Source organism: Methylobacterium platani, from assembly GCF_001653715.1.
In the GTDB taxonomy this organism is placed as follows: domain Bacteria; phylum Pseudomonadota; class Alphaproteobacteria; order Rhizobiales; family Beijerinckiaceae; genus Methylobacterium; species Methylobacterium platani.
Map to the genome: position 1 here is coordinate 1 of NZ_LWHQ01000023.1, position 44,951 is coordinate 44,951.

At 72.7% G+C, this 44,951-nt stretch carries 37 protein-coding genes; 24 read left to right on the forward strand and 13 right to left on the reverse strand.

The features are described from left to right. Positions 1–165 precede the first annotated feature (165 nt). The 3 genes from A5481_RS13570 to A5481_RS13580 all read right to left on the reverse strand — a co-directional run bounded on the left by A5481_RS13570 (position 166) and on the right by A5481_RS13580 (position 3,840). Positions 166–954 carry a substrate-binding domain-containing protein gene (locus A5481_RS13570; protein WP_048434504.1) on the reverse strand — a complete coding sequence of 263 codons (789 nt, stop codon included), beginning with the start codon at positions 952–954 and terminating at the stop codon, positions 166–168. 92 nt (positions 955–1,046) lie between these two features. Beyond that, entirely contained in the window at positions 1,047–2,360 is a 1,314-nt protein-coding gene (gene tcuC / locus A5481_RS13575) for an MFS transporter (protein ID WP_048434505.1), read from the reverse strand. Positions 2,361–2,724: 364 nt separating this feature from the next. Then, a complete protein-coding gene (locus A5481_RS13580) occupies positions 2,725–3,840 on the reverse strand; it encodes an ABC transporter substrate-binding protein (RefSeq protein WP_048434506.1) in 1,116 nt (371 codons plus the stop codon). A 182-nt stretch (positions 3,841–4,022) separates the two neighbouring features. Here A5481_RS13580 and A5481_RS13585 point away from each other — a divergent pair, with 182 nt between their 5' ends. Together A5481_RS13585 and A5481_RS13590 are read left to right on the forward strand one after the other, a co-directional pair. Further along, positions 4,023–4,688, forward strand: coding sequence for a response regulator (locus A5481_RS13585; RefSeq protein WP_048434507.1), 666 nt, complete (start codon positions 4,023–4,025; stop codon positions 4,686–4,688). After that, entirely contained in the window at positions 4,685–6,103 is a 1,419-nt protein-coding gene (locus A5481_RS13590; RefSeq protein ID WP_048434508.1) for a sensor histidine kinase, read from the forward strand. Before A5481_RS13585 ends, A5481_RS13590 begins: the two co-directional genes overlap by 4 nt. Positions 6,104–6,125: 22 nt before the next feature. Here the strand turns inward: A5481_RS13590 and A5481_RS13595 are convergent, their stop codons facing one another. Next, positions 6,126–7,244: an alpha/beta hydrolase gene (locus A5481_RS13595; RefSeq protein WP_048434512.1), complete on the reverse strand. Its 1,119-nt coding sequence runs from the start codon at positions 7,242–7,244 to the stop codon at positions 6,126–6,128. Between the two features lie 226 nt (positions 7,245–7,470). On the opposite strand from A5481_RS13595, the gene A5481_RS13600 reads away from it, so the two are divergent. From A5481_RS13600 to A5481_RS13630, 7 genes are all read left to right on the forward strand, one after another. Continuing rightward, the gene (locus A5481_RS13600; RefSeq protein ID WP_048434509.1) at positions 7,471–8,373 is read left to right on the forward strand and encodes a LysR family transcriptional regulator; all 903 of its coding nucleotides are present in this window, start codon (positions 7,471–7,473) and stop codon (positions 8,371–8,373) included. A gap of 308 nt (positions 8,374–8,681) precedes the next feature. Continuing rightward, positions 8,682–10,256, forward strand: a complete 1,575-nt coding sequence (locus tag A5481_RS13605; protein ID WP_048434510.1) for an ABC transporter substrate-binding protein — start codon at positions 8,682–8,684, stop codon at positions 10,254–10,256. A gap of 3 nt (positions 10,257–10,259) precedes the next feature. Then, positions 10,260–11,201, forward strand: coding sequence for an ABC transporter permease (locus A5481_RS13610; protein WP_064503989.1), 942 nt, complete (start codon positions 10,260–10,262; stop codon positions 11,199–11,201). Positions 11,202–11,212: 11 nt separating this feature from the next. Then, positions 11,213–12,133, forward strand: a complete 921-nt coding sequence (locus A5481_RS13615; protein ID WP_064503990.1) for an ABC transporter permease — start codon at positions 11,213–11,215, stop codon at positions 12,131–12,133. Positions 12,134–12,141: 8 nt separating this feature from the next. Next, complete coding sequence (locus A5481_RS13620) at positions 12,142–13,785, forward strand: ABC transporter ATP-binding protein (RefSeq protein ID WP_048436711.1); 1,644 nt, start codon at positions 12,142–12,144, stop codon at positions 13,783–13,785. A 265-nt stretch (positions 13,786–14,050) separates the two neighbouring features. Further along, positions 14,051–15,529: an amidase gene (locus A5481_RS13625; RefSeq protein WP_048437117.1), complete on the forward strand. Its 1,479-nt coding sequence runs from the start codon at positions 14,051–14,053 to the stop codon at positions 15,527–15,529. 158 nt (positions 15,530–15,687) lie between these two features. Continuing rightward, complete coding sequence (locus A5481_RS13630; RefSeq protein WP_048437378.1) at positions 15,688–17,139, forward strand: M81 family metallopeptidase; 1,452 nt, start codon at positions 15,688–15,690, stop codon at positions 17,137–17,139. A gap of 181 nt (positions 17,140–17,320) precedes the next feature. On the opposite strand, the gene A5481_RS33500 is transcribed toward A5481_RS13630, so the two are convergent. Next, positions 17,321–17,488 carry a hypothetical protein gene (locus A5481_RS33500; protein WP_156311737.1) on the reverse strand — a complete coding sequence of 56 codons (168 nt, stop codon included), beginning with the start codon at positions 17,486–17,488 and terminating at the stop codon, positions 17,321–17,323. Positions 17,489–17,950: 462 nt separating this feature from the next. Between A5481_RS33500 and A5481_RS13635 the strand changes: the two genes are divergently transcribed. Both A5481_RS13635 and A5481_RS13640 read left to right on the forward strand, forming a co-directional pair. Further along, positions 17,951–18,796: a class I SAM-dependent methyltransferase gene (locus A5481_RS13635; protein WP_048432568.1), complete on the forward strand. Its 846-nt coding sequence runs from the start codon at positions 17,951–17,953 to the stop codon at positions 18,794–18,796. Further along, positions 18,793–19,734: a GNAT family N-acetyltransferase gene (locus A5481_RS13640; RefSeq protein ID WP_053082262.1), complete on the forward strand. Its 942-nt coding sequence runs from the start codon at positions 18,793–18,795 to the stop codon at positions 19,732–19,734. The genes A5481_RS13635 and A5481_RS13640 overlap by 4 nt, the downstream gene beginning before the upstream one ends. A 9-nt stretch (positions 19,735–19,743) precedes the next feature. Here A5481_RS13640 and A5481_RS13645 read toward each other — a convergent pair whose 3' ends face one another. The 3 genes from A5481_RS13645 to A5481_RS13655 form a co-directional block, all read right to left on the reverse strand. Further along, positions 19,744–20,319 (reverse strand): histidine phosphatase family protein, encoded by a 576-nt coding sequence (locus A5481_RS13645; protein WP_048434836.1) that lies wholly within the window; start codon positions 20,317–20,319, stop codon positions 19,744–19,746. A 23-nt stretch (positions 20,320–20,342) separates the two neighbouring features. Next, the gene (locus A5481_RS13650) at positions 20,343–22,100 is read right to left on the reverse strand and encodes a hypothetical protein (protein WP_048434835.1); all 1,758 of its coding nucleotides are present in this window, start codon (positions 22,098–22,100) and stop codon (positions 20,343–20,345) included. Between the two features lie 137 nt (positions 22,101–22,237). Beyond that, the gene (locus A5481_RS13655) at positions 22,238–25,270 is read right to left on the reverse strand and encodes a response regulator (RefSeq protein WP_064503991.1); all 3,033 of its coding nucleotides are present in this window, start codon (positions 25,268–25,270) and stop codon (positions 22,238–22,240) included. Positions 25,271–25,458: 188 nt separating this feature from the next. Between A5481_RS13655 and A5481_RS13660 the strand changes: the two genes are divergently transcribed. Further along, positions 25,459–26,382 (forward strand): diacylglycerol/lipid kinase family protein, encoded by a 924-nt coding sequence (locus tag A5481_RS13660; protein WP_048435839.1) that lies wholly within the window; start codon positions 25,459–25,461, stop codon positions 26,380–26,382. Then, positions 26,379–27,224 (forward strand): metallophosphoesterase family protein, encoded by an 846-nt coding sequence (locus A5481_RS13665; protein ID WP_048435838.1) that lies wholly within the window; start codon positions 26,379–26,381, stop codon positions 27,222–27,224. The genes A5481_RS13660 and A5481_RS13665 overlap by 4 nt, the downstream gene beginning before the upstream one ends. Before the next feature lie 4 nt (positions 27,225–27,228). On the opposite strand, the gene A5481_RS13670 is transcribed toward A5481_RS13665, so the two are convergent. From A5481_RS13670 to A5481_RS13685, 4 genes are all read right to left on the reverse strand, one after another. Beyond that, on the reverse strand, positions 27,229–27,627 hold the full coding sequence (locus A5481_RS13670) for a RidA family protein (RefSeq protein ID WP_048435837.1): 399 nt from the start codon (positions 27,625–27,627) through the stop codon (positions 27,229–27,231). Between the two features lie 42 nt (positions 27,628–27,669). Further along, entirely contained in the window at positions 27,670–28,137 is a 468-nt protein-coding gene (locus A5481_RS13675; RefSeq protein ID WP_048435836.1) for a cupin domain-containing protein, read from the reverse strand. A gap of 42 nt (positions 28,138–28,179) precedes the next feature. Beyond that, positions 28,180–28,647 carry a coiled-coil domain-containing protein gene (locus A5481_RS13680; protein ID WP_048435835.1) on the reverse strand — a complete coding sequence of 156 codons (468 nt, stop codon included), beginning with the start codon at positions 28,645–28,647 and terminating at the stop codon, positions 28,180–28,182. Between the two features lie 143 nt (positions 28,648–28,790). Further along, entirely contained in the window at positions 28,791–30,380 is a 1,590-nt protein-coding gene (locus A5481_RS13685) for a catalase (RefSeq protein ID WP_048435834.1), read from the reverse strand. Positions 30,381–30,569: 189 nt separating this feature from the next. Between A5481_RS13685 and A5481_RS13690 the strand changes: the two genes are divergently transcribed. The 7 genes from A5481_RS13690 to A5481_RS13720 all read left to right on the forward strand — a co-directional run bounded on the left by A5481_RS13690 (position 30,570) and on the right by A5481_RS13720 (position 38,572). Further along, entirely contained in the window at positions 30,570–31,538 is a 969-nt protein-coding gene (locus A5481_RS13690) for a LysR substrate-binding domain-containing protein (RefSeq protein ID WP_048435833.1), read from the forward strand. A 36-nt stretch (positions 31,539–31,574) separates the two neighbouring features. Next, a complete protein-coding gene (locus tag A5481_RS13695) occupies positions 31,575–32,651 on the forward strand; it encodes an AbrB family transcriptional regulator (protein ID WP_048435832.1) in 1,077 nt (358 codons plus the stop codon). A 117-nt stretch (positions 32,652–32,768) separates the two neighbouring features. Then, positions 32,769–34,334 carry a threonine ammonia-lyase, biosynthetic gene (gene ilvA, locus A5481_RS13700; RefSeq protein WP_048435841.1) on the forward strand — a complete coding sequence of 522 codons (1,566 nt, stop codon included), beginning with the start codon at positions 32,769–32,771 and terminating at the stop codon, positions 34,332–34,334. A gap of 166 nt (positions 34,335–34,500) precedes the next feature. Next, positions 34,501–35,403 carry a prolipoprotein diacylglyceryl transferase gene (lgt, locus tag A5481_RS13705; RefSeq protein WP_048435831.1) on the forward strand — a complete coding sequence of 301 codons (903 nt, stop codon included), beginning with the start codon at positions 34,501–34,503 and terminating at the stop codon, positions 35,401–35,403. Beyond that, a complete protein-coding gene (locus tag A5481_RS13710) occupies positions 35,400–36,488 on the forward strand; it encodes a class I SAM-dependent methyltransferase (protein ID WP_048435830.1) in 1,089 nt (362 codons plus the stop codon). Before lgt ends, A5481_RS13710 begins: the two co-directional genes overlap by 4 nt. Before the next feature lie 66 nt (positions 36,489–36,554). Further along, positions 36,555–37,331, forward strand: coding sequence for a peptidoglycan editing factor PgeF (pgeF, locus tag A5481_RS13715; RefSeq protein ID WP_048435829.1), 777 nt, complete (start codon positions 36,555–36,557; stop codon positions 37,329–37,331). Positions 37,332–37,654: 323 nt separating this feature from the next. Beyond that, a complete protein-coding gene (locus A5481_RS13720; protein ID WP_048435828.1) occupies positions 37,655–38,572 on the forward strand; it encodes an outer membrane protein in 918 nt (305 codons plus the stop codon). A gap of 64 nt (positions 38,573–38,636) precedes the next feature. Here A5481_RS13720 and A5481_RS13725 read toward each other — a convergent pair whose 3' ends face one another. Beyond that, on the reverse strand, positions 38,637–39,116 hold the full coding sequence (locus tag A5481_RS13725) for an Lrp/AsnC family transcriptional regulator (RefSeq protein WP_053082508.1): 480 nt from the start codon (positions 39,114–39,116) through the stop codon (positions 38,637–38,639). Positions 39,117–39,238: 122 nt separating this feature from the next. On the opposite strand from A5481_RS13725, the gene A5481_RS13730 reads away from it, so the two are divergent. From A5481_RS13730 to A5481_RS13745, 4 genes are all read left to right on the forward strand, one after another. After that, positions 39,239–42,706, forward strand: coding sequence for an indolepyruvate ferredoxin oxidoreductase family protein (locus A5481_RS13730; RefSeq protein WP_048435826.1), 3,468 nt, complete (start codon positions 39,239–39,241; stop codon positions 42,704–42,706). 96 nt (positions 42,707–42,802) lie between these two features. After that, positions 42,803–43,018, forward strand: a complete 216-nt coding sequence (locus A5481_RS13735; RefSeq protein WP_048435825.1) for a DUF2842 domain-containing protein — start codon at positions 42,803–42,805, stop codon at positions 43,016–43,018. 144 nt (positions 43,019–43,162) lie between these two features. Beyond that, positions 43,163–43,525, forward strand: a complete 363-nt coding sequence (locus A5481_RS13740; RefSeq protein ID WP_048435824.1) for a hypothetical protein — start codon at positions 43,163–43,165, stop codon at positions 43,523–43,525. A 114-nt stretch (positions 43,526–43,639) separates the two neighbouring features. Next, positions 43,640–44,743 (forward strand): IS5 family transposase, encoded by a 1,104-nt coding sequence (locus A5481_RS13745; protein ID WP_048435823.1) that lies wholly within the window; start codon positions 43,640–43,642, stop codon positions 44,741–44,743. Positions 44,744–44,951: the final 208 nt, after the last annotated feature.

The following is a 44,951-nucleotide window of genomic DNA, read 5'->3' on the forward strand; positions in this document are numbered from 1 at the left end:
AGTCGTCCGGGAAAGGGGGTCGGCCAACGATGGGCCGCGAGGCCGACCGCAGGGCGACGGAGCTCGTGTCGTGTACCGTGGGCAGGCCAACGCTTCGCCCGCTTAGGTTCTTGTTGTGTCGCAGATTTTTGGCGCCGAACCGGTAACCGCTTCGGCGAAGTCTGCTTAGCGCCCGGCGCCGGCCGTGAGCGGCTCCATGCCGCTCGCGCGCACCGCGGCGGCCGCCTCGGGCGAGGCGAGGAAGCGGACCAGGGCCCGGGCGGCCTCCGGCTGGCGGCTGCCCGCGACGACGCCGGCCGAGAACACCGTGTAGAGCTGCACGTCCTGCGGCAGCAGGCCGACGATCTCGATTCCCGGAACGGGCTTCAGCTCGCTGAGCTGCTGGAAGCCGATCTCGGCATCGCCGCGGGCGACCACGGCGCCGACCGGCTCGGCCGGGATCATCCGCGCCTTGCCCTTGACCTGGTCCTCGATGCCGAGGCGCTTGAACAGCTCCCGCTCGATGTAGACGCCGCTCGCGCTGTCGGAGTAGGCGATCGACTTTGCCGCGAGCAGGGTCCGGCGCAGGGCCTCGTCGGTGGCGATGTCGGGCTTGGGCGCGCCGGCCCGCACCGCGATGGCGATGCCGGAGCGCGCCAGCGGCGTGCGGGTATCGGCCTCGACCTTGCCCTGCTTGGCGAGGTCGTCGAGGGCGTAGCCGACCATGACGACGACGTCGATCGGCTCGCCCCGCTCGAGGCGGGCCGGTACCGCCTGGGGCGTGTGCCCCATGGACGGACCCCACTCGGTCACGAGCGTGTCGCCGGTGCGGCGCTCGAACTCGGGCGCGAGCGCCCGGTAGGCGGCGGCGAAGCCGCCGGAGCTGACGACGCGCAGCTCGGCCGCCGAGGCGGCGCCCGCGAGGAGCGGCAGGGCGAGTCCGAGGACGCGGGACAGGACGCGGATGCGGATCACGGGTCTTCTCCGGGACGAGGGAATTCGGGGCGCCGCCGGACTTGCGCATCCGGCAGCGCCCCGCAAGGGATCGTGCGTCAGGCGACCGGGCGTCAGGCCGCCGCGGCGCCCTGCGCGGCTCCCGCCGGCGCGGCGCTCCGCTCGCGGTAGATCAGCAGCGTCGCCACGAGGCCGCAGGCCCCGGCGAAGACCAGCCAGAAGGCCGGCGCGGCTCGGTTGCCCGTCGCCTCGATCAGCCAGGTCGAGATCAGCGGGGTGAAGCCGCCGAACAGCGCGGTGGCGAGCGAGTAGGCGAGCGAGAAGCCGGTGGTGCGGACATGCGCCGGGACGATCTCGGTCAGCGCCACCACCATCGCGCCGTTGTAGCTGCCGTAAAGGAAGGACAGCCACAGCAGCACGATCAGCATGTTGGTGAACGAGACGTTGGCGACGAGCCAGGCTAGCGCCGGATAGGCGGTCAGCAGCGTCAGCGCCGAGAAGACCAACAGGATCGGCTTGCGGCCGATCTTGTCGGACAGGGCGCCCATCACCGGCAGCCAGATGAAGTTCGACACCGCGACGCAGAAGGTGACGATCAGGCTGTCCTCGGCCGAGAGCTTCAGCACGCTCTTGCCGAAGGTCGGGGTGTAGACCGTGATGGTGTAGAACGACACTGTGGTCATCACCACCAGCAGCATGCCGAGCAGCACGATCTTCCAGTTCTGGCCGAGCGACGCGAAGACCTCGGGCAGCGACGGGCGCTGCTTGCGGTGCAGGAATTCCTGGGTCTCCTCCAGCGAGCGCCGGATGTAGAACAGGAACGGCACGATCAGGCAGCCGATGATGAACGGGATGCGCCAGCCCCAGGACGCGACGTCGGCCGGGGCCAGGGTGCGGCTGAGCGCGTAGCCGATCAGCGCGGAGGCCATGATGGCGACCTGCTGGCTGCCGGACTGCCAGGAGACGTAGAAGCCCTTGCGGCCGGGCGTCGCCATCTCGGCGAGGTAGACCGACACGCCGCCGAGCTCGACGCCGGCCGAGAAGCCCTGCAGCAGCCGGCCGATCAGCACCAGGAACGGCGCGAACAGGCCGATGCTCTGGTAGGACGGCACGCAGGCGATCAGGATGGTGCCGGCCGCCATGATGCCGAGGGTCACGATCAGGCCGCGGCGCCGGCCGACCCGGTCGACATAGGCGCCGAGGAAGATCGCCCCGAGGGGCCGCATCAGGAAGCCCGCCCCGAAGGTCACGAAGGTGAGCATCAGCGAGGCATAGTCGTTCTCGGCCGGGAAGAACGCCTTCGAGATGTAGGTGGCGTAGAACCCGAACAGGAAGAAGTCGAACATCTCCAGGAAGTTGCCGCTCGTGACGCGCAGCACCGTGGCGACCTTCGATCGTGACGGGGTGATGGTGGCGGGATCCGCCATGGGGTGTCCTCCCTGGTCTGATGAGCCGCGGCGGGACGGTCTCGACCCGGCGTCGGCGGATGGATCGGCGTGGGGGCTCGAGGCCCGGCGCGCGCCGCCGCAGGGCGGGCGTCGCGGGATGCGGACGACGAGCGTGGTCTCGAGAAGGAAGGGGGGTTCGCGGCGTCGGGCCCGCGGCGTGGGCGCTCGCGACGCCCGTCGCGATCGGCTCCGGGACGACGCCCCGGTTTCAGGCCCCGATCTCAGGCCCTTGGGGCCCGGATCCCGTCCTGGCGCGCGTCGTGCCGCCTGTCGGCGTCCTGCATCGGTTCCCTCCCATCTTTCGTTGCGGGAGTCTTAACGGATGCAACCTGTCACGAAGCTGTCACCGCGCCGGGCCCGGGGCCTCCGGGGGGACGGCCGCCCGGCCCTCGATCGCGCGGCGCCACTGCTTGAGCGTCCGGCTGCGCTTGATCTGGTCGAGGGAGGTGAGGAGTTCCGGCCCGACCGCGATCGGGCGCGGGTTCGGCGCCGCCGCCACGGGATCGTCGGGCCGGCGGGCATCCGCGCGCGCGGGCGTCACGGAGCGTTCCGCGAGCCGCGCCTGCCCGTCCCGCGACAGCATGTAGTCGAGGAAGAGCCGCGCCGCCGCCTTGTGCCGGGCGGCCTTGGGGATGAAGGCGATGCGCGAGGTGATGAGCAGGTAGTCGGAGGGCAGCACGACGCCGACCCGCGGATCCTGCTTCGCCCGCTCCAGCGCGTAGGCGCCGAAGACGTCGTAGGCGATGAGCGCCTCGCCGGCGGCGACGCGGTCGAGCATCGGCGTCGTCGCGGTGTAGAGCTTCGCCCCGACCTGGCCGAGCGCCCGCACGAAGTCCCAGGTCCGCGGCGTCACCGCGAGGTTCTGGGTCAGGAACAGGAAGCCGACGCCGCTGCGCTCCGGATCGTAGGCGGCGACCTTGCCGTGCCAGGCCTCCGGCTCCTGGGTCAGGCTGCGCAGGAGATCGGCGTGGCTGCGCGGCACCCGGGCCTCGGGCAGGAGGGCGCGGTTGTAGGCGATGGCGACCGGCTCGGCGGTGATGCCGTAGGCCTCGTAGCGCCACACCGCCCAGGGCGGCAGCCCCGCCGCCTCCCGCGAGACGTGGCGTTCGGCGAGGCCGTCGTTGACGAGCTTGACCTGCAGGTCCATCGCCGAGCTCCAGACGATGTCGGCGGTGCCCTGCCCCGCCTCCGCCTCGGCTAGGAACTCCTCGTAGAGCTTCTGGGAGTTCAGCTTGGCGTAGGAGACGGCGACGCCCGGATGGAGCCGCCGGAATCCCTCGATCAGCCCGGCGGCCTCGGCCTCGTCGGTGGTGGCGCGGATCACCACCGCGCCCTCGCGCACGGCCTGCGCGACGTCCTGGCGCCCGGCGACGATCGGCGCGTCGACCTGCGCCCGGGCGGAGGCGAGGAGGCATCCGAAGGCGAGAAGCCCGGCCCCGGCGAGGAGGCGCCGCCTCACGGGATCACCCGCGCTCTGTTCACCGCCGCTCCCTCCCGCATCCGTTCCGGGCCTGCGCCTTTTCGGTTGCCTGCATCGTCCGCAACGTCAAGGATCGACGCTACAGGTTCGCGCCGCGATGCCAAGATGGCATGTCGGGCCTTGGGGTGCGCACGGGCGCGCAGGAGGGGGGAGACCGGAGGATGCGGGTGCTCGTCGTGGAGGACGACGCGGCGCTGGCCCGCGGCCTCGTGGCCTCGCTCCGGCTCGCCGGGCTCGCGGCCGACCACGAGACCGACGGCGAGAGCGCGGCCCGCCTCGCCCTGTCGGAGCCCTACAGCCTCGTCGTCCTCGATATCGGCCTGCCGGGCCTGTCCGGCTTCGAGGTGCTGCGACGGATCCGGGCGGCGGGCAGCGCCGTGCCGGTGCTGATCCTCACCGCCCGCGACGCGGTGGCCGACCGGGTCCGGGGGCTCGATCTCGGGGCCGACGACTACCTGCTCAAGCCCTTCGCCCCGGCCGAGTTCGAGGCGCGGGTGCGGGCCCAGATCCGCCGCGGCCAGGGACAGCCCCACCCCGTCCTGACCTGCGGCGCCCTCGCCCTCGACCGCGCGACCGGGGCGGTGACGCTGGCCGGCGAGCCCCTGGCCCTGCGGCGCCGGGAGCGGGCGGTGCTCGCCGTGCTGATGGCGAAGGCGGGCCAGGTGGTGCCGAAGGACCGGCTCTCCGGCGAGGTGTTCGGCTTCGACGACGAGGTGGCGCCCAACGCCCTCGAGCTCTACGTCGCGCGCCTGCGCAAGAAGCTGCAGCCGGCGGGACCGGAGATCCGCACGATCCGCGGCCTCGGCTACCTGATCGACGCCGGATGAGCCGGCGCCCGCCCTCCCTGCGGCGCGGGCTGGCGCTCGGCGTGCTGCTGCCCGCCGCGGCGGTGGCCCTGGCGCTCGGCCTCGGCGGCGCCCTCGTGATCCGGGACGTCGTCGAGACCACCCACGACCGCCTCCTCGACGGCTCGGTCCTCGCCATCGCCGAGCGCCTCGCGGTGGACGAGGACAACGAGGTCACAGTGGACCTTCCGCGGGTGGCGCTCGGCATGCTGGAGAGCCAGGCCCAGGACCGGATCTACTACAGCGTCAGCTATCGCGGCCAGCTCGTCACCGGCTACCGCGACCTGCCGCGCCCGGCCTCCGAGCTGGCGCCCGGCCCGACCCGGCACTGGGACGCGGAGATGCGCGGCGCTCCCGTGCGGGTCGCCGCGCAGGCGCGGCCCGTCTACGGCAAGCCCGGGGCGGTGCTGGTGCAGGTGGCCGAGACCCGGGACGCGCGCCGCAGCCTCGAATGGCGGCTCCTCGCCGGCTTGTTCCTCCTCGAGGGCGTGCTCCTCGCCCTCGTCGGGATTCTGACCTGGTACGGCATCCGCCGCGGCCTCGCGCCCCTCGACCGGCTGAGCGCCGAGATCGAGCGGCGCGCCGCCCCCGGGGCGGTCAGCCTGCAGCCGCTCGACGCCTCGCCGGTGCCGGTCGAGGCCCGCGCCCCGGTGCTCGCGTTCAACACCCTGCTCGGGCGGCTCGACGAGGTGATGGCGACGGTGCGGCGCTTCACCGGCGATGCCTCGCACCAGATGCGCACGCCGCTCGCCGTCCTGCGCATGCATGTCGACCTCGCGCGCCGCCACGGCGTCGGCGCGAGCCCGGAAGGCCGCGCCGCCCTCGACGACATCGAGGGGGCGGCGCTCCGCCTGGAGCACCTGCTCGCCCAGCTCCTGGCGCTCGCCCGCGCCGACGAGGATCCCGGGGCGATCGCCATGACGGACCTCGACCTCGCGGGCCTCGCCGCCGCCGTCCTCGCCGAGCAGGTGCCGTGGGCCCTCGCCGCCGGCATCGAGGTCGAGTTCGAGCGGCCGGACGGGCCGGTCACGGTCTCGGCCCATCCGACCCTGCTCGGCGAGATCCTGACCAACGTCGTCGACAACGCGATCCGCTACGCCGGACCCGGCGCCCGGGTGGTGGTGCGGGTGGCGGACGGCCCGGGCGGCGCCCGCGCCGAGGTCGAGGATGACGGGCCGGGCATCGCGCCGGCGCTGCGCGAGAAGGTCTTCTCCCGCTTCTACCGGGTCGCCCGCAGCGGCGGGCCGGAGGGCAGCGGGCTCGGCCTTGCCGTCGTGCGGGCGCTCGCCGACCGGATCGGGGCGGCGGTCAGCCTGCACGAGGCCGGAACCGGCGGGCCGGGGCTCCTCGTCCGGATCGCCTTCCCGCCGGGCGGCGCCGAGGCCCGGCTTCCCTGAGGAGGGGCCGGGCGCGGCGGGCTCACGGGGCGATCGATCCGAGCCACCGGTCGATGGACCGGGTGATGTCCAGGTTGTTGAGCTCCATCATCATCATGTGGCCGTTGCCGCGGATGCCCTCGTCCTCGAGGCGCTTGAACGTCACGTCGACGCCGGCCTGCTTCAGGTAGGCGACGGTGCAGTGGTCGTAGCCCGCGTGATAGGACGATTCGCTCGTCACCACGGCGACCGGGATGCCGGCGAGCCGCGGCAGCCGCCGCGCCGGCGCGGCCTGGAGCCGGCACGGGACGAGGTCCGGCCCCTCGGCGCGCTCCTCGCGGGCGGTGCGCAAGTCGGCGGCCTGCGCGGCGGGCGGGTCGTAGGTCAGGGGAATGTCGGCCAGCCCCCAGGCCCGTGCCGGGCCGGTGCTGCGGATCGCCTCCTCGAAGGGCGGGCCGGAGGGTTCGAGGGCGACGATCGCCCGCACGAGCGCCGGCCTGGCATCGGCGAGGAGCCAGCCGAACGGGCCGGCCTGCGAATGGGTGACCAGGATCGCCGGCCCGATCCGGTCGAGGAGCGCGGCGCCGGCCGCCTGGACGAGCCGCTGGGTGTCCGCGTTGCTCGCCAGGTACTCGACCTGGCTCGCGTAGAAGGCGTCGAAGACCGGGTCGCCCCGGCGGCCGCGCCGCTCGCCGGTGCCGGGCCACTGCGTGTGGGCCTTGGCCCGGGGCCAGGTGCCCAGGCTCTCCGTGGCGGTGAAGGTGCTCTCGAGGGCCGGCGCCGTGAAGGCGCGCAGCGGCCCGTCGAGGCCCGGATGGTAGGCCGAGCGCCCGCGGGCCGGCTGGTCGACGAGGTAGACGACGTAGCCCAGGCGGGCGAACTCGTCGGCCCATCCCCGCCGCCCGTCCGGCGTGGTCAGCCAGTTCGTCGCGGTCTGGCCGGCCCCGTGGAAGAAGACGAGCGGGAGCGGGTGCGTCGGGCGGGCGGGCGCGATCCGCTCGACATACATCGCCCCGTCCATCACCTGCGCGTCCTGCGCGCCGACATAGTGCCCGCCGACGAAGAACACGCTGCGCGTGGTCGCCACCTCCTCCGACCGGGCGCCGCCGAGCCCGGCTCCCAGCAGGACGGCCAGCGCGCAAGCCCGCGATCCCATCCTCATGCCCATCCTCATGCGAACCTCCCCTCGGTCTCGCTCGTCGCGATCCGCACGGTACACGATCACAGGCGGCGTTCGCCCGGACACGCCGTCCCGGCCGGTCCGGGGGGATCCCGCGGGGCCGATGCCGGGGAGCGGGCCCGGGTCCCCCGTCCCCCCGGCGGCGCGGAGGCTGTAGGATGCCCGGCGAAGGCGGGCCGGTCCGGGTCCGCCGAAGACACGCTCCGGCATGGCGAAGATCGTCGCTCTCCACTACTTCGCGGTCGTCACCCGCTGCACGTCGCTGCGCGACGCCGCCACCCAGCTCGACATCCACCCCAACGTGCTGGCGCGGCACATCTCGCAGCTCGAATACTACATGGACGCGCCGCTCCTCGAGCGCGGGCCGCTCGGCATCCGGCTGACCGCGGCGGGAGAGCTGCTCGCGGCCAAGCTCGACCGCACGATCAACGAGCTCGACCACGTCGTCCGCCTGATCGACGACCTCAAGGGCCTGCGCGGCGGCCTCGTCGGGGTGCACGCCGCCGAGGGCGTCGCCGCGGCCCTGCTGGTGCCGGTGCTCGCCGCCTTCTCGGCCCGCCACCCCAACGTCCGCGCCCGGCTGCGGACCGGGACCGCGAAGGACGCGGTGCGGGCGCTCGAGGACGCCTCCTGCGACCTCGCCCTCACCTTCTTCGCCCCGGCCTCGGACGCGATCGCGGTGGTCCGGCGGGTGCGGCTGCCGCAATTCATCATCGCGCCCCCGGACCACCCGGTGACGCGGGCCGGCGGCGCGGCCTGCACGGCGCTGAGCGCCTATCGCTGGGTCCTGCCGGGCCCGGAATTCGGGGTCCGCACCTTCATCGAGCGGGCGGCGGCGGAGGCCGGATGCCGGATCGTGCCGACCTTCGAGGCGGCCTCCCTCGCCCTGCAGCGGGCGCTGATCCTGGAGGCCGGCGCCCTCGCGGTGCTGCCGCGCGCCGCCTTCGCCGACGAGATCGCCGCCGGCCGGATGGCGGCGGTGCCGTTCCCCGAGGCGATGCCGGTCGAGACCTCCCTCGACCTGTGCCTCCCGGCCGACCGCCAGCCGAGCTTCGCCGCCGCAGGGCTGCGGCGCGAGCTGGAAGCCGCCCTGGACCGGGTGCGGCCGTGACCGGCGCTCCCCCCCGACGGAGTGCCACGCAAAGCGGTGCACCCCTCGCACGTTTTCGTCGTAGTCAGTGCGCGCGGGCTCCCGCATCCTGACCGGGTCAGCAGCGGCAGGGTCTGGTGAAGACCCGCGAGGTCCCGCCTCTGCTTTCCCGACAATCCCCGGCGCCCTGGTCTTCGGCGCGACCGGCCTGCACCGCGCCGCGCGGGCAGGATGGTCTGGCGATTGCATGGCTGCCGCCGCGGGCGGGTCGGGACGACGCCCGGTTTTCACGGCCGCATCCGGCGGCGCGACTGCGAGGAGACAACTTGATGGCGTGTCGTCGGTCCGTTCTCGGCCTCCTCGCGGCGACCGCCGCCCTGCTCGCCCCCGGAGCCGCGCCGGCGCAGACGCTCAAGGCGGTGATGCATTCGGACGTCAAGATCGTCGACCCGATCTGGACCACCGCCTACATCGTCCGCAACCACGGCTACATGATCTACGACACGCTGTTCGCGCTCGACGTCGACGGCGCGGTCAAGCCGCAGATGGTCGACACCTACACGGTGTCGCCCGACAACCTGACCTACACGTTTACCCTGCGCGACGGGCTCGCGTGGCACGACGGCAAGCCGGTGACGGCGGAGGATTGCGTCGCCTCGATCAAGCGGTGGAGCGCCCGCGACTCGCTCGGCCAGAAGCTGATGACCTTCGTCGACGGCATGACGGCCGACGATCCGAAACGCTTCACCGTCAGGCTGAAGGCGCCGACCGGGCTCCTCCTGTTCGGTCTCGCCAAGCCGTCCTCGAACGTGCCGTTCATGATGCCCAAGCGGGTCGCCGAGACCGACCCGAACCAGCAGATCTCGGACTTCACCGGCTCCGGCCCCTTCGTGATGAAGACCGACGAGTGGAAGCCCAGCGACAGAATCGTCTACACCAGGTTCAAGGACTACAAGCCGCGGCCGGAGCCGGCTTCGGGGCTCGCCGGCGGCAAGGTGGTCAAGCTCGACCGGGTCGAGTGGCTGGCGGTCTCGGACCAGCAGCAGGCGGTGAACGCCCTGCTCGCCGGCGAGATCGACCTGATCGAGCAGCCCGCCTACGACCTGATCCCGCTCCTCAAGGACGATCCCAACGTCAGGCTCGTCGACTACAATCCGCTCGGCCTGCAATACGCGATGCGGCCGAACCACCTGATCAAGCCGTTCGACAACCCGAAGGCGCGCCAGGCGCTCACCTACGCCCTCAACCAGACCGACTTCCTCCAGGCGGTGGTGGGCGACCCCGATTACTACAAGACCTGCAAGGCGCTGTTCGTCTGCGGCTCGCCGATGGCGACCGACAAGGGCATGGACGGCCTGCTCGACTCGAACTTCGCCAAGTCGAAGCAGCTCCTGAAGGAGGCGGGCTACGACGGCACCCCGATCGTTCTCCTGCACTCGACCGACCTCCAGACCCTGACCAATCTCGGGCCCGTGGCCAAGCAGCTGCTCGAGAAGGGCGGCTTCAAGGTCGACATGCAATCCTCCGACTGGCAGACCGTGGTGTCGCGCCGGGTGCGCAAGGATCCGGCCGACAAGGGCGGCTGGAACCTGATGAACACCTCCTGGGTCTCGGCCGACATCCTGAATCCCGTCATGTCGAGCTTCGTCAACATGAGCTGCGACAAGGCGCCGTTCGGCTGGCCCTGCGACGCCGAGATGGAGAAACTGCGCGACGACTTCGCCCGCGAGGTCGATCCGGGCAAGCAGAAGGCGATCGCCGAGGCCGTGCAGACCCGCTGGCGCGAGGTGGTGCCCTACGTCCCGCTCGGCCAGTTCTACATCCCGATCGCGGCGCGGAAAAACATCACCGGCATCCTGACCGCCGCCGCGCCGGTGTTCTGGAACGTCGAGAAGAAGAAGTAGCGGATGCTCGGCTACGTCCTGCGGCGGCTGCTCTCGGCGATCCCGGTCCTGGCGATCGTCGCGGTGCTGGTCTTCCTGATGCTGCGGCTCACCCCCGGCGACCCGGCGGCGGTGATCGCCGGGGACAACGCCTCGAGCGAGCAGATCGCCCAGGTGCGCCACCAGCTCGGCCTCGACCGGCCGCTGCCGGCGCAGTTCGCGATCTGGATCGGCAACCTGGCCCGCGGCGATCTCGGCGAATCGTTCTTCTTCAAGAAGACCATCGGCGAGCTGATCCTCGGCCGGGTCGAGCCGACCCTGTCGCTCGCCGCCGCCACGATGCTGATCGCCGTCTGCGTGGCGATCCCGCTCGGCGTCGTGGCGGCCTACCGGCACGGCTCCTGGCTCGACCGGATCGTGATGGGCGTGTCGGTGCTGGGCTTCTCGGTGCCGGTCTTCGTCATCGGCTACGGGATGATCTACGTGTTCTCGATCACGCTCGGCTGGTTCCCGGTGCAGGGCTACCAGCCGCTCGCGGGGGGCTTTGGCGGCTACCTGCACCGGCTGGTCCTGCCCTCGCTCACCCTGTCGGTCGTCTACATCGCGCTCATCGCCCGGATGACCCGGGCGAGCGTGCTCGACGTCCTGAACGAGGACTACATCCGCACCGCCCGGGCCAAGGGCCAGGTCGAGCGCAAGATCCTGTTCCGCCACGCGCTCAAGAACGCCGCGGTGCCGATCGTCACGGTCGTGGGCATCGGCATCGCGCTCCTCATCGGCGGGGTGGTGGTGACCGAGAGCGTGTTCGCGATTCCGGGTCTCGGCCGCCTCACCGTCGACGCGGTGCTGGCCCGCGACTACCCGACGATCCAGGCGCTGATCCTGCTGTTCTCCGGCGTCTACGTCCTCATCAACCTCCTGATCGACCTGACCTACGGCCTGTTCGACCCGAGGATCCGGCAGTGAGGGCCTGACTCATGAGCACCGAACCGACCTTTCCGGCCCCCGCCCTCCCCGCGGCCCCCGCCGCCTCCCTGGCCTGGCGCCTCCTGCGCAACCCCGTCGCGGTGGCGAGCGCCGGCCTCCTCGTGGTGATGGCGCTGGTCGGCCTCCTCGCCCCCCTCCTCGGCACGATCGACCCGACGGCGATCAACCCGGCGACCCGCAACCGCCCGCCGGGCTACGAACGCACGATCCGGGCGGAGGACGGCGCGACCGCGACCTTCCGCCACCGGATGGGCACCGACAGCCTCGGGCGCGACGTCTACAGCCGGGTCCTCTACGGCGCCCGGGTCTCGCTCGTCATCGCCGTGTCCGTCGCCGCCATCGCCCTGGCGATCGGCCTGCTGCTCGGGCTCCTCGCCGGCTACATCCGCCCCCTCGACGGGCCGATCATGCGGCTGATGGACGGCCTGATGGCGATCCCCGGCATCCTGCTCGCCATCGCGGTGGTGTCGCTGTTCCGGGCCGGGCTCCCGGCGGTCGTCGCGGCGATCGTGGTGCCGGAGATCCCCCGGGTGGTGCGGCTGGTGCGCTCGATCGTGCTCTCGGTGCGGGAGGAGCCCTACGTCGAGGCCGCGATCATGGCCGGCACCCGCCTGCCGCTGCTGATGGCGCGCCACATCCTGCCCAACACCGTCGCGCCGCTCATCGTGCAGGGCACCTTCATCGCCGCCTCGGCGATCCTGGTCGAGGCGGTGCTCTCCTTCCTCGGCATCGGCATCCCGCCGGAGATCCCGAGCTGGGGCAACATCATGGCGGAGGGGCGCAACCTGTTCCGGGTCTATCCCCACACCATCCTGTATCCGGGGATCTTCCTCGGCCTGACGGTGCTCGCCGTGAACATGCTCGGCGACGGCCTGCGCGACACCCTCGATCCGAAGATGACGGGACGATGATCTCGCCGATGAGCGACGCCCCCTCCCCCGTCCTCGCGGTCGAGAACCTCGCCGTCGCGCTCCCGGGCGGCGGCGACCGGCTGCGCGCCGTCGACGGCGTGTCCTTCACGGTGTCTCCCGGCGAGATCGTCTGCGTCGTCGGAGAATCGGGCTCCGGCAAGTCGGTCACCGCCTTCTCGGTGATGGGACTGCTCGCCCGGGTGCTGAAGCCGGTCGCCGGGGCGATCCGGCTTCTCGGCGAGGACGTGCTGAGCGCGAGCCCGCAGCGCCTGCGGGCCCTGCGCGGCGACCGCATGGCGATGATCTTCCAGGAGCCGATGACGGCGCTGAACCCGGTGCTGACCGTCGGCGACCAGATCGAGGAGGTCCTGCGCATCCACACCGACCTCGGGCCCAAGGAGCGCCGCGCCAAGGTCCTGGCGATGCTGGAGGCCATGCACCTGCCCGAGCCCGAGCGGATGCACGCCTCCTATCCCCACCAGCTCTCCGGCGGGCAGCGCCAGCGGGTGATGATCGCCGCCGCCCTCATCCTCGACCCCGCGCTCCTCATCGCCGACGAGCCGACGACGGCCCTCGACGTCACCACCCAGGCCCAGATCCTGACGCTGATCCGCGAGATGCAGGCACGGCGCGGCACCGGCGTGCTGTTCATCACCCACGATTTCGGCGTGGTGGCCGAGATCGCCGACCGGGTGGTGGTGATGCAAAGCGGCCGCATCGTCGAGCAGGGGCCGGCGGCGGAGGTGCTCGGCAACCCGCAGCATCCCTACACCCGGATGCTGATCGCCGCGGTGCCGACGATGACGCCCGCCCGGCGCCCGCCGGTGACGGGGGCTCCGGCGCTGGAAACCGCGGGCCTCGCCAAGACCTACCGCAGCGGCGGCCTGTTCACGAAGGCCCGCGAGGTCCACGCCGCCGCCGACGTCGCCCTGCGGATCCGGCACGGCGAGACCGTCGGCATCGTCGGCGAATCGGGCTCCGGCAAGTCGACGGTCGCCCGCTGCATCGCCCGGCTGATCGCCCCGAGCGAAGGCCGGATCCTGGTGGCCGACCGGGACATCGCCCGCCTGCCCGAGCGCCGCTTGCGGCCGCTGCGCCGCAAGATCCAGGTGGTGTTCCAGGATCCGTTCCGCTCCCTCAACCCGCGCCGCACGGTCGGCGCCTCGATCGTCGAGGGACCGGTGAATTTCGGCACGAGCCCGGAGGCCGCGACGGCGCGGGCGCGCGAGCTGATGAGCCTCGTCGGCCTCGATCCCGCGGCGCTCGCCCGCTACCCGCACCAGTTCTCCGGCGGCCAGCGCCAGCGCATCGCGCTCGCCCGGGCGCTCGCGATGGAGCCCGAGATCCTGATCGCCGACGAGGCGGTCTCGGCCCTCGACGTCTCGGTACAGCGCCAGGTGCTGGCGCTCCTCGACGACGTCCAGCGCCGCTTCGACTTGGCGATCCTGTTCATCACGCACGACCTGCGGGTGGCGGCGCAGATCTGCGACCGGCTGATCGTGATGCAGCGCGGGCGCATCGTCGAGGAGGGGCCGACGGCGGAGGTCTTCGCCCGGCCGCAGGCGGCGTACACGCGGGCCCTGATCGCGGCGGCGCCGGGGCGGGAGTTCGGGCGGGGGGCGGAGCCCGTCGCCGAGGCGGTGCCGGCGTGATGCCGAGAAATCAAGGGACGGCGCGGGATCCCCTCTCCAGGCGATGCCGGGCTTGCCCGGTATCGCTGCAAGGTGTGGGAGAGGGGTAGGGGTGAGGGTGAGACGCTTCCGGGTGGAGCTGTGACCGTCGTGCTGACAGCGGGACTGTCAGCGTCTTCTGCGGAACCGTAGCACCCTCACCCCTGACCCCTCTCCCAAACGGGAGAGGGGACGCGCCTCTTCTTGAAACGACAGTTCAATGCGTAACCAGAACAGGACAAGACCGATGACCCTCGCCATGAGCTGGGAGGAATGGGCGCAACACGATGCCTGCGCGCTCGCCGCGCGGGTGCGCGCCGGGGAGGTGACGGCGACCGAGCTCGCCGCGCAGGCGGCGGCCGGCGTGGGGCGCGTCAATCCGCAGACGAGTGCCGTGGTCGAGCTGTTCGACGACGCGGTGGCCGACCCGTCCCGCGACGGCACCGATCTGGAGGGCGCCTTCGCGGGCGTGCCGTTCCTGATGAAGGATCTCGGGCCGACCCTGAAGGGACGGCTGCAGGAGATGGGCTCGCTGCTGATGCGCGGCAACCGCGCCGACTCGGACAGCCACCTCACGGGCAAGATGCGCCGGGCCGGGCTCAACCTGATCGGCCGCACCACCACGCCGGAATTCGGGGTGTGCAGCTCGGCCGAGAACCCGGCGGTCTACGTCACCCGCAATCCCTGGAACCTCGACTACACCACCTGCGGCTCCTCGGCCGGCTCGGCCGCCGCGGTGGCGGCGGGCGTGGTGCCGATGGCGCACGCCACCGACGGGGGAGGATCGATCCGCATCCCGGCGGGCGTCAACGGCAATCTCGGGCTGAAACCCTCCCGCGGCGTGTTCTCGATCGCGCCCTACGGGTCGGACCTCACCAGCATCGTGTCGATCCAGGGCTGCCAGTCGCGGACCGTGCGCGACACCGCGACCTTCGTCGACCGGTGCCGGGGCGGCGCACCGGGCGAGTTCATGCCGTACTGGACTGCGCCGGAGCCCTACGCGACGCTGATCGGGCGCGATCCGGGCCGCTTGCGCATCGCGGTCTCCCACGAATGGGGCGAGTACCGCGCCGTGCCCCACCACGTCGCCGAGCTGGAGCGGATCGGCCGCTTCCTCGAATCCTTGGGCCACCACGTCGACTGGGCGCTGCCGGCGGTCGACCTGCCCGCCGCCTTCCGGGCCCAGACCACCTGCTACATCACCAACTTCGCCCAGACCATCAACGCGCTGATCGCCGCCAAGGGCCTCGACCGGCCGCCGGAGGACCTCGTCGAGCCGATGAACATCCGGATCTGGGAGGCGGGGCGCCACGCGACCTACGCCGAGCGGACGGCGATGCAGGCCGCGTTCAATGTCACGGCGCGGGGCTTCGGCGCCTTCTTCGAGGAATGGGACATCATCCTGACGCCGATCACCGCCCGGCCGACGCCGCTCGTCGGCACGACCGAGTACCTGACGCTCAGCGACGAGCCGTCGGTCCACGCCTGGTTCGAGAACCTGTGGCGCAACTTCGCCTATACGCCGCTCGCCAACCTGTGCGGCCTGCCGGCCCTGTCGATGCCGCTCGCCTGGAACGAGCACGGCCTGCCACTCGGCATCCAGGCCCAGGCGCGCCAGGGCCAGGACGGGCTGCTGCTGCAGCTCGCCGCCCAGGTCGAGCGGGCGATCGGGGGACGCTGGAACGAGGGGAAGCGGCCGGGGGTGCATGTGACGGCGGGGACGTGAGCGACCGCGAACCCGCCTGATCGTCGAACGGCCGTGACACCCTCGACGTCATCCCGGGGCTCGCCTCCCGCGAGCCCCGGGATGACGTCGAGGGTACGAGTTACCTTGGATCGACGGACGATTCCTCATCGGAACGCCCCCCGGAGGAGACCCCACCCGTGAAGCTCTTCATCGCCGCGCTCGGCACCGAGACCAACACCTTCTCGCCGATCCCGACCGGGCGCACCGCCTTCCTGGACGACCTCTACGTCGAGGCCGAGGCCTCGCGCCGCTCGGCGCACTGGTTCGTCGGGCCGCTCCGGGTCTGGCGCGAGATGGCCGAGGCGGCGGGCTACGCGGTGGTGGAGAGCCTCGCGGCCTTCGCCCCGCCGGGCGGTCCGACGCGCCGGGACGTGTGGGAGGCGTTGCGCGACCGCGTGCTGGCCGATCTCCGGGCCGCCGGCCCGGTCGACATGGTCCTGCTCAACCTCCACGGCGCGATGGTCGCGGAGACCGAGGACGATTGCGAGGGCGCGCTCGTCGCCGCCGCCCGGGAGATCCTCGGGCCGTCGGTCACGATCGGGGTCGAGCTCGACCTGCATTGCCACCTGACCGACCGGATCGCCGCGGCGTCCGACGTGCTGCTGACCTACAAGGAATACCCGCATATCGACGTCGACGACCGGGCGCGCGACCTGTTCCGCCTCTGCGACGACGCCCGGGCCGGCCGCATCCGCCCGACCATCGCGGTCGCCGATTGCCGGATGCTGGCGGTGTGGCGCACGCCCAACCCGCCGACCCGCGGCTTCGTCGACCGCATGAGCGCGGCGGAGGGACGGGACGGGATCCTGTCGCTGTCGCTCGCCCACGGCTTTCCCTGGGCCGACATCCCGGATGTCGGCGCCAAGGTGGTGGCGGTCACGGACGGCGACCCGGGTCTCGCCCGGCGCACGGCCGACGCCCTCGCCCGCGAGCTGTGGGACATGCGCGAGGCGACGACCGACCGGCTGCTGACCCTCGACGAGGCGGTGGCGATCGCCCTCGCGCCGCCGGAGGGCGTGAGCGTGCTGGCCGACGTGTCGGACAATGCCGGGGCGGGCGCGGCGAGCGATTCGACCGTCCTGCTGCGCGCCCTGGTCGAGGCCGGGGCGGCCCGGTGCGCCATCGGCAGCTTCTGGGATCCGGTCGCGGTGCGGCTCTGCCGCGAGGCCGGGCCCGGCGCCCGCCTGCCCTTGCGCATCGGCGGCAAGACCGGCCCGATGTCGGGCGATCCCGTGGACCTGCCCGTGCGGGTGCTCGGGATCGTGCGCGACGCGGTCCAGACCTACGGCAACGGCAAGCAGCAGATGGGCGATTGCGCGCTCGTCGAGGCGGGGGGCCTGCACATCCTGCTCAACGCCTCGCGCACCCAGGTCTTTCACCCGGAGGCGTTCGAGCAGTTCGGCGTGTCGCTGAACGACTACGCCACCGTGTTCGTCAAGTCGGCGCAGCACTTCAACGCCGCCTTCGCGCCGCGGGCCGACCGGATCCACTACGTCGCCGTGCCGGGCAGCGCCAATCCCGACTTCGCCGCCCTGCGGCTGCCGCGGGCCGCCCGCCCGCTCTGGCCGATCGTCGCCGATCCGTTCTGATCCCGCGGACGGGCGCCGCCGACCGCGGTCTGCCCGGCCCCGTCCGGGGAGGCCGCCTCATGCGACATCCGATTGATTGCTTCGCAATGCGGATTTCGGCTTCGCTCAGGCGTGCGGAGCCTGCGGCTCCGCCGCGCGGGCTGGCGATACCGTTTCCGGAAGTCTTCTTCCGGATCTCGGATCACTCCGCGTGGAGCCGGATCACCGCCCCGTCGGCCCTCAGCGTGGACACGAGGCGCTCCAGCCGGGCCCGGACGTGAGCCCGGATCTCCTCGCTGGACGCGGCCGCCATGACCTCCGGGAGCATGACCTCCGGGAAGTCGATCCTGCGCCGTGCCTGCACCGTCATCGCGTTGACCCTTCTCGATACGAGGAAGCCGCTACGCCTACGCCAACGATACAACACACCGACGATCGATCTATTCACAATGATACGTTGCGAATACGCCCGATAAGCGAAAAACTGGCGACCGTTTCGTCAACACTCATATTGGCGGAGGTTTGTTGCGTCAGTATTACGTGTCGGGCCCCCGAAGGAGTCCTCCACGACCGGCGGCTCCGCCAACCGGGTGAGGGGCCGGTCAGGCGAGCCCGGCATAGGCGGGTCGAGGAGGGCGTGGAGGCCGCCGTCATGCTGGCGCCGGCTTCGAGCGGGTCGGCGGCGCTCGGCGCGGTGGTCCGGGTCGCAGCGTCCCGGACCTGCCGCAGCCGGGCGGCGCGCCGCCGGCAACCGTGACAGCCCCGGCCAGTAAACCCCACCCTGTACCTCGCGCAGCCCCCGCCTATCTCCCCGCCGGACGGAGCAGGCGGCATGACCGATCCCGGAATCCTCGATCTGTGCGATCGCGGCGAGATCTCGCCGCAGATCGCGCTGTCGCGCCTGCTGCTCGCGGGCGAGGCGGTCGATGCCGGGGCGCTGGCACGCCTCGCGGCGGGCCGTCCCGCCTCGGCGCCGCTCGCCGCCCTGGCGCGGCTCGCCGCGCGCCACGGCGACCGCCTGCCCGCCCTCGGCCGGCTCGCCCGCTCCGGGATGTGGCCGGCCGGCGCGGACTTCGCCGCCGCGACCGCCGCCCTCTTCGACCGCCTCGCCGTCGAGGCGCCGGAGGCGGCGGTCGCCTTCTACTCCCTCGGCGACCCGGACGAGCTCGCCGCCGCGACGGCGGAGCTCGTCGGCGTGCTGCGTGCCTGGTCGCCGGGCGCGGCCGGCCGGGTCCTCGATGTCGGCTGCGGCATCGGCCGGGTGGCGACCGCGCTCGCCGCCGGGGCGGGCGCGGTCCTCGGGCTCGACCTCTCCGCCGGGATGATCGCCGAGGCGCGGCGGCGGGCGGGACATGTCGTCAATCTCCGCTTCGTGCAGGGCGACGGGCGCCGCCTGCCAGCCGGGGACGGTACCGTCGACCTCGTCGTCGCGGCCGACAGCCTGCCCTACCTCGTCGACGCCGGCACCGTCCGGCCTTTCGTGGCGGAGGCGGCGCGGGTGCTCGCGCCCGGCGGCGACCTCCTCGTCTTCAACTGGTCCTATCGCGGCGATCCCGGGCGGGACGCGGCCGAGGCGCGCGCGCTCGCGGCCGAGTTCGGCTTCGCCGTCCTGCGCGCCGGCGAGCGGCCCTTCGCGATCTGGGACGCGCACGGCTTCCACCTGAGGCGGGCGCCGTGACGCCGGACGAGCACTGGGCCCTGTGGCGGAGCGATCCGCGGGCGACGCCGTTCCAGTCGCCGGCCTGGCTCGAGCCCTGGTGGACGCATCTCGGCGGCGGGCGACGGCGCGACGCTGAGGTCCGCGAGGCCGACGGCCGGCTCGTCGGCGCCCTGCCGCTCTTCGTCTGGAACGATGCCGGCACCCGCCGCCTCGTGCCGGTCGGGGCCGGCCACAGCGACTATTGCGACGCCCTCCTGGCACCCGGCACCGAGCCCGGGCGGCTGTGGGACGCGATCCTGCGGGACGACGACGCCGTCGACGAGGTGCTGCTCCCCGACCTGCGCCCGGATTCCCCGCTGCTCGCCCCGCCGCCCGGCGGGTGGATCGCGACCGACGCCGAGGCGGAGATCTGCCCGGTCCTGACGCTGCCGCCCGGGGGATCGCCGCTCGCGGGCCTCGGCCGCAGCCAGCGCCGCAAGGTGGTGCATGACCGCCACCGCGCCGCGGCGCTCGGGGAGGTCGTCGAGGCGCTGGCCGGGCCGGAGGAGATCGCCGGCGTGCTCGACGCGCTGTTCTCCCTCCACGGCGACCGGTGGGCGCGGGACGGGCAGCCCGGCGTGCTGGCCGATCCCCGCGTGCAGGCCTTCCACCGCGCGGCGGCGCCGGCCCTCGACCGGGCCGGGCTCCTGCGGATCGCGGTCGTGCGCCACGGGGGACGGATCGTGGCGGTGCTGTACGGCCTCGCCGACGGGACGCGCTGGCACTCCTACATCAACGCCGTCGACCTCGGCGTGCCCGGCCAGAGCTTCGGCACCCTCGCCTTCGCCTGCCTCATCGAGGCCGCCGCCGCGCGCGGCGCCCAGGCCTTCCACTTCCTGCGCGGCGACGAGCCGTACAAGTCCCGCTGGGGGGCGCGGCCGACCCGCACGGTACGGCGGCGGATGCGGCGGGCCTGACCGGCCCCCTCACCCCTCCACCGCCACCAGCCGCCCGCCCTCGTCCATCCGGCAGCGGATCCAGGCGCCGTTGGCGAGGCTGCAGCCGGTGACGGCCGAGATGAAGCCCCAATGGCAGACCACCAGGGTGTGGGCCCAGTCGGGGTCCGAGGCCATCCCGGCCCGGAAGGCGTGCGTGCGGGCCTCGAAGACGTGGTCCGCCTCGTGGTCCGGCTCCCGGGCCGCCTCCCCCTCCTCGCGCCACCAGACCTCGTCGAGATGGGCGAGGTCGAGATGCGGCCAGGCGCGGGCGAGGTCGGTGCGGCAGGTGCCGATGTCGCAGCTCGCCCCGCGCCGCTCCCGCACCGCCGGGGTGACGAGGACGGGCAGGTTCAGCCGGGCGGCGATCGGGGCGGCGGTCTGCAGGGCGCGGGTCAGGGGCGAGCACAGGATGCGTCGCAAGCCCTCCCCCGCGAGGGCGCGGGAGGCGGCCTCCGCCTGCTCGTGGCCGAGCGGCGTCAACGGCGCATCGACGATGCCCGGGTCGACGCCGGTGGCGTGGAAGTGGAGGTTGAACTGGCTCTGGCCATGGCGAAGCAGGATCATGCCGCTCAAGGTAGGGCGCGGCGTCACCCCGGCGCCGCGACGCCGAGCCGCGAGGCGAGATGGGCCCGGTAGCGCGCGACCTCGGCGGCGAGGCGGGGTTGCTCGTCCGCGCCGGCCGACGCACCCGCCATCGTCGCCGCGCCGAGCTGGAAGGCGGCGTAGGCGATCTCCAGCCACGCGACGAAGGCCGGATCGATCGCCCGGCCGGTCCGCCGGGCGATCGAATCGCGCAGCCGCCGCCCGGCCGCGCCGGTCAGGCCGAGCTCGATCGCCGCGCCGGCGACGTCCCAGGCGATGTCCTGGCAGCCGACGAGGTCGTGGGCGGCGTGGTGGTCGACCGCATCGGTCTTCAGGAGGGTGCCGTCGGGCCGCACCAGCCATTCCCAGGCGTGCAGGCGGTTGTCGGTCTCGACCGGCCGCGCGGCGGCGGCGAAGCCGGGGAGCAGGCCGCGCCAGCCGTCGAGGCCGCTTGCCGCCCCCTCGCCGAGCGCCTCCGCGGCGTTGTGCCGGGCCATCTCCCACAGGGCCTCGAGCGCGGCGCCGCGGCCGGGCGCGCTCGGAAAGGCCGCGGCGCGGTGGCCGAGATAATCGCCGACTCTCTCGGCGAGGCGCGCGGGAGCGAGACCGGCGCGTGGCAGGGGCGTCGCGTCCGCGATCCAGCTTTCGACGAGGAAGCCGTGGGCGAACCCGGCGACCTCCGGGCAGAAGCCGGCGGCGTGCAGGTCCCGGGCGCGCCCGACCTTGCGCTCGCCCTCGAAGCCGAGCCCGACGAACTTGGCGAGCCAGGTCCCGCTCCCGGTCCGGGCGAGGAACTTGCGCCGTTCCTGCATCGGGTTGGCGGGGGGCCAGGTGTCCGGATCGGCGAAGGCGTGGGTCCGCCAGGCCCCGCCCGAGATCTCCTCGAGCGGCGCCGTCACCGGCCCGACCAGCGGCGCGAGCCAGGATTCGAGGCGATGCTCCGGCCGCCCGGCCCGCAGGACGAGGTCGTCGAAGGTCAGGACGTGGCGCCGCGCCCGCGCGTAGAGCCGGCGGATGTCGTCCCCGGCGGCGTGGCCCGGCTCGCCGGCATGGCTCGGGAACAGGGCGACGTTGTCCGCCGGCACGCCCCGCTCCTCCAGGAACCGGAGCACAGCCCCGAACGAGCTGCCCGAGAGGCCCGGCCCCTCGTCGGCGACCGCGACGCGGCTCGCCGGGGAGAGCGCGTCGCGCAAAGCCCCGGACAGGCGCAGCGCGCGCCGGAACGGGTGGCCGGTCGGCCGCACGGTCACGAGAGTGCCGCCGAGACCCGCCGCCACCATCGCGCCGAGGCTGGTGCCGATGCTGCGCAGGCCGATCACCGTCGCGCCGGCGCCGAGGCCCGATCCGGCCGCCGCCGCGGCATAGGCTTCGGGATAGACGGCGTAGAAGGCGAAGCCCTCCGGCAGGCGGATCTCGACCGGGCCGGACGGCAGGTCGGCGCAGGCGGACGCGACCGCGGCGCGGTCCGGGACGTCTCCCGCCGCGAAACCGCTGCGCCACGAGGCCCAGACACTGTCGGCCAGCCGGACGAGGAGCCCCGCGAGCGGAGCCGCCGCGCCATCCCCCGTGTCCTCCCCGCTCTCGCGGAACGCCGCATCCGCCACGCCCTGGGTCAGCTCGCCGAGCGCGAGGAGCGCGCCGACGAGCGCGGCGTGGCGCGGGAGCCCCGGCCCGAGCCCGCGCGCCGCCTCGACGGCGTCGCGGAGGCGGGCGGCCTCGTCGCGGGGGTCGGCCTCACGCCGGACGTCGCCGTAGACGAGCACGGGGCAGGCGCTCCTCGATCGGAGGGGTGGGACAGGCGAGCCGTGGTCTCGTCGCCGTTCGAACACGGGTCTTCGCCCGTGTTCTCACCAATCGACGTGATCGATCACGCTCCAGGACGATCGGGCCGGCCCCGCCATCACGGCGCCGCCGCCCGATCCGGCGTGCCCGGCGGCGGTCCATCGCCCCCCTCGACCGGGCTCATCAGCCCGCGCAGCGTCGCCGCGAGGTCGGCCATGCCGAGACCGCCCTTCTGCAGGATGCGGTCGGCCCGGCCGGCGAGACGGCGGCGGTCCTCCGCGGTGATGTCCTTCGCGGTCAGCACCACGACCGGGATGTCGCGCCATTCCGGCCTGTCCCGCAGGGCCCGGAGGAAGCCGAAGCCGTCCATCTCCGGCATCATCAGGTCGAGGAGGATCAGGCCCGGCTTGCGCACGCCGACGGCGTCGAGGCCGGCGAGCCCGTTCTCGGCGCTCGCAACCCGCCAGCCCTCGCGGGTCAGCATGGTGGTCATGCGCTCGCGCACGTCGGGGTCGTCGTCGACCACCAGCACCGGCCCCTCGTGGACGGCGGGCCGGAAGCGCTCCATCGCCTCCTTCAGGGCCCCCCATTCCACCGGCTTGTGCAGGTAGTCGGTCGCCCCGAGCGAGAAGGCGAGGTTCTGCTCGTCCAGAACCGTGACCATGATGACCGGCGTCGCGCCGAATTCGGGGTCGGCGCGCAGGGCCCGCAGCACCGCCCAGCCGTCCATCCGGGGCATCGTCACGTCGAGGAGGACGACGCGGGGGCGCAGGCGCCGCGCCTCGTCGAGGCCGGCGCGGCCGTCGGCGGCGGTCGCGACCTCGAACCCGTCCCGGCGCAGGAAGCGGGCGATCAGGTCGCGTGTCGCCGGATCGTCGTCGACGACGAGGACGAGGTTGGAGCCGGGGGCGGCGGCGACCGGGGCGTCGGGGGCGGACGGGCCCTCGGTCTTCGGGGGTTCGGCCGGGTCGCGCTCCTCGTAGAGGGCCGGCAGGTCGAGGGTGAAGGTCGTCCCCTCCCCGACCCGGCTCTCGACGGTGATCTCGCCGCCGAGCATGCGCGCGAAGGCGCGGGTGATGGCGAGCCCGAGGCCGGTCCCGCCGAAGCGCCGGGTGGTCGAGGCGTCGGCCTGGGTGAAGCGCTGGAACAGCCGCGACAGTTGTTCCTCGCTCATGCCGATGCCGGTATCGGCGACGGTGAAGCGCAAGCGGTCGCCCCCCTCGCGGGCCTCGCGCGTCGCCGAGAGGGTGATCGTGCCGCCCTCCGTGAACTTCGCCGCGTTGCTGAGCAGGTTGATCAGGCACTGCCGGAGCTTGGTCGCGTCGGTATGGGCGTGGCCGAGGGCCTCGCCGAGCTGCAGCTCAAGGGTGTTGCCCTTCTTCACCACCAGGGCGTCGACGGTGGTGGCGACCTCCCGGACGGTCTCGGCGACGTCGAGGTTCTCGGCATAGACCTCCATCCGCTCCGCCTCGATCTTCGAGAGGTCGAGCACGTCGTTGATGAGGCCGAGCAGGTGGCGGGCATTCGCCTCGATCTTGCGCATGTCGCCGAGCAGGCCCTCCTCGCCGAGGTCCTCCATCTCCTCCTGCAGCATCTCCGAGTAGCCGATCACCGCCGAGAGCGGGGTGCGCAGCTCGTGGCTCATGTTGGCGAGGAACTGGCTCTTGGCGCGGTTGGCCTCCTCCGCCGCCTCCTTGGCGGCGGCGAGCTCCAGCTCGGCCTCCTTGCGGGCGGTGACGTCGGCATGCGCCCCGACCCATTCGCGCACCCGGCCGTCCTCCTCGAGGATCGGGACGGCACGCCCCTCCATGTGGCGCCAGATCCCGTCGTGGCGGCGCAGCCGGTGCTCGATCGTGTAGAGCGTGCGGTTGGCCACCGCGTGCTGCCAGGCCGAGCGCGTCGCTTCGCGGTCGTCGGGGTGGATCGCCGCCAGGAAGCCGTCCCCGGCGGCCTCGGCCGGCGACTGCCCGGTGAAGCGGGTCCATTCCGAGGTGATCTCCCGGAAGGCGCCGTCCGGCGTGGTGGTCCAGACGATCGCCGAGGTCGCCTCGGTGAGCGAGCGGAACCGCTCCTCGCTGTCGGCCCGGCGGCGCTCGGCGAGCTTGCCCAGGGTCACGTCGTCCATGACGATGCCGACGCCGTCGGCCCGCTCGGTCTCGGGGCCGCGGCCGCGGCGGCGCAGGGGAAAGAAGCTCACCTCGAAGTGGCGGGTGCCGCCGGGGGCACTCGGCGCCGGCACGCCGACCTCGATATTGGCGGTGACGAGGCCGCGGTCGCGCGCCGCCGCGAGCTTGGGGGCGAGCGCATCGCGCAGGGACGGCAGGAAGGCCCAGATCGGCGCGCCGAGATCGGCGCCGAAGCCGCGCTCGCTCATGTTGCCGAGCGCCCGGTTCATGTGGCGCAGGTTGAGGTCGCGGTCGAGGAAGCCGAGACCCACGGGAGCGTTCTCGAGCACGCTCTCGAGGAGATCGGCCATGCGCTGGCTCTCGCGCCGGCGCACCAGGGCGAGGCGCGCCAGCAGGCCGACCGCCGCGAGGCCCGCCGCCAGGGTGACGAGGGGCAGGAGCGGCGAGCGCAGGGCGTCGGCCTCGGCGAGGCGCTTCAGCTCCGTGGCGGCGCCGTCCTGGACCTGCGCGGTCAGCGTGCGCACCGCATCCATGGCGCGCTTGCCCTCGCCGGTCTGGATCAGGTCGGTGGCGGCCTGCATGCCCTCGGACCGGCGCAGCGCGACGACGCGGGCCGCGTAGTCGCGCTCGGCCGCGACCACCTGGCGGCGGCGCTCGCGGATGTCGCGGTCGAGCGTGACCGCGTCGAGGGACGCGACCTCGCCGTCGATCCGGGCGAGCGCCGCGTCGTAGGGCGCGAGGTAGTCCTCGCGGCCGGTCAGGACGTAGCCGCGCTGGCCGGTCTCGAGGTCCTTCATGCTCGACAGCACGCGCTCGCTCAGCGCCGTCACCCGGCCGAGCCGGTCGGCCTCGGCCCGGCTGCGGGCGCCCTCGACGTAGTTCCAGCCGCCGGTCGCGACCGCGAGGGCGAGGAGGAGGAAGGCCAGCGGCGAGCCCGGCATGCGCCGGGCGGGGGCGAGGAAGCGCCAGCGATGGCTCGCGGTCGCCTTGGCGCGCTGCGTCTTGGTGGCGGTCTCGATGCTCATGTCACCCGCGTTCTGCTATCCGGCCGCCTGCGCGTCGTCGCGACCGGCATGAGCCGGAGCTAGCGCACCCCGCGCCGAAGGGGATAGCGGAGCGGCGAACCCGCGGTCCGCAGCGACCCTGCCATCAGGCTGAGATGCGGCGCCGGTAGGATGGCCAGGCGGCACGTGCGCCGCGGGGATCCGTGACGATGACGAAGGGTGACGCGGCCGTCCGCCGGGTCGTGCTGGTGGCGAACGGGGCGGCGGGCGCCCTGGTCGACGGAGGACTGACGCCGGAGGCCCTGCGCGGGCGCCTGGAGGCGGCGGGCCTCGCCGTCGTGCCGGAGCCGATGCCCGGGGCGCCCCTGCCCGAGCGGCTGGCCGCCGCCGCGGCGGTCCCCGGCCTCGCCGCGGTCGCGGTGGCGGGCGGCGACGGCACCCTGGCCTGCGCCGCGCAGGTTCTCGTCGGGCAGGACGTTCCCCTCAGCATCCTGCCGCTCGGCACCCTCAACCTGCTCGCGAAGGATCTCGGGGTTCCGCTCGACCTCGATGCGGCGATCGCCGTGCTGGCCGGGGGGTCGGTCCGCGCGATCGATGCCGGCGAGGTCAACGGCCACGTCTTCCTGATCAATTCGGTGCTCGGCCTGCCCGCCCGGCTGGCCCGCCACCGCGAGGCGGGGCGCGGCCGGATGGGAATCCGCGCGCTCCTGCGCCTGGCGGTCGGCCTGATGCGCCATCTCGGGCGCTACCGGCGGGACCGCGCCCTCCTCACCCTCGGGGGCCGGACCCGGCCGGTCCGCTTCCGGACGCTGGCCATCGTCTGCGGCGACTATCGCGAAGGGCTGGGGCAGGTTCTGTCGCGGACGGGCGTCGACGGCGGGCACCTCACGCTCTACCTCGTCGAGACCCTGTCGGCGGCGCGGCTCGTGCGCCTCGGGCTCGGCTTCGCGGTCGGCGAGTGGCGCCGCCTGCCGGACCTGGAGCGGCACGAGACCGATGCCCTGACCCTCGACGCCCGCAAGGCCCTGCGGGTCATGAACGACGGAGAGGCCGTGCTGATCGTCCCGCCCCTGCGCTACCGCCTCCGCGCGTCCGCCCTGCGCGTCCTCGTGCCGGCGGAGGATCCCCGGTGAAGCGGATCGCCCATATCTCGGACCTGCATTTCGGCCGCACCGACCCGGCGGTGGTCGAGAGCCTGGTGGCGGAGCTCACCCGCGACCGCCCGGACCTCATCATCATCTCGGGCGACTTCACCATGCGCGCCCGCACCCGGGAATACCTGGAGGCGAAGGCCTTCCTCGACCGGCTGCCGCATCCCTGGATCGCCGTGCCGGGCAACCACGACATCTCGCCGTTCCGGCTCTGGCAGCGCTTCTTCCATCCGTTCCGGCGCTACCGCCGCTACGTCGCCCCGGAGACCGAGCCGGTGTTCCAGGACGACGAGATCGCGGTGATCTGCCTCAACACCGTCCGGACCTGGGCGCCGGAGACCGACTGGTCGCAGGGCAAGATCACCCACGCGCAGATCCGGCGCACCGAGGCCAGGCTCGACGCCCTGCCGCCGGGGCTGTTCCGGATCGTCGTCGGGCACCACCCGTTCATGCCGCCGCCCTGGGACGAGGAGGCGCGCCTGGTCGGGCATGCCGACGAGGCGCTCGACGCCTTCCGGCGCCACGGTGTCGGCCTGACGCTCGCCGGCCACCTCCACCGCGGCTACGCCCGCTTCGCCGAGCCGACGCCGGACGGCCCCAAGGCCGAGATCGACCGGCCGGAGGCCAAGGCGAGCGCCCGGCGCCTGCTCGCGGTCCAGGCCGGCTCCGCCACCTCGACGCGGCTGCGCGGCAACGAGCCCAACGCCTACAACCGGATCACGGTCGCGGACGGTGTCGCCACCGTGCAGGTGCGGCTGTGGACCGGCACGGATTGGTGCGACGCCGCCGAATCGGGCGCGGCGCGCTGCGCGGCGAAGGAGTGATACCCTAGATCGTCGAGATCCTGCCGGCCGTCACCGCCGTCACCTCGATCTCGACCTTCATCTCCGGCCGCAGCAACCCGGCGGCCACCACCAGGGTCGCGGCCGGGCGGATCTCCCGCAGCACCCGGCCGCAGACCGTCAGCACGGCCTCGGCGTCGGCCCGGTCGACAATATAGTAGGTCGCCCGCACCACGTGCTCCAGCGACGAGCCCGCCTCGTCGAGCACGCCCGCGATGGTGCGCCAGCACGCCTCGGTTTGGGCCCCGGCCTCCGCCGGCATCGTCATCGCGGCATAATCGTAGCCGGTGGTGCCGGCCACGAAGACGAAGCCGTTCTGCACCACCGCGCGGGAATAGCCGTAGTCGCGCTCGAAGCTCGAGCCGCCGTCGATCAGCCGCCTCATCTCCCCTGCCCTCCCGATTCGTCGCCGGGAGAGCATGGCGGTTCAGCCGGCCTCGCTCCAGCCCCCGAAGCCGGCGAGCGGCTCCTGGTCGTAGGCCTCCATCAGCGCCCGCATCGCGCCCTCGTCGCGCAGGCGGTCCTCCGCAGCGAGGGCCGCCAGCCCCTCGAAGAAGCCCTCGCGACGCAGCGCCGGGGTGAAGGTCAGGGTGAAGCGAACGGGTTCGTCGCCGCGATTGGCGAAGGCATGGGCCTCGCCGGGGCGCACCAGCACGAAGTCGCCGGCCCCGGCGGTGACGTCACGGTCGTTCAACCGGATGGTGAGCGTCCCGTCATGCACCTCGAACGCCTCGGTGAGCCGGGCGTGTCGGTGCATCCCGGCCCCGGGCGAGCGCGCCGCCAGGGTGACGGCGTAGATGCCGATCGCGTCGCCGGTGGCGTCGCTGCGGGCGAGGTAGCGCACCCGCATCCCACCGATCGTGACGCCGGTGCCGGGCTCGGGAGACGTGTCCATGGCGGGGCTCCTCGCTGGCGGCCTGCCCGGGACAACGCGGTTTCAGGGCTTGAGGATGCGGACCAGGGTGATCATCGCACCGATGATGGCCACGGTCTGCAGGCCGACCGCGCCGACGACCCACTTGATGACGTCGGTCTTCGCGTCGGCGACCTGTGACTTGATCTCGGATCGGAGCGTCGCATCCATCGTCCGGATGTCGTTGGCCACGACCTTGATCTCGGCACGCAGGTTGGTATCGACTTCCTTGATCTCAGCGCGCAGGCTGGTCTCGACGTCCTTGATCTCGGACCGCAAATTGGTCTCGACGGTCTTGAGGTTGGTCTCGACAGTCTTGATGTCGGCCCGCAGAGCCGTCTCCGACGCCTTCACGTCGGCCTTGGTCGCGAGATCACCCTGCACAGCCTCGGAGATCGCCTCGGCGAAGCCTTCGGCCTGATCGGGCGACAATTTCGCCTTGTCCCGCAAGGTACGGGCGAGCTTCAGGGTGTCGAAGGCGACGGCGGTCATGCGGGGCATCCGGGCACGTGACCGTGCCACGATCGAAGCTAGCACCTCGACCGTTTCGCCGCCATCCTACCCCAACGTAAAAAGCCCCGCCCGGATCGCTCCGGGCGGGGCTCATCAGCGCTCAGACCCTTGCGGCTTCGGCCTTACTCGGCCGCGACCTTGTGGGCCTGCGAGCCGTCGGTATAGGTCTCGGCCTTCAGGCGCTGGCCCGGGGCGGCGCGGCCCGGGAGCGGCGGCAGGGCCTTGGCCTTCTCGAGGTCGATGCCGGCGCCTTCCGCGACGCGGCGGCCGTAATCCTCGTCGGCGTGCCAGAAGTGCCAGACCATCCGGAGCTGGATCGCCTCGGGGCACTCCTTCATGTCGGCGACGAGGTTGGCGATCAGGTCCTCGCGCTCCCAATCCTCGAAGGAGCGGTAGCGCACGCCGGCCTGGGCGTAGTCGTCCTCGGTGCGGCTGGCCTGGTAGCGGCCGAGCTTGCCCTCGACCGGCTGGTGGTACTCCTTCGCGGGCTTGGGCGCCTCGCGCAGGCCCTGGGCCAGGGTGCTGGGCTCGTAGTTGATGTGCTTGTTCTCGCCGACGCCGTCGACGTAGAACGTCATCTGGCCGTCGCGCTGGTTGGTCGCGGTCTTCACGCCCGGAGCCGGCGCGTTGATCGGCAGTTGCAGGTAGTTCGGGCCGACGCGGTAGCGCTGGGTGTCCGAGTAGGACAGGGTGCGCCCCTGGAGCATCTTGTCGTCCGAGAAGTCGATCCCGTCGACCAGCACGCCGGTGCCGAAGGCCGACTGCTCGACATCGGCGAAGAAGTTGTCCGGCACCCGGTCGAGCACCATGCGGCCGCAGGGCAGCAGCGGGAACTGGTCCACCGGCCAGAGCTTGGTGTCGTCGAGCGGATCGAACGACAGGTGGTCGTTCGGGCCGTCCGGCATGATCTGCACCGCGAACTCCCACTCGGGGAAGTTGCCGGCGGCGATGTTGTCGTAGAGGTCCTTGGTCGCGTGACCGACGTCACGGCCCTGGATCTCCGCGGCCTGGGCCGAGGTCAGGTTGCGGACGCCCTGCTTCGGGGTCCAGTGGAACTTGCAGAGGTGGGCCACGCCCTGGTCGTTGACCAGCTTGTAGGTGTTGACGCCCGAGCCTTCCATCTCGCGGTAGTTCGCCGGGATGCCCCAGGGCGACTTCAGGTGGGTCACCATGTGGATCGACTCGGGGTGCGCCGCCACGAAGTCGAAGAAGCGCCAGGCCTCCTGGCGGTTGGTCACCGGGTCGGGCTTGAAGGCGTGGATCATGTCCGGGAACTTGATCGCGTCCCGGATGAAGAAGACCTTCAGGTTGTTGCCGACAAGGTCCCAGTTGCCGTCGACGGTCTTGAACTTCACCGCGAAGCCGCGCGGGTCGCGGGCGGTCTCCGGGCTCTCCTTGGCGCCGGCCACGGTCGAGAAGCGCACGAACATCGGCGTCTTCACGCCGGTCTCGTTGAGGACGCGGGCGCGGGTGTACTTGGAAGCCGGCTCGCCGCCGATCGTGCCGTAGGCCTCGAAATAGCCGTGGGCGCCGGCGCCGCGGGCATGGACCACGCGCTCGGGAATCCGCTCACGGTCGAAATGGGTGATCTTCTCGATGAACTGGTAGTTCTCGAGGGTCGCCGGGCCACGCTCGCCGACCGTGCGCATGCTCTGATTGTCGCGGACCGGATGGCCCTGGCGGGTCGTCAGGATCGGGCGTTGGTCGCTCATGGAATCTCCTCTGGCGTGCAGGCACAGGGTGCCCGGCCGGGACGGCCGGGGACTCCGCGCGAGGGACCGCTCACATGGGGTCGGCCGGTGCGAAGCCCAACACCCTGGAACTGGTCTCGCTCCAACCTATGACCCCGGCGTGACGCGAAAACAAATGCATCGTTGCGAAGCACGTGATAGACGCAGCCTATGAATGTCTCCGGCCTGTCCCTGCGGGATCTCGAATACGTCGTGGCGGTCGCCGAGGAGGGCCATTTCGGCCGCGCCGCCGAGCGCTGCGCCGTGAGCCAGCCGACCCTGAGCGTGCAGGTGCGCAAGCTGGAGGAGTCCCTCGGCCTCGTCCTGTTCGAGCGCTCGAACCGCCGGGTGCTCCTGACCCCGAGCGGCCAGGCGGTGGTGCGCCAGGCCCGCGCGGTGCTGGCGGAGGCGCGGGCGCTGCTGCTGCTCGCCCGCGAGGGCGCCGGCAGCGGCGGCCTGCACGGGCGCCTGGTGCTGGCGGCGATCCAGACGCTCGGTCCCTACCTGTTCCCCCGGGTGCTTCGCGGCCTGCGGCAGGCCTTCCCGCACCTCGCCCTGTCGCTGAGCGAGGGGCGGACGGCGGAGATCCTCGATTCCCTGCGCGAGGGCCGGGCCGATGCGGCGCTGATCTCGCTGCCGATCCCCGATTCGGGGCTGACCGTGGCGCCGCTGTTCGACGAGCCGTTCCTGCTCGCCTGCCCGGCGGAGCACGCCTTCGCGAGCGGCGCCGCGCCGCGTCCCGGCGATCTCGCCGGCCCCGACCTGCTGCTCCTCGACGAGGGCAACTGCCTGCGCGATCAGGCGGTGGCGGCCTGCGGCGCCGGTCCGGCGAGCGGCCGCCACGCCACCAGCCTCGAGACCCTGCGCTCGATGGTGGCGGCGGGCGCCGGCTACACCCTGCTCCCGGCGCTCGCCGCCCCGAGCGGGCCCGACCCGACCGGGCTCACCGTCTGCCGGCGCTTCGAGGCCGAGAGCCCGAGCCGCACCATCGCGCTCGCCTGGCGCGCCAGCGACCCGCGGGCCGAGGGGCTGGCCGGGCTCGCGGGGTTCTTCCGCCAGCATGCGCCGCACGCAACGCTGCCCCGCGGGCAACCGGGCGAGGCCGCTCCCCGCCGCGACACCGGCCCGATTCCCGTATAGCGACGGGCGCTCCCTCCCTCCCCGATTCTGGACGCCATGCACCCGGCCTCGACGGATCCGTGCCGCTCCGCTCCCCGCGCGGCAGCCCTGTGGGCCGGCCTCGTCGCGGCCTCCGGCGCGCTGGCGGGCCTGTTCCACCTCGCCGGCTTCCCGGCCGCCCTGCTGCTCGGGCCGATGCTCGCCGCCATCGCGTTCGGGGTGCGCGGCGCGTCGATCCGGGTGCCGAAGCTCGGCTTCCAGGCCTCGCAGGCGCTGATCGGCTGCCTCGTCGCCCACGCGGTCAACGCTTCGATCGCCGCGACCTTGATGGAGGACGGGCTCCTGATCCTGGCGGTGGTCGGCGTCACGGTGGTGGCCGCCTCGCTCACCGGCTGGATCCTGACCCGCATCCGCCTCCTGCCCGGCACCGCCGCGGCCTGGGGCTCCTCGCCGGGCGGCGCCTCGGCCATGGTGGCGATGGCGGAGGAGTTCGGCGCCGATCCGCGCCTCGTCGCCTTCATGCAGTACGTCCGCGTCGCCTGCGTGGCGCTCACCGCCTCGGTGGTCGCCCGCTTCCTCGTCGGCGATGCCGGCGGCGCGGTGCCCGGCTCCGACATGGAGGCGGGCCCGCTCGCGGTCCTCGCCACCCTGGCGGTCGCCGCGATCGGCGCGTGGCTCGGCCTGCGCCTGCGCATCCCCGCCGGCGCCCTGATCGGCCCGCTCGCGATCGGGGCGTTCCTGCACGCCACCGGTCTCGCCGCCATGGCGCTGCCGTCCTGGCTGCTGGCGCTGGCCTATGCGGGCATCGGCTGGACGGTGGGCCTGCGCTTCACCCCCGCCACCGTGCGGGCGACCCTGTTCGCCCTGCCGGGCGTGCTGGTGGCGACCTTCGGGCTGATCGGGCTGTGCGGCCTGTGGGCCTGGGGCCTGACCTTCTGGCTGCCGATCGACTTCCTGACCGCCTACCTGGCGACGAGCCCGGGCGGCCTCGATTCGGTGGCGATCATCGCGGTCGGCACCCACTCGGACGTGTCCTTCGTCCTGGCGGTGCAGACCCTGCGGCTCCTCGTCGTCATCGTCACCGGCCCGCTGGTGGCGAAGTGGATTTCCCGCAGTGCCGGCGCGGGCCGCTGAAGCGGATCTGCATCGGTCAAGCTCGCATCTCGCAGGGAAAGCCGCTATGGGATGCCCGACATTTCCGCGCCACACTCCCGGCGAGTCGCTCCTCGCCCTCCGGACATGATCGAAGCCGTGCACGACTACATCAAGAAGATCCTGGGCGCCCGCGTCTACGACGTCGCCGTCGAGAGCCCGCTGGACCCGATGCCGCGCCTGTCGCAGCGCCTCGGCGCCGACGTGCTGCTCAAGCGCGAGGACCTGCAGCCGGTCTTCTCGTTCAAGCTGCGCGGCGCCTACAACAAGATGGCCGGCCTGTCGCCGGAGGCGCTGGCCCGTGGGGTGATCTGCGCCTCGGCCGGCAACCACGCGCAGGGCGTCGCGCTGGCCGCCGCCCGCCTGAAGATCCCGGCGGTGATCGTGATGCCGCGCACCACCCCGGCGATCAAGGTCGAGGGCGTGAAGTCCCGCGGCGGCCAGGTCGTGCTGCACGGCGACGCCTTCGACGAGGCCTACGCCCACGCCAAGACGCTCGAGGCCGAGCAGGGCCTGACCTTCATCCACCCCTACGACGATCCCGAGGTGATCGCCGGCCAGGGCACGATCGGGCTCGAGATCCTGCGCCAGCACGGCGACCCGATCGAGGCGGTGTTCGTGCCCGTCGGCGGCGGCGGGCTGGCGGCCGGCGTCGCCACCTTCATCAAGTTCATGCGGCCCGAGACCAAGGTCATCGGCGTCGAGCCGGCGGACGCCGCCAGCATGAAGGCGGCGATCGAGGCCGGCGAGCGGGTGGTGCTCGACTCGGTCGGCCTGTTCGCCGACGGCGTCGCGGTGCGCCAGGCCGGGGAGGAGACCTTCCGGCTCTGCCGCCAGCACCTCGACGAGGTCATCACCGTCGACACCGACGCGATCTGCGCCGCGGTCAAGGACGTGTTCGACGACACCCGGGCGATGTCCGAGCCGTCGGGGGCGCTGGCGCTGGCCGGCCTCAAGGAATACGCCGCGCGAGGCAGCGTCACGGGGGCCGGCGCCCTCGTCGCCGTCAACAGCGGCGCCAACCTCAACTTCGACCGGCTGCGCCACATCGCCGAGCGGGCCGAGCTCGGCGAGCGCCGCGAGGCGCTCCTCGCCGTCACCATCCCGGAGCGGGCCGGCAGCTACCGCGCCTTCATCCGGGCGCTCGGCCGGCGCGCCATCACCGAGTTCAACTACCGCTACGCGCCCGGCGCCGAGGCGCAGATCTTCGTCGGCGTCCAGCTCGCCGGCGGCCGCTCGGAGAAGCAGGCGCTGATCGACGAGCTGCGCCGCCTCGGCTACCCGCTGGTGGACCTGAGCGACAACGAGATGGCGAAGCTCCACGTCCGCTACATGGTCGGCGGGCGGGTGCCGGGGCTCGCCGACGAGCGGCTCCTGCGCTTCGAGTTCCCGGAGCGCCCGGGCGCGCTGCTCAAGTTCCTCGACAGCCTCGGGGTGACCTGGAACATCTCGCTGTTCCACTACCGCAACCACGGCGCCGATCACGGCCGGGTGCTCGCCGGCATCCAGGTGCCGGAGGCCGAGCGCGGCCGCTTCGCCGCGGCGCTGGCCGAGCTCGGCTACGAGCACCACGACGAGACCGACAACGCCGCCTACCGGCTGTTCCTCGACGGGCAGCCACGGGAGGTGCCGGTGCGGGAGGCGATCTCGGCACCGGCGGCGTGAGGTGATTTCCCCCTCGGCTCGCCCGAGGAAGGATAGAGCGCGTCTCCCCTCTCCCACTCGGGAGAGGGGATCCCGCGCCACTCCGGTCTCGCCCCACGCTCGACACGCTCGCGCGGCACGATCGCCGCCTTGACGCCGCCCCGCCACCGGTTCACCTCATCGCCCGATGCCTCCGCTCCTCGCCCTGCCCTTCCCCGCCATCGACCCCGTCGCGGTCGCGATCGGGCCCCTGCAGATCAAGTGGTACGCCCTCGCCTACATCGTCGGGCTCGTGGGCGGCTGGTTCTACGCCAAGCGCCTCGTCTCGGCGCCGGGGCTGTGGGGCGCGGTGCGGCGGCCGACGCCGCTCGACATCGACGACCTGATCGTCTGGGTCGCGCTCGGCGTCGTGCTCGGCGGGCGCATCGGCTACGTGCTGTTCTACAACCTCGCCGCCTATCTCGCGCACCCGGCCGAGATCCTGGCGATCTGGCGCGGCGGCATGTCGTTCCACGGCGGCTTCCTCGGGGCGGTGCTGGCGCTGGTGCTGTTCGCCCGCCGCCGCGGCCTGAACTGGTACGCGATGCTCGACCTCGCCGCCGTGGTGGTGCCGATCGGGCTGTTCTTCGGGCGGCTGGCCAACTTCGTGAACGGCGAATTGTGGGGCCGGCCGGCGCCGGACTTCGCCTACGCCATCGTGTTCCCGAACGGCGGGCCGCTGCCGCGCCATCCGAGCCAGCTCTACGAGGCCTTCGCCGAGGGGCTGGTGCTGTTCCTGGTCATGGCGATCGCGGTGCGGCGCTTCGGCTTCCGCCGGCCCGGCCTGCTCGGCGGGATCTTCGTCGTCGGCTACGCCGTCGCCCGCACCACCTGCGAGTTCTTCCGCGAGCCCGACCCGCAGCTCGGCTTCCTGTTCGGGACCCATGTCGGCGCGCTCGGCGGCGGCATCACCATGGGGATGCTGCTCTGCGTGCCGATGCTGCTGATCGGCGCGGTCTTCATCGTGCGGGCCCTGCGCGGCGACACCCGGCCCCGCGCCCGGCTCGCCGGCGAGGCCGCGGCCGAGTCCACGGAAGCGACCTCGGCGTGACCGGGACGCCGCTCCTCGGCGAGTTGCGCCGCCTGATCGCGGTCGAGGGGCCGATCACCATCGAGCGCTACATGGCGCTCTGCCTCGGCCACCCGGTCCACGGCTATTACCGCACCCGCGATCCCCTGGGCGCGGCCGGCGACTTCACCACCGCGCCGGAGATCAGCCAGATCTTCGGCGAGCTTCTCGGACTCTGGACCGCCGAGGTCTGGCACGGGCTCGGGCGCCCGGCCGGGTTCCGCCTCGTCGAGCTCGGCCCCGGCCGCGGCACCCTGATGGCGGACGCGCTGCGGGCCCTGCGGGCGGCCGCGCCCGACTGCCTGGCGGCCGCCGACCTCCACCTCGTCGAGACGAGCCCGACCTTGCGCGCGGCGCAGGGCCGGGCGCTCGCGACCGCCGCGCCGACCTGGCACGACGCGATCGACACCCTGCCGGACGGCCCGGCGATCGTACTCGCCAACGAGTTCTTCGACGCCCTGCCGGTGCGCCAGTACCAGCGTACCGGGCGCGGCTGGTGCGAGCGCCGGGTCGGCCTCAAGGACGGTGTCGGCCTCGACGGCGACGTCCTCGCCTTCGGGCTGAGCCCGGACCCGACGCCGGAGATCACGGCGGAGGGCGCGGCCGGCGCGATCCTGACCCTGCCGGCGGTCGGCCTCGACCTCGTCCGCCAGCTCGCCGGACGGCTCGCCCGCGAGGGCGGCGCCTTGCTCGCCATCGATTACGGCGACCTCTACGGCGGCACCGCCGACACGCTCCAGGCGGTGACCCGCCACCGCTTCGCCGATCCCCTCGAGGCCCCGGGCGAGACCGACCTCACCGCCCAGGTCGACTTCGCGGCGCTGGCGCGGGCCGCCGCGGGTGCCGGCGCCGTGGTGCACGGGCCGGTGACGCAGGCGGATTTCCTCCTGGCCCTCGGCCTCGCGCAGCGTGCCGAGCGCCTGGCCGCGCGGGCGAACCCGGTCCAGGCCGCCGCCGTCAAGGCCGGCGCCGACCGCCTGGTCGACCGCTCGACCCGCGGCATGGGACACCTGTTCAAGGTGATGGGCCTGACCGGTCCCGGCCGGCCGGGCCTGCCGGGATTCTAAGGGGCCCGGTTTCGCCACGATCTCCCGGCGATCCTGCGGGACGCCTTGCCGCAGGACGACCCCGCGATGTTCATCGAAGCGCCCGAACTCAGCTCCCATGCCGGCCTGCGCCACGCCTTCTTCACCCGCGAGGGCGGCGTGTCGCAGGAGCTCTATGCCTCCCTCAACGGCGGCCTCGGCTCCGGCGACGACCCGGCCCACGTGCGCGAGAACCGCCGCCGCATGACCGCCGAGCTCGGGCTGGCGCCGGAGAACCTCGTCAGCCTCTACCAGGTCCATTCCGCCGAATGCGTGATCGTCGAGGCGCCCTTCGCCGAGCGCCCCCGCGCCGACGCGATGGCGACCCGGGTACCGGGCTTGGGGCTGGGCATCCTCACCGCGGATTGCGGGCCGATCCTGTTCGCCGACCCGGGGAACCGGGTGATCGGCGCCGCCCATGCCGGCTGGAAGGGCGCGCTCACCGGCGTGATCGAGGCGACGCTCGCCGCCATGGAGGGTCTCGGCGCCGACCGGGCCGCCACCGTCGCGGTGCTGGGCCCGACGATCGGGCCGTCCGCCTACGAGGTCGGCCCGGAATTCCGCGAGCGCTTCGAGGCCGCGGAGCCCGGCAACGCCCGCTACTTCGCGGCGAGCCCCGAGCGCGCCACGCACAGCCTGTTCGACCTCCCGGCCTACATCGTCGCCCGGCTCGAGCGGGCCGGCATCGGCGAGGTCGCGAATGCGGGCCTGTGCACCTATTCCGATCCGGACCGCTTCTTCAGCTATCGCCGCACCACCCACCGGGGCGAGGCCGATTACGGCCGCCTCGTCTCGGCGATCGCCCTCATCCCCGACGCCCTCTGACGCCGGCCCCGCGAAGGTCGCGTGCAGCATCGATTCGGCCGCCGATAGGGCGTCGTTCGGCTTTCGTTAGGATCGGTGCGGCAAGCGTAGCAAAAAAATTTGTGCGCGCGTGAACCTTGACCGTTCGCGCGCGTTAAGGGGGTTAAGGAGCCAAGGGAAAGCTCGCGATGAACAGCCGTTAAGGCCGCGGTGAAACTCACCAGCGTTGTCGCGAGGACACAGCTTTCACCGGGCTACCGGGGTATGTCGGGGACACTGCTTCGGTTGGACGCCGACCCGAAAACGGGCGCGTTCGCCGCCGCATAGTAGGAAGGACCAGTTCCATGAAGTCGCTTCTCAAGAGCGCTACCGCCCTCGCTGGCATCGTCGTCGCCGGCTCGGCCTTCGCCGCCGATCTGCCGCGTCGCGTCGCCCCGCCGCCGGTCTTCACGCCGGTGCCGGTTTTCACCTGGACGGGCTTCTACGCCGGTTTCAACGCCGGCTACGGCTTCAACACCGCTGACACCCGCGCCCCGACCGTCGTCGGCGTGCCGGCCGGCGCCAACGCCGCCAGCAGCGTGTTCGTGACCGGCGCCGGCGTGCCGACCACCGGCGTGCTCGCCTTCGGCAACCGCAACAGCAACGACGGCTTCGTCGGCGGCGGCCAGATCGGCTACAACTACCAGTTCACCCCGGGCTCGGGCGTGGTCGTCGGCATCGAGGCCGACGCCCAGTACGTCGACTTCGGCCGCAGCCGCAACCGCTTCGCCTTCGCCACCGTTCCGGGCGGCGCCGTCGCTCCGGGCGCCCTGGTGTTCAACCCGAACGGCATCTCGGGCCTGGACTTTTTCGGCACCGTGCGCGGCCGCCTCGGCTACGCCTGGGACCGCACCCTCGTGTACGCCACCGGCGGCTTCGCCTACGGCTCGGGCGGCGGCCGCGACTTCGGCCTGACCAACAGCTCGCGCGACGACTTCCAGACCGGCTGGACCGTCGGCGGCGGTGTCGAGTACGCCCTGCCCACCGACTCGTTCTTCAACTTCTTCCGTTCGTCGGCCGTGACCCTCAAGGTCGAAGGCCTGTACGTGAAGCTGGACCAGGGCAACCGCAACAACGGCGTGTTCGCCCAGACCGCCAACGGCACGCAGTACTCGGTGTTCTCGCCGGGCGTCGTGTCGGTCGGCCCGGCCAACCTGTACCGTCGCGAGACCGAGTTCGCGGTCGTCCGCGCCGGCCTGAACTACAAGTTCAACGGCTTCTAGTCGTCGCACTCCGTCAGGCTGACGGAGCGGAGCCCGGCCTCGCGGCCGGGCTCTTTTTTTATGCTCACGCGCCGGTCGGCACCTTCACGGTGAACTTCACCTCCCGCAGGGAGAAGTTCGAGTGGATCTGCTGCACCGCCGGGCAGGAGAAGACCGCCTCCTGCAGGAAGCGCTCGTAATGCTGCGCGTCCCGCACCACGACCCGCAGCAGGTAATCGGCCTGGCCGGTGGTGGAGAAGCATTCCAGCACCTCGTCCCGGCAGCCGATCACGCGCTCGAACTCGGCGACGCCCTCCCGGTCGTGCTTGGCCAGCGTCACGTGGGCGAAGACGCATTGGCCGTGGCCGAGCGCCGCAGCGTCGACCAGCGCGACGTAGCCGCGGATGATCCCGCGCTCCTCCAGGGATTTCAGACGCCGCCAGGTCGGCGAGGTCGAGAGGCCGATCCGCTGGGCGAGGTCCTGCACCGAGAGCCGCGCGTCGTCCTGCAGCGCGTCGAGGATCGCCCGCTCGAAGCGGTCCGGCGCGTCTGCGCGATCAGGCATGGGCATGTCTCGTTCCGGCGTTTCCGGCTCCGTTCGTACCGCGAAGGCCCCTCGATCGGAAGGAGAGAGGCAGGTTTTGCCCTCGGCGGCGGCATAGCCTTGCGGCGGAGGAGACATCGCCGATGCCCGAGCTCGACCGCACCTACCGCCTCGACGACCGCTTCGACCTGAGCCTCGGCCGGGCCTACATGACCGGGACGCAGGCCCTGGTGCGGCTGCTCCTCGCCCAAGCCGCGATCGACCGCCGCGACGGGCTGAACACCGCCGGCCTCGTCTCCGGCTATCGCGGCTCGCCGCTCGGCGCCGTCGACCAGGAATTGTGGCGGGCCAAGGACCGGCTCGCGGGAGCCGGCATCCGCTTCCAGCCCGGGATCAACGAGGACCTGGCGGCGGCGGCCCTGCTCGGCAGCCAGCGCGTGGCGCTCGATCCGGCCGCGACCGTCGAGGGCGTGTTCGGCCTGTGGTACGGCAAGGGCCCGGGCGTCGACCGCTCCGGCGACGCGCTCAAGCACGGCAACGCCTATGGCAGCTCGCCGAAGGGCGGCGTGCTCGTCGTCGCCGGCGACGACCACGGCTGCGTCTCCTCGTCGATGTCGCACCAGAGCGACCTGGCGCTCGCGGCCTGGCACATGCCGGTGATCCATCCGGGCAGCCTTGCCGAGTACGAGGCCTTCGGCCTGTGGGGCTTTGCCGCCTCGCGGTTCTCCGGCGCCTGGGTCGGGTTCAAGGCGATCTCCGAGGTGGTGGAGGGCGCGGCCTCGGTCGCGCTGGCGCCGCTGCCGCATTTCGCGACACCCGATTTCGCGCCCCCGCCGGGCGGGCTGCATATCCGCTGGCCCGACCTGCCGAGCCTCGCCATCGAGGCGAGGGCACTGCAGAAACTCGAGGCGATCCGCGCCTTCGCCCGGGCCAATCCCCTCGACCGGCTGGCGGTGGCGCCCGAGCGGCCCCGCCTCCTCGTCGTCACCGTCGGCAAGGCCCACGGCGACGCGATGGAGGCGTTCCGGCTCCTCGGCCTCACGCCGGACGCGCTCGCCGCCGCCGGGATCGCCGTCCTGAAGGTCGGCCTCGTCCATCCCCTCGACAGCGCCGGGATCGCCGGCCTCGCGGCCGGCGTCGAGACCGTGCTGGTGATCGAGGAGAAGGCGCCGCTCGTCGAGCGCCAGCTGCGCGACGGGCTCTACGACCTCCCCACGGAGCGGCGCCCGCGCATCCTCGGCAAGCGCGACGCGGCGGGCGCCCCCCTGGTGCCGGAGGTCGAGGAGCTGCGCCCCTCGCGCCTGACCGGGATCCTGACCGAGGCCTTGCGCCCCCTCGGCCTCGCCGTCCGGATGCCGGACGCGCCCTCGCCTCCCCCCGCTGCCGGGCCGCTGCCGGTGCGCACGCCGTATTTCTGCTCCGGCTGCCCGCACAACACCTCGACCCGGGTGCCGGACGGCTCGCAGGCCCGGGCCGGCATCGGCTGCCACTTCATGGCGAACTGGATGGAGCGCGACACCACCGGCATCGTGCCGATGGGGGCCGAGGGCGTCGACTGGACCGGCCAGGCGCCGTTCACCCGGCAGACCCACGTGTTCCAGAATCTCGGCGACGGCACCTACTTCCATTCCGGCCACGCGGCGATCCGGCAGGCGGTCGCGAGCGGGGCCAACATCACCTACAAGATCCTGTACAACGACGCGGTCGCGATGACCGGCGGCCAGCCGGTCGACGGCGTGCTCACCGTGCCACAGATCACCCGCCTGATGGCGGCCGAGGGCGCGCGCAAGGTCGTGGTGGTCTCCGACGATCCGGCCCGCGTGGCGAGGAACGCCGCCCGCGATCCCCTCGGCCTCGGCGTCACCGTGCATCACCGCGACGACCTCGACGCGGTGCAGCGCGCGTTGCGCGAGACCCCCGGCGTCACCGTGCTGGTCTATGACCAGACCTGCGCCACCGAGGCGCGCCGACGGCGCAAGCGCGGCCTCAGCCCGCAGCCGGCACGGCGCGCGGTGATCAACCCCCTCGTCTGCGAGGGCTGCGGCGATTGCCAGGCGAAATCGAACTGCCTCTCGGTCGTGCCGGTCGAGACCGAGTTCGGGCGCAAGCGCGCCATCGACCAGACCGGCTGCAACAGCGACCTGTCCTGCCTCAAGGGCTTCTGCCCGTCCTTCGTCACCCTGGAGGGCGCCACCCCGCGGCGGCGTCCCGGCGTCGCGATCGACCCCGGGGCGGTCGCGGCCCGGGCCGCCGCCCTGCCGGAGCCCGATACCGCGCTCGGCGACGCGCCCTACGAGATCCTGGTCGCCGGGGTCGGCGGTACCGGGGTGGTCACGGTCGGGGCGCTCATCACCATGGCGGCGCATCTCGAGGGTCACGGCGCCAGCGTGCTCGACTTCATGGGCTTTGCCCAGAAGGGCGGGCAGGTGCTCTCCTTCGTGCGGCTTGCCGCCGATCCGGCCCTGCTCCACCAGGTGCGGATCGACCGCGGCCGGGCCGACGCGGTGCTGGCCTGCGACCTCGTGGTGGCGGCGAGTGCCGACGCCGCCGCGGTGATCGATCCCGCCCGCACCCGGATCGTCGCCAACACTCACGAGATCCCGACCGGCACGACCCTGCGCGACCCGAATGCCCGCATCGACACGCGGATGCTCGAAGCACTCCTCGCCCGCCGGGTCGGGGCGGGTGCGCTGCGCAGCCTCGACGCCCAGGCGATGGCCGCACGGCTGATCGGCGACGCGCAGGCCGCCAACGTGCTGCTGCTGGGCTTTGCCTGGCAGTGCGGCCTGGTGCCGGTCTCGCGCGACGCCCTCGATCAGGCCGTGACGCTGAACGGCGTCGCGGTGGCGGGCAACCGGCTCGCCCTCGCCTGGGGCCGCCTGCTCGCCGCCGAGCCGGAATTCGTCGCGGGCCGGCTCGCGCCGGAACAGGATCCCGCTGCGCAGGATCTCGACACGCTGGTCGCGCGCCGCGCCGCGTTCCTCGCCGCCTACCAGGACGCGGCCTACGCCGCGCGCTACCGCACCCGGGTGGCGACGGTGCGGGAGCGCGGCGGCGACGCCCTCGCCGAGGCGGTCGCCCGCTCGCTCTTCAAGCTGATGGCGGTCAAGGACGAGTACGAGGTGGCCCGGCTCCAGTCCGATCCGGCCTTCCACGCCCGCCTCGCCGACGAATTCGAGGCATCGGACCCCGGCGGCAGGGTGCGGCCGACCTTCCATCTCGCCCCGCCCTTCCTCGCGCGGGCGCGGCCGGGCGAGGCGGAGCCGCGCAAGATCGCCTTCGGGCCGTGGCTGCTGCCGGTCCTGCGCGGGCTCGCCCGCCTGAAGGGCCTGCGCGGCCGGCGCCTCGACCCTTTGTGGCTGATCGCCGAGCGGCGCGAGGAACGGGCGGTGCTGGCGGAGTACGAGGCGCAGGTCGACGCGGCGCTCGCCCTCCTCGGCCGGGCCGATCCCGCCACCCTGCGCGACCTCCTCGCCGCGCCGGAGGCGATCCGCGGCTTCGGCCCGGTCAAGGCGCGGGCGATCTCGGCCTGGCGGGCGCGCAGCGACGCGCTGCTGGCGGCGGCCCGAACCGGCAACGACGCCGGGGCGCCGTTGTCGCGGGCGGGGTAAGCGCTTCCGGCGCCTGCGTCGGCCGGCCGGATTGCCGTCGGGCCGGCCCTCGCGTAGGCGGTAGCGCATTCCTGCCACCGCCACAGGTTGCCCACCATGCGCCGCCGGACCCGTTCCTTCGTCGGGGCGATCGCGATGATCGCCTTCGTGATCGTCTACGCGCCGCTCGCCATGGCGCTCGCCGACAGCCGCATCGCCGAGACGCCGGCGGTGGTGCAGTCGGTGCTCTACGCGATCCTCGGCATCGCCTGGATCTTCCCGCTGATGCCGCTGATCCGCTGGATGGAACGGCCCGACCGCGACCCCGCCTGATCATGTGAACCGCCCGGTTCAGGCCGGCTTTTCGCCCGAAATGCCTGCCAGAGACCGGGTGACGGCCGTCGGGCCTGCACCGTTCCACCTCGTGCGTCCCGCCAGACCTCCGCCCACCAGAACCCGCAAGGCAGCCCCAGGCCCATGCGCCACGCGCTCGCGCTCTTCCTCCTCCTCGGTCCCCTCGCCGGCGCCGCCCTGGCGCAGGGTGCGCCGCGCTCCGTCGGCGATTGCGAGCGCATCAAGGGGGATCTCGCCTACAACCAGTGCCTGTCGCTGTTCGGCCCCGCCGCGAAGAGCCTCGCCTCCGGCGTGACCGCGGCCGCCGCGGCCGCGGCGGCGGCGATCCCGCGCCTGCCCGAGCCCCCGAGCCTCGGCGAGGTCGCCGAACCGGCGCACCGCGGCCGCCGCGGCTGGACCCGGCGCCTGCGCGGAGGACGCCAGAGCGCGGAATTCACGGTCGTCAGCGGCGGCAGCCGCCACTATCGCCGCCGGCGCCATCGCTAAAGCAGCGACCGATCGCGTTGCAACCGGACGCTGCTCTAGCAGGCTGCTGAAAAAGGGCTTCGCGTGTCGGCAGAAGCGTGATGCACTCTGCTGCGATCAGCAGGAGAGTTTTCAGTGCGTGGTCAGGATGTCCGAAGCCGCTCGCTGTTTTCCTGCATGGATCTCGAGCGCCGCATTCGGCCTGATCACCCCCTGAGAACGATCCGGACTTTGGTTGACGAGGTGCTCACGACGCTCGACGGACAGTTCGTCGAGATCTACTCGCAGATTGGCCACCCCTCGATCCCACCCGAGCAACTCCTGCGCGCCATGCTGCTCCAGGCGTTCTACTCCGTCCGCTTCGAGCGTCAGTTGATGGAGCGCCTCGACTTCGATCTACTGTTCCGCTGGTTCGTCGGCCTCGGCATCGACGATCCCGTCTGGGATGCCTCCACCTTTTACAAGAACCGCGATCGGCTGCTGGGCGGCAGCGTGGCCGCCGCCTTCCTGAGCGCCGTGCTGGCGATCCCGCGCGTCAAGCGGCTACTGTCGCAAGATCATTTCACCGTCGATGGCACCCTGATCCAGGCCTGGGCCTCGATGAAGAGCCTCAAGCCCAAGGATACCGCGCCCGCCGACCCATCCGATCCTCCGGCAGGCGGACGCAATCCCGACGTCGACTTTCGAGGCAAGAGCCTGTCAAACGACACTCATCAGAGCAGCACCGACCCTCAGGCGCGGCTCTACCGCAAGGGCCAGGGCAGGGAAGCCAAGCTCTGCTTCATGGCTCATGCGCTCATGGAGAATCGCAACGGGCTGATCGTCGACGGCTGCGTGACCCAGGCGACCGGGCAGGCCGAGCGCGTCGCGGCTCTGGCGATGATCGAGAAGCGGGCCAACCGTCCCACCCGCATCACCCTGGGCGCCGACAAAGGTGACGACGCCGCGGATTTCGTGAACGAACTGCGCGCCATGGCGGTGACGCCGCACGTCGCCTGCAACACGGCGGGACGCCGCTCCGCCATCGACGGCCGCACGACACGCCAGCCCGGCTACGCGATCAGCCAGACCATCCGCAAGCGGATCGAGGAAAGCTTCGGCTGGAGCAAGGAGATCGGCCTGATCGGCCGCTTCCGGGTCCGAGGGCGTGAGCGGATCGACATGGCCTTCACCTTCACAGCCGCAGCCTTCAACCTAGTGCGGCTGCCAAAACTCCTCGGAACGGGAGCGACAGCCTGACACAAGAACACCAAAGCCTCTTGCGACACTCGGCTGAACCCTGCTTCAGCGCATCGGGCGAGCCCGGCGCTACGAGCCACCGCGACGCCAGTGCAAGGCGAAGCCCGCCAGACCAAACAGCGCCAAACTACGCACCAGACCGGCACGACCCTTTTTCAGAAGCCTGCTAGAGCACTTCGCGATGGCAACGCCACGGTACACGACACCG

Excerpts from the sequence above, each read along its gene's own strand:
- tcuC (WP_048434505.1), bottom strand. The coding sequence starts at position 2,360 with ATGGCGGATCCCGCCACCATCACCCCGTCACGATCGAAGGTCGCCACG.
- A5481_RS13585 (WP_048434507.1), top strand. The coding sequence starts at position 4,023 with ATGCGGGTGCTCGTCGTGGAGGACGACGCGGCGCTGGCCCGCGGCCTC.
- A5481_RS13590 (WP_048434508.1), top strand. The coding sequence starts at position 4,685 with ATGAGCCGGCGCCCGCCCTCCCTGCGGCGCGGGCTGGCGCTCGGCGTG.
- A5481_RS13595 (WP_048434512.1), bottom strand. The coding sequence starts at position 7,244 with ATGAGGATGGGATCGCGGGCTTGCGCGCTGGCCGTCCTGCTGGGAGCC.
- A5481_RS13600 (WP_048434509.1), top strand. The coding sequence starts at position 7,471 with ATGGCGAAGATCGTCGCTCTCCACTACTTCGCGGTCGTCACCCGCTGC.
- A5481_RS13605 (WP_048434510.1), top strand. The coding sequence starts at position 8,682 with ATGGCGTGTCGTCGGTCCGTTCTCGGCCTCCTCGCGGCGACCGCCGCC.
- A5481_RS13610 (WP_064503989.1), top strand. The coding sequence starts at position 10,260 with ATGCTCGGCTACGTCCTGCGGCGGCTGCTCTCGGCGATCCCGGTCCTG.
- A5481_RS13615 (WP_064503990.1), top strand. The coding sequence starts at position 11,213 with ATGAGCACCGAACCGACCTTTCCGGCCCCCGCCCTCCCCGCGGCCCCC.
- A5481_RS13620 (WP_048436711.1), top strand. The coding sequence starts at position 12,142 with ATGAGCGACGCCCCCTCCCCCGTCCTCGCGGTCGAGAACCTCGCCGTC.
- A5481_RS13625 (WP_048437117.1), top strand. The coding sequence starts at position 14,051 with ATGACCCTCGCCATGAGCTGGGAGGAATGGGCGCAACACGATGCCTGC.
- A5481_RS33500 (WP_156311737.1), bottom strand. The coding sequence starts at position 17,488 with ATGACGGTGCAGGCACGGCGCAGGATCGACTTCCCGGAGGTCATGCTC.
- A5481_RS13635 (WP_048432568.1), top strand. The coding sequence starts at position 17,951 with ATGACCGATCCCGGAATCCTCGATCTGTGCGATCGCGGCGAGATCTCG.
- A5481_RS13645 (WP_048434836.1), bottom strand. The coding sequence starts at position 20,319 with ATGATCCTGCTTCGCCATGGCCAGAGCCAGTTCAACCTCCACTTCCAC.
- A5481_RS13655 (WP_064503991.1), bottom strand. The coding sequence starts at position 25,270 with ATGAGCATCGAGACCGCCACCAAGACGCAGCGCGCCAAGGCGACCGCG.
- A5481_RS13660 (WP_048435839.1), top strand. The coding sequence starts at position 25,459 with ATGACGAAGGGTGACGCGGCCGTCCGCCGGGTCGTGCTGGTGGCGAAC.
- A5481_RS13670 (WP_048435837.1), bottom strand. The coding sequence starts at position 27,627 with ATGAGGCGGCTGATCGACGGCGGCTCGAGCTTCGAGCGCGACTACGGC.
- A5481_RS13675 (WP_048435836.1), bottom strand. The coding sequence starts at position 28,137 with ATGGACACGTCTCCCGAGCCCGGCACCGGCGTCACGATCGGTGGGATG.
- A5481_RS13680 (WP_048435835.1), bottom strand. The coding sequence starts at position 28,647 with ATGACCGCCGTCGCCTTCGACACCCTGAAGCTCGCCCGTACCTTGCGG.
- A5481_RS13685 (WP_048435834.1), bottom strand. The coding sequence starts at position 30,380 with ATGAGCGACCAACGCCCGATCCTGACGACCCGCCAGGGCCATCCGGTC.
- A5481_RS13690 (WP_048435833.1), top strand. The coding sequence starts at position 30,570 with ATGAATGTCTCCGGCCTGTCCCTGCGGGATCTCGAATACGTCGTGGCG.
- A5481_RS13695 (WP_048435832.1), top strand. The coding sequence starts at position 31,575 with ATGCACCCGGCCTCGACGGATCCGTGCCGCTCCGCTCCCCGCGCGGCA.
- lgt (WP_048435831.1), top strand. The coding sequence starts at position 34,501 with ATGCCTCCGCTCCTCGCCCTGCCCTTCCCCGCCATCGACCCCGTCGCG.
- pgeF (WP_048435829.1), top strand. The coding sequence starts at position 36,555 with ATGTTCATCGAAGCGCCCGAACTCAGCTCCCATGCCGGCCTGCGCCAC.
- A5481_RS13720 (WP_048435828.1), top strand. The coding sequence starts at position 37,655 with ATGAAGTCGCTTCTCAAGAGCGCTACCGCCCTCGCTGGCATCGTCGTC.
- A5481_RS13725 (WP_053082508.1), bottom strand. The coding sequence starts at position 39,116 with ATGCCTGATCGCGCAGACGCGCCGGACCGCTTCGAGCGGGCGATCCTC.
- A5481_RS13730 (WP_048435826.1), top strand. The coding sequence starts at position 39,239 with ATGCCCGAGCTCGACCGCACCTACCGCCTCGACGACCGCTTCGACCTG.
- A5481_RS13735 (WP_048435825.1), top strand. The coding sequence starts at position 42,803 with ATGCGCCGCCGGACCCGTTCCTTCGTCGGGGCGATCGCGATGATCGCC.
- A5481_RS13740 (WP_048435824.1), top strand. The coding sequence starts at position 43,163 with ATGCGCCACGCGCTCGCGCTCTTCCTCCTCCTCGGTCCCCTCGCCGGC.